Source organism: Cedecea sp. B1(4) (genome assembly GCF_059414925.1).
This window is the reverse complement of sequence record NZ_JCAHMZ010000008.1, coordinates 114815-169181: the sequence shown is the minus strand read 5'-3', so window position 1 is coordinate 169181 and position 54367 is coordinate 114815. Positions and strand designations below refer to the sequence as shown.

The window sequence follows — 54367 nt, the reverse complement described above, 5'->3', positions numbered from 1 at the left end:
TGGCTCGTCTGGCTGCATTTGATATGGACGGCACGCTGCTGCTGCCCGACCATCACCTAGGGGAAGCAACCCTGAATACGCTGAAGCGCCTGCGTGAAGAGCGCCAGATAACCCTGGCTTTTGCAACCGGTCGCCACGAGCTGGAGATGCGCCATATTCTCGGCAAGATCGATCTCGACGCTTTCCTGATCACCGGCAACGGCACGCGCATTCACAGCATGGAAGGTGAGCTAATGCACCGCAACGATCTCTCGCCGTGGGCGGTAGAGACGGTACTGCACGGCCATTGGGATACCGAAGCGAGCATGCATGCCTTTAACGATTCAGGTTGGCTAACCAGCCATGAAATCCCGGAAATGCTTCATGCACACGTATACAGCGGCTTCCGGCCACATATCGTCGATCTTCGAAGTTTACCTGCTCACGAGGTCACCAAAATCTGCTTCTGCGGCGATCATGACGATCTGTGCCGCCTGCGCATTCAGCTCAATGAAGCGCTGGGCGATCGCGCATTTCTTTGCTTCTCGGCAATGGACTGCCTGGAAGTGCTGCCGGTGGGCAGTAATAAGGGTGCAGCGCTTGGTGTACTGAGCGCCCACTTAGGTTTGACTCTGCAGGATTGCATGGCATTTGGCGACGCGATGAACGACCGCGAAATGCTCTCGGCGGTTGGGCACGGCCTGATTATGGGCAACGCCATGCCGCAGCTAAAAGCGGATTTACCTCATCTGCCGGTTATCGGCCACTGCCGTAACCAGGCGGTCTCGCACTATTTGACGCACTGGCTGGACACTCCACATCTCACCTATTCCCCCGAATATTGAGACCTTACAGCGCCGGGCATTTAGCCCGGTTTTTTTATACCCGTCATACTTCAAGCCACATGTGCGTTGACTGCACCCGTTCACCTCAGTCACAAAGTTAGCTATGCTCCTAAGGATTAATGAGAGACATCCTGCCCCTCACCACAGGCTCGCCTTTGGCGGTTCAAATTTGTTCCTGACGCATTTGTCACGGTCTTGCCGCGTTACTCGGCAAGCCTCGCGTAAACGCTGTTCAAAAAGACCTGAAAGTCTCTTTGTCCTGCAACTCGAATTATTTAGGATATTGATATGAGTCGAGCAATCTCAGCCTTAAACGGTGAGAGATCGCCGATATGATCGTTGACCCAGGCTGAATTGTAGTAGGACTCAAGGTAGCGTTCGCCGCTGTCGCAAAGCAGCGTCACGATAGAACCGCTCCGGCCCTCCTCACGCATTCTCGCGGCAAGCTGCAGCACGCCCCACATATTGGTGCCGGTTGAGGCCCCCACTTTGCGGCCAAGCTGGGATTCCAGCCATTGCATAGTGGCAACGCTGGCGGCGTCCGGCACGCGCATCATCTCGTCAATCACATCGGGAATAAACGAAGGCTCGCAGCGCGGGCGACCAATCCCTTCGATTTTGCTGCCCACTGCACTTTTCAGGCCACAGTCGCGCTGCTGCCAGTAATCAAGAAATACTGAGTTCTGCGGATCGACGACGACCAGCTTTGTGTCGTGGCCCTGGAAGCGAAGATAGCGACCAATGGTGGCTGAGGTGCCGCCGGTCCCCGCGCTCATCACGATGTAATCCGGCACCGGATGCGGCTCATGGGTCATCTGGCGGAAAATACTGTCGGCGATATTGTTGTTCCCTCGCCAGTCGGTTGCCCGCTCGGCGTAGGTGAACTGATCCATATAATGGCCGTTCAGCTCGCGGGCAAGCATTTCCGAAGCGGCGTAAATTTCACAGGCGCTGTCTACAAAGTGGCAGCGGCCACCGTAGAATTCGATCTGTTCAATTTTGCGTTTTGCTGTGCTGGCGGGCATTACGGCAATAAACGGCAGGCCAAGCAGACGAGCAAAATAGGCTTCTGACACCGCCGTTGAGCCAGAGGAGGCTTCGATAATCGTGGTGCCTTCTTTAATCCAGCCGTTACACAGCCCGTACAGGAACAGGGAGCGCGCGAGACGGTGCTTCAGGCTGCCGGTCGGGTGGGTGCTCTCATCCTTCAGATAAAGCTGAATACCCGGAAAAGCGGGCAAAGCCAGGCGGATCAGATGCGTATCCGCAGAGCGTTGATAGTCGGCGTTGATCTCGCTGATGGCGTTGGTCACCCAGGTACTGGTCATGGAAAATTCTCATTTATCAATTTGTGCTTAGCGTAATCCAAAGTCAGGATAAAAAAGTTGCCATTTTGCCTGTTTAGCGCTTCCATTAGAGAAAATATTTCTCTTTGGTGGTCTCATGATAGATAAAATTGACCAAAAGCTGCTTGCGATGCTGCAGCAGGACTGTACCCTGTCTTTGCAGGCGCTGGCGGATGCCGTTAATCTGACCACCACCCCGTGCTGGAAACGCTTAAAACGTCTGGAAGACGAAGGCTATATTCGCGGCAAAGTGGCGCTGCTGGACCCGGAAAAACTCGGCCTGGGCCTGACGGCGTTTGTGCTGATTAAAACCCAGCAGCACAGCAGCGAGTGGTACTGCAAATTTGTCTCGGTGGTGGAAGCCATGCCCGAAGTATTGGGCTTCTGGCGCATGGCCGGCGAATATGACTATCTGATTCGGGTTCAGGTCGCCGATATGAAGCGGTACGACGACTTTTATAAGCGGCTGGTGAACGGCATCCCGGGATTAAGCGATGTCACTTCGAGTTTTGCCATGGAACAGATAAAATACACCACAGCATTACCTCTAACTTCCTGATTCCGCAATGTGCGGAACAGTAGCCTCCACTCTTTTGCCCTGGCCGGCAGGCAGCATTTCAGGATCTAAACTTCGTGCGATTATTTGCTCAATTAAGCTGGTACTTCACCCGCGAGTGGCGACGCTACCTCGGCGCGGTGGCATTGCTTATTATCATCGCTATTTTGCAGCTCGTGCCGCCAAAAGTGGTGGGCGTGATTGTGGATGGCGTGGTGCAGCAGCGTCTCTCCTCTCAGCAGGTGCTGATATGGATTGGCCTGATGCTGCTTATTGCCGTGGTGGTTTATCTGGTGCGCTACGTCTGGCGCGTCCTGTTGTTCGGGGCGTCTTACCAGCTTGCGGTTGAGTTGCGGGAAAACTATTACCGCCAGCTAAGCCGCCACCACCCTGAATTTTATCTCCGTCACCGTACCGGCGACCTGATGGCGCGCGCGACTAACGATGTCGATCGCGTGGTATTCGCCGCGGGGGAAGGGGTGCTAACGCTGGTGGACTCGCTGGTCATGGGGTTAGCGGTGCTGATAGTCATGTCCACCCAAATCAGCTGGCAGCTCACATTGCTGGCGCTTCTGCCGATGCCGATTATGGCCGTGGTGATTAAACGTGACGGCGCGCGTTTGCACGATCGCTTCAAAGTGGCGCAGGCGGCATTCTCAGCCTTAAACGATCGTACTCAGGAAAGCATGACCAGCATCCGCATGATCAAGGCGTTCGGCCTTGAAGACAGGCAGTCGGCGCTGTTTGCCGCAGAAGCTCAGGATGCCGGGGCGAAAAACATGCGCGTTGCGCGCATTGATGCCCGCTTTGATCCCACTATTTATGTGGCTATTGGGGCCGCAAACCTTTTAGCCATCGGCGGCGGAAGCTGGATGGTTATCGAAGGCTCGCTTACCCTGGGGCAGCTCACCAGTTTTGTGATGTACCTCGGCCTGATGATCTGGCCGATGCTGGCGCTGGCCTGGATGTTCAATATTGTCGAACGAGGAAGTGCGGCCTACAGCCGTATCCGCGCGATGCTGGAAGAAGAGCCGGGCGTGGTCGACGGTGATAAAACGCTGCCGGAAGGGCGGGCTGAACTGGTGGCTTCGATTCGACAGTTCCACTACCCGCAGACAGCTCAGCCGACGCTGCAAAACGTCAACTTCACCCTTAAACCGGGTGAAATGCTTGGTCTGTGCGGGCCAACGGGGTCCGGTAAAAGCACGATTCTCGCGCTGATCCAGCGTCATTTCGACGTGGAAGAGGGTGATATTCGCTACCACGATATTCCGCTCACGGCGCTGAAAATTGACGGCTGGAGAAGCCGTCTGGCTATCGTGAACCAGACGCCGTTCCTGTTCTCTGACACCGTGGCCAGCAACATTGCGCTGGGTAAACCGGGTGCCACCCAGGAGGACATTGAGCGTGTCGCTCGCCTGGCCAGCGTTCATGAGGATATCCTGCGCTTGCCGCAAGGGTACGACACCGAAGTGGGTGAGCGTGGGGTCATGCTTTCCGGCGGGCAAAAACAGCGTATCTCTATTGCGAGGGCGCTGCTGCTTGATGCCGAAATCCTTATTCTGGATGATGCGCTTTCCGCAGTAGATGGCCGCACCGAGCACCAAATTTTGCACAACCTGCGCGAGTGGGGCGAACACCGCACGGTCATTATCAGCGCCCACCGCCTGTCTGCATTAACGGAAGCTAGCGAGATCCTGGTGATGCAGCACGGACATATCGCCCAGCGTGGCAGCCATGACGCGCTGGCGTCTCAGCCGGGCTGGTATCGGGATATGTACCGCTATCAACAGCTGGAGGCCGCGCTGGACGAAGCCCCGGGGCAGGAAGATGTCAGGGAGATCGCCAATGAGTCGTAAACAACAGTGGCCTACCATTAAACGCCTGCTAGCTTATGGATCGCCGTGGCGCAAACCGCTGGGTGGGGCGATGCTGATGCTCTGGGTTGCGGCTGCCGCTGAGGTTTGTGGCCCTGTGCTGGTGAGCTACTTTATTGATAACCTGGTGGCGAAAAACCAGATGCCGCTTGGCCTCGCGGCCGGGCTGGCGGTGGCTTATATCCTGTTGTCGATTAGCGCTGCCGGGCTGCACTACCTTCAGGCGCTGCTGTTTAACCGCGCGGCGGTAGGTGTGGTGCAAAAACTGCGTACCGATGTCATGGATGCAGCGCTGCGCCAGCCGCTGAGTGCGTTTGACACGCAGCCGGTAGGGCAATTGATCTCGCGCGTAACAAACGACACCGAAGTGATCCGTGACCTGTATGTCACCGTTGTGGCAACGGTGCTGCGCAGCGCGGCACTGATCGGCGCTATGCTGGTGGCGATGTTCACGCTCGACTGGCGCATGGCGCTGGTGGCGATCACCATCTTCCCAGCGGTTATCGCCGTGATGTTTATCTACCAGCGCTACAGCACGCCGATTGTGCGCCGGGTGCGGAGCTATCTGGCGGACATCAACGACGGCTTTAATGAAGTCATCAACGGCATGAGCGTGATTCAGCAGTTCCGCCAGCAAGCCCGCTTCGGCGAACGCATGGGGCAGGCAAGCCGCTCTCACTACCTGGCGCGGATGCAAACCCTGCGGCTTGATGGCTGGCTTCTGCGGCCGCTGCTTAGCCTGTTTTCGGCGATGATTCTGTGTGGCCTGCTGATGCTGTTCGGCTTCACCTCGCGCGGCACCATCGAAGTTGGCGTGCTATATGCCTTTATTAACTACCTTGGCCGCCTGAACGAACCGCTGATTGAGCTGACCACCCAGCAATCCATTCTGCAACAGGCGGTGGTGGCCGGGGAGCGTGTGTTTGAGCTGATGGACGGCAAACGCCAGGATTACGGCAATGACAACCGGCCCCTCGCCAGCGGCGCTATCAGCGTCGACAACGTCTCATTTGCCTACCGTGGCGATCGCCTGGTGCTACAGGACATTAATCTGGAAGTGCCTTCGCGTAGCTTTATTGCCCTGGTCGGGCATACCGGCAGCGGAAAAAGCACCCTGGCCAACCTGCTGATGGGCTATTACCCGTTAACGAGAGGCGAAATACGCCTCGATGGCCGGCCGCTGGACTCCCTCAGCCATGAAACGCTGCGCCGCGGCGTGGCGATGGTGCAGCAGGATCCGGTAGTGATGGCCGATTCGTTCTTTGCCAACGTAACCCTGGGGCGGGACATCAGCGAAGAGATGGTCTGGCAGGCGCTGGAGACGGTTCAGTTGGCCGAACTGGCGCGAGCGCTGCCGGAAGGTATCCATACCCGCCTGGGCGAGCAGGGGAACAATCTCTCCGTTGGCCAGAAGCAGCTGCTTGCTCTGGCGCGCGTGCTGGTTGAAGCCCCGCAGATCCTGATCCTCGATGAAGCCACGGCGAATATCGACTCTGGCACCGAGCAGGCTATTCAGCGGGCGCTGGCGGCAGTGCGTCAGCACACAACCCTGGTGGTGATTGCCCACCGTTTGTCTACCATCACTGATGCCGACACGATTCTGGTGCTGCATCGCGGCCAGGCCGTGGAGCGCGGTACGCACAGTGAACTTCTGGCGCAGCAGGGCCGCTACTGGCAGATGTATCAGCTTCAGTTAGCCGGTGAGGAACTGGCCGCCGCCGCACAGGAAGAATCGCTCACGGCCTGATGCACCATAACCATGCAACGGGTCGCATAAACACCTTCGCTTCTCCGCGTTGGTGCAAAATGAAAACGCATCCTGCACTGCAGTGGTGCGTTTTTTCTTTTCAGACTAATCCCGCCCGATCCGACGCCTTCATCTGGCTTTCCGGTAACCCGCCTGAAGCCTGAAAACGTGCTGAATAACCCTGGTTTTTTATTCCTGGCATGGGCTTTGCTTTGCTCTCTACGTGCAGGTAATGACCTAATTCTGAGTGGAGAGAATTTATGAAGCTGGTAACCGTGGTAATCAAACCGTTCAAGCTTGAAGACGTGCGTGAAGCGCTCTCTTCAATCGGTATTCAGGGGCTTACCGTGACCGAAGTTAAAGGTTTCGGCCGCCAGAAAGGCCATGCGGAGCTTTACCGTGGTGCCGAGTACAGCGTCAACTTTCTGCCGAAAGTAAAAATCGATGTTGCTATTGCTGACGACCAGCTCGATGAAGTTATCGACGTGATCAGCAAAGCCGCCTACACCGGCAAAATCGGTGATGGGAAAATCTTCGTTGCAGAACTGCAACGCGTTATTCGTATTCGTACCGGCGAAGCCGACGAAGCCGCTCTGTAACTGCTGGCAAGCCTTGATTGGGATGGGAAAAATGAAAAAATTAGCTGCACTCCTTGGTTTAGGCGCCCTGGCATTACTGCCGACGCTCGCCTTCGCTGCGGACGCGCCTGCGGTCGCGGACAAAGCCGACAACGCCTTTATGATGATATGCACCGCGCTGGTGCTGTTTATGACCATCCCAGGCCTTGCGCTGTTTTACGGCGGTCTGATTCGCTCTAAAAACGTGCTGTCGATGCTGACGCAAATCTCCGTCACCTTCGCCCTGGTTTGCGTGCTGTGGGTCGTGTATGGCTATAGTCTGGCGTTTGGCACCGGCAATAACTTCTTCGGTAGCTTTGACTGGGTGATGCTGAAAAATATCCAGCTGAAAGCGCTGATGGGCACTTTCTATCAGTATATTCATGTGGCGTTCCAGGGCTCTTTCGCCTGTATTACCGTTGGACTGGTGGTAGGGTCTCTCTCCGAACGCGTGCGCTTCTCTGCAGTGGTAATTTTTGCTGCCGTCTGGCTGACGCTCTCTTATGTGCCAATTGCGCACATGGTCTGGGGCGGCGGTATTCTGGCTACGCACGGCGCGCTGGACTTCGCGGGCGGTACCGTGGTGCACATTAACGCCGCTGTTGCTGGCTTAGTAGGTGCTTACCTTGTGGGTAAACGCGTTGGCTTCGGCAAAGAAGCGTTCAAGCCGCACAACCTGCCAATGGTGTTTATCGGCACCGCAATCCTCTACTTCGGCTGGTTCGGTTTCAACGCCGGTTCTGCAAGTGCGGCCAACGAAATCGCTGCACTGGCGTTCGTGAACACCGTTGTCGCCACTGCGGCGGCGATTCTCTCCTGGGTCTTTGGCGAGTGGGCGCTGCGCGGTAAACCTTCTCTGCTGGGTGCCTGTTCCGGTGCTATCGCGGGTCTGGTGGGTATTACCCCGGCGTGTGGATACGTTGGCGTGGGCGGTGCGCTGCTGATTGGTCTGGTTGTTGGTCTGGCTGGTCTGTGGGGCGTGACGACGCTGAAAAAATGGCTGAACGTGGATGACCCATGTGATGTGTTCGGCGTGCACGGCGTCTGCGGCATCATCGGCTGCATCATGACCGGTATCTTTGCGGCAACTTCTCTGGGCGGCGTGGGTTATGCAGAAGGCGTAACTATGGGGCATCAGCTTCTGGTTCAGCTTGAAAGCGTGGCAATTACCATTGTCTGGTCTGGCGTGGTGGCGTTCATCGCGTTCAAGATTGCTGACCTGACCGTAGGTCTGCGTGTTCCAGAAGAGCAGGAACGCGAAGGCCTGGATGTGAACAGCCACGGCGAAAACGCGTACAACAACTGATTCATTATCAAAACCTCGTCCGTTTGGACGAGGTTTTACTTCTCTCTGAATGCCACCTGTTATGCAGGTGGTTTTTTTATTTCTGCGTTAACTACCCGCGATGGCGCATGACGCCTTCCTGAACCGTCGACGCGACCAGCACGCCATCCTGCGTATAAAACTCTCCACGGACAAAACCGCGAGCGCTCGACGCGGAGGTGCTTTCCACGCTGTACAGCAGCCATTCGTTCATGTCGAACGGACGATGGAACCACATTGAGTGATCGATAGTCGCGACCTGCATCCCCGGTTCCAGGAAACCAACGCCATGCGGCTGTAGGGCGACCGGCAAGAAATTGAAGTCGGATGCATAGCCGAGCAGATACTGATGCACGCGCAGATCCTGCGGCATGTTGCCGTTCGCGCGGATCCAGACCTGGCGAGCCGGCTGATCGACGTGGCCTTTCAGCGGGTTGTGGAATACGGCCGGGCGAATTTCCAGCGGCTTTTCGCTAAGAAACTTCTCTTTCGCATGCGGTGGGAGGAATTTCTCCAGCGAGCGGGCGATGTCCGTTTCGGACGGCAGGCCATCCGGTTTTGGCGCTGGGGGCATCTCTTTCTGGTGCTCATAGCCAGATTCAGGGGCCTGGAATGACGCGGTCATATAGAAAATCGGCTTGCCGTTCTGCACAGCAGCAACGCGGCGGGCGCTAAAACTGTTGCCGTCGCGCAGGGTTTCTACGTCATAAATAATGGGCTTTTGGCTGTCGCCCGGGCGTAAAAAATAGCTGTGGAAAGAGTGAACAAGGCGCTCTTCCGGTACGGTTTCTTTAGCAGCGTAAAGCGCCTGGCCGACCACTTGCCCACCAAACACCTGACGCAGGCCTAAATCCTCGCTTTGGCCACGGAACAATCCCTCTTCAATTTTTTCCAGGTTAAGTAACGCCAATAAATTGCTGAGCGCCTGACTCATAAAATGTCCTCAATAAAAGGGAATGCTGCGAATTTTCTCGATTATAACATGCCCGTAAACAGCGTATTTGATGCACGGATGCTGGGAACATTCCTGGTTTTCAGCAGAATTCAGTGATCTGTGCCACACTTAAGCCGTTAAGCGCGTTTTTCAACGGGGTTAGTCCCCGGCGCGACATTGATAATAAGGAGAAAAAATCAATGAAACTTGTGCCTATGTTAAGTGCTTTGGCTATCGCGGTTGCTGTTGCAGGTTGTGCACACAAGAGTGCTGATGTGCCTACTCCTGCGCCGAGCGCATCCGCCGGAGCCGCATCTGCCCAGCAATCTAACATCGCAATGCCTAATGTCTCCGGTACGGCATGGATCCGTCAGCGGGTTGCTCTGCCGCCAGATGCCGTGCTGACGGTGACTGTCTCTGACGCTTCACTGGCCGATGCCCCTTCGAAAGTCATTGCCCAGAAAGTTACGCGTACCGAAGGTAAACAGGCGCCTTTCAGCTTCGTGATTCCGTTCAACCCGGCTGATATTCAGCCGAACGCGCGTATCCTGCTGAGTGCCGCCATCACCGTTGACGGTAAGCTGATGTTTATCACCGATACCTTCCAGCCGGTGATAAACCAGGGGGGGACGAAGGCCGACCTGACGCTGGTGCCGGTACAAAATACGGCGATTCCACTTCAGCAAGGCGGTGGGGCGGCAACAACAGTGCCATCCACCTCGCCGACTCAGGTCACGCCATCTTCAGCGGTGCCTGCGCCAACAACTTACTAAAGCGAAACGCCCCCAAATTGGGGGCGTTTTAATATTTCCAGCGGTAACGCAGCATATCAATATGGCCGTCACCTGACACCATCACTCCTTCAGAAAGCAGCGCCTGGCGCTGACGCTGGAGATCGGGTCCTGTCAGTGAAATCACACCTTGCCGGTTCACCACCCGATGCCACGGTAAACGGCTACCTTCGGGCAGACGCTTGAGCACGCCACCCACCTGGCGGGCAGCCCGGGGTGACCCGGCAAGCGCGGCAATTTCACCGTAGGTGGTAACGTAACCTTCAGGAATGGCGGCAACAATTTGGTAAACCCGCTGCGGAAAGGAATCGTGCTTATCCATAGAGAACTCCTGGCAAAATCGCTTCTAAGGATAATCGGCGACGGAGAAAGCACCAAGTTAAACCGTTGATGCGCAATAAACCAACACCTGACCGCCGCTGGCTTGCAATTCGCGGGAGGGATGTGGATAATGCGCCAGCGCGTTGGATAACAACGCTCTCAATGGGGGCCCTGTTGGTTCTCCCGCAACACTAACTTGTGAACTCGGTCAGGTCCGGAAGGAAGCAGCCGCAGCAGGCGACGTGTGTGCCGGGATGTAGCTGGCAGGGCCCCCACCCAATTCTGGCTACCCCTTAGCCAGCAATGTTTTAGTCCTGCGCTTTTCTCCCCATCCTAAGTTGATCCCAGCCGCTGCCAGCAAAATCATTGCGCCGCCGAAAAACTGAATCGGGCTCAGGCTGTGATGAAAGACAAAGCGATCCACGACCACCGCCACAATCGGGTAGATAAACGAGAGCGAGGCGGTAATCGACGTCGGCAACTTTTGAATCGCGCCGTACAGCAACTGGTACATCATGCCGGTATGGAGTATGCCCAGCGTGGCAACAATCCCCCAATGCGTGAACGTCATGCGCTGCTGGAAATCGACCAGCGGCAGCAGCATCAGCGTTCCGACGGCCACCTGAACAAGAGCAATTTGCTGCGCGGGCACGCCTTTTAGCTGGCGAATAATCAGCGCCGTCAGGGCATAAAAGAACGCGGCACCCAGCGCCATCGCAATCCCGGTAAGCCAGCCGTTGCTGCCGCCATGGTTAAACCCGCTAGAAAACACCAGCAGCATGCCGGCAAATGACGCGCCCAGCCAAAGCCATTTGCTGCGGCTGACTTTCTCTTTCAGGATAAAAACGCCCATCCCGACCAGCATCAGCGGCTGCGTATTGTAGAGCACTGTGGCAAGGCCAATGGACGTTCGTGAATAGGCGGCGAACAACAGCAGCCAGTTGATGACCAGCGCCACGCCGCTCAGGGCAGCAATCAAAACAACCCTGCGGTTCAAATGGCTGCGCCAGTTACCGCTCATCAGGCCCAGGATGAACAGCGTGATAGCGGCAAAGACGCAGCGCCAAAACACAACGTTGGTGACAGGTTGCTGAGAAAACACTACCAGTGCGCCGATAGTGCCGGAGATGAGCATCGCCGCAATCATTTGCAGGCTGCCGGTTCTTATCTCACGAGTCATTTTGTCTCTCCAGAATAAAGAGCTTTATTCTGGGCACTGTGGCCGGGGCGTTGAAGTGGTAAAATTAGCGCATTCCAATCTTTTGCCTTTATAAATGAGATAAAAATGAGTCATTCCCTTCTCGATGAAATAGACAGGCATATCCTGGCTGTTCTTACGGCAGATGCCCGCATTTCGTTGAAAGTGCTGAGCGGTAAAATCGGGCTTTCTTCACCGAGTACGGCAGAAAGAGTGAAACGCCTTGAGGAACGCGGCGTGATCAACGGCTACACCATGAATACAAACTTGCAGGCCCTGGGCTACACCATGCAGGCGCTGGTTCGCATGAAGCCTCTGCCGGGTATGCTACAGAAAGTAGAAAAGATGATTCATGCCATTCCAGAATGCATCGAATGTGACAACATTACCGGAGAAGACTGCTTTATTATTCGCCTGGCGCTTCGTTCGGTGGGGCAACTGGATGATATTCTTAATGGGCTGACTGAATTTGCCCAGTGCAATACGTCAATCGTCAAAAGCACGCCGGTAAAGCGAAGGCTACCGCCTTTGTAAAGAAATAAACCGGATATATTTTACGGGTATTTGAATTATGACAGAAATATTAAATTTATCGCACTGGCTGGATCTTATTTATTCTCTATAGTATTAAACACAAACCTCTGTTTAAGCACTAAGGATTTGCAATGACGACGGCTACGCTGAACGTAAAAATAAGCATCGAGTTAAAAGAGAAGATTCGTCACTATGCGGAAGAGAATAGTGAAACCCTGGCAAGCGTAACGGAGAGGCTTCTGTCCAAAGCCTTTGATAATCTCGACAGCGATGTGGGCGTCGATGAAGATGATGTGGACAGCCAGCATACTTCTGAGGCTCGCGTGTCGCCATTAAACGATCGTGAGATCAAGGCATTGCGTAAACTGCTGAAGAAGAAAAAATGAACGCCGGTACTGACAGTACCGCCTACAGCTATCAGCAAGCCTGTGAGTTATTGCGTTCGGGCTACCTGAAAAAAGTGAAACTGGGCTGGAATATTGGCAGTGATGAGTTTTTCCGCATCGCTTCAGACTGGTGTGATACCGGGGCCAGTATTAAAAAAGAGGGTGAACATTTCACCATCACCCTAAAAGGGTTCGCTATTCCAAGAATTTCACAAAACTAATTTATTGCATCGTCTTATTGCTATCCTTACAGAATAATATTTCCCTCTTTTATTTTAGAGGGAAATATTTCGCTTGTTAAAATACCATTCCCCGCAGACTTTCATTTCTTGTTGCCGCCAGGTGATGCCAGAGCGGCTGCAGCCGCTGCAGGGCAAGCTGCATCTCAGGGGGTTCAAGGCTGAACGGAAGGCGTAAAAAGCGCTCAAAAGCCCCTTCGACCCCAAACCTTGGCCCGGCACCGATCCGAATGCCCTGACTCTCGGCGGCGGCGGCAAAAATCGTGGCCAGCGGCTTCGGTAGTTCCACCCACCACGACAGCCCGCCTTCCGGGGGAGATGTTTGCCAGTCCGGGAACAGCGTTTGCATCGTGGCGAAGCTGGTTTCGCAGCGTTGGCGGAGCATCTCTCTGCGCTGAGGCAAGAACTGCGCCGCGTCGGTAAACAATTGTGTGGCGGCCAGCTGTTCCAGCAAAGGCGTCCCTAAATCAAAGGTATTGCGTATTTGTATCAGCGAACTGATGGTTTTGCCTGAAGCCCTTATCCAGCCGAGGCGTAGCCCGCCCCAGAAACTTTTCCCGGCGGAGCCGAGCGAGATGGTGTGTTCTTCCGGACCAAAAGCCGCCAGGGGAGGAGGGGGCGGTGCGTCAAACCAGAGATCGGCCATCGTTTCGTCCACCACCAGCGTGGTGTGGCTGCGGGCGGCTATCTCGTTCACCCTTTGGCGCGTGGCCGCGTCCATACAGCGGCCTGTTGGGTTATGGAAATCTGGAATCAAGTAAGCCAGCCGGGGAGAAGTCTGGGCGATAGTCGCCGCTAAACCGTCAACATCCCAGCCGCTGGCGGGCAGGCTGACCGGCACAGGGCGGCAGGAGGCTCCGCGAATCGCCGCCAACGCCATCGGATACGTAGGATGGTCAACGACCACGCGATCGCCCGGGCCGGTGAATAGGCGCAAGATCAACCCCAGGCCGCTGACGGCACCGTTGACCACCATGATTTGGTCAGGCGTGGTGGGTAACCCTCGGGACGCATAATGCCGCGCAATCGCTTCTCTCAGCTCCGGTAAGCCCTGGCTGTCATAGCCGGTTGAGGACAAATGTTCCGGCAGGAAAGTGAGCGCGGTGGAATAGGCCCGATGAATTTCCGGCCCGGCGCTGAGGGCGGCGGTGGAGAGATCCAACACCGGGGCATTGCCGGGTAAAGGGGAGATGGCCGGGCTGCTTTCGGGCAGCATGGTGACGGAGCCTGAACCCTGGCGGCTCAGCAGATACCCTTCCTCCCGGAGCTGCGCCAGCGCGGAGGCCACCGTGGTACGGCTCACGCCCAGCGCGCCAGAAAGCTCTCTTTCCCCCGGCAGCCTGCTGTCGAGCGGCAGGCGCCCATCGAGGATCAGCAGCCGCAGTCCGTCCGCCAGTTGGCGATAGACCGGCGACCGGGATGATGCCTGATGCCAGTGGCCCAGCAGGCGGGTTAAAGATGAAATTCCGATTCTGCGCAGCGTCATAGCAGTCCACTTTCTGATAACTGGACCTTAATACTAAGTCCATTTTGCGAGAGGGTATAGCCATAAAAACACACTGAGGATCTTTGTCATGATGGCTCGTCGCCTGCTGCAGCTTTATACCGGCCTGGTCTTTTACGGCATTTCAACCGCCATGTTCGTGCGTGCCGATCTGGGCGCGGACCCGTGGAACGTTTTCCACCTCGGCGTGGCGAGGTTATTCTCGCTCAACTTTGGCCTGGTGATGATTATTGTGGGGGCGCTGGTGTTGCTGCTGTGGATCCCGCTGCGCCAGCGTCCAGGCCTTGGCACCATCAGTAACGTGATTGTGTTGGGGCTGGCGGCGGATGCCACGCTGGCGCTAATGCCGCCGCTGGAATCGCTTGTTGCGCGTTCCGTTTTGCTGGTTGGTGCTTTGGTAGTGAATGCTCTTGCGACGGGCATGTATATCGGCGCAGGTTTTGGGGCCGGGCCACGTGATGGCCTGATGACCGGGATCCATGCCAGAACGGGCTGGTCGGTGCGCAGCGTGCGTACCGCCATCGAAGTGACCGTACTGATCTCCGGCTGGTTGATGGGCGGCAGTTTTGGCGTGGGCACCGTGCTTTATGCGTTAGCTATCGGGCCTCTCATTCAACTTTGCCTGCCGTGGTTTCGCATTAAGCCGTTGAATAACACAGCGACTCCTGCACAGGAAGCTACATTCTGATGCCGTAGCTGTGCTAAAAATTATCTTCCGGAGAATAATAATTGCTTAAAACGGGAGAGAGTATGCGGCACGAGATTGTGAGTAAACCCGCGCTGAACTGGAACAGCTTTCAGCTGGCAGAGATATTAACCCACTGTTTTGAACAGTACGTGGTGCCTTTTCGTCTGGAAGGGGAAACGTTCGGCTGGCGTTTTGCCTCAGAAGATCTTTTCCCTGGCGACAGCCCTGTCTGGCTTTACCGTGGAGAGCCCAAAGCGATGGCGCTGGTAACCCGACGCGGGCAAACCTGCCGCCTGGCCGCGTTTGCGATTCGCCCGGAGCTGCGTGGGCAGGGTTTAGGCAAGATCTTCATTCAGCAGCTTATTGATGCCGCGCGAGCACGCGGTGATAAGCAATTTTATCTGGAAGTGATTTTAGGCAACGAAGGCGGGCTGTCGCTCTATGAGCGAATGGGCTTTGTGCCTCAGCAAACGCTGGTGGGCTTCCAGTCCCCCGGCGTGCCTGAAGGTGAGGCTGACGGCGAACTGCTGGAAATCGATCCGCTGCAAATGACCCATAGAATGATGGCCGCTAACGATGCGCCGCTGCCGTGGCTCTGCGCGGCTGAAACGCTGTATAAGCTGCCCGGTAAGGCTTTTGTACTGGATGAAGTGGCTTATGCGATGGTCGTTCCCGGCGAAATACCGAAGCTCAGAGGGCTGTTTGTTGAGCCGCATGCGCGACGTTCGGGGAAGGCAAAAAAGCTGCTGGCTTTACTTCAGCGCCAGTTCCCTGGATTAGTGACTATTCCCAGCCTGCCCGAAACCGTTTCGCCGGTGTTTTTAGGCAGCGGCTTTACCCTGGATAAGGTTCGGCAATACGAGATGAAGCTTAGCTTGTAGTTAGAGAAGGTGAGGGCGAAGGCCCTCACCCTGCAAGTTACAGCACGCCCTGAGCCAGCATCGCGTCCGCGACTTTTACGAACCCGGCGATGTTCGCGCCTCGAACGTACTGGGTTTGTTTTCCTTCGCCACCGTAATCCACGCAGGCCTGATGAATATCAAGCATGATGTGGTGCAGGCGAATATCTACTTTTTCGGCCTTCCAGCTCAGACGGGCCGCATTCTGCGCCATTTCCAGCCCGGACGTCGCTACACCGCCTGCGTTTGCCGCTTTACCCGGCGCGAACAGCACGCCAGCTTCCACAAACAGATCCGTCGCAGCAATTGTGGTTGGCATATTTGCCCCTTCGGCTACCGCCTTCACGCCGTTGGCGATAAGCGTTTGGGCCGCCTCGACGTCCAGCTCGTTCTGTGTTGCACAAGGCAGAGCGATATCGACCGGCACGCTCCACGGCTGCTGGCCTTCCAGATAAGTCAGGCCAAACTCTCGGGCATAGTCGGCGACGCGGCCATCGCGGCTGGCTTTGATTTCGCACAGGCGGGCCAGTTTCTCTGCGTTAAAGCCTGCTTCATCTACCACGGTGCCGTTGGAGTCAGACGCCGTGACCACGCGAGCGCCGAGCGACATGGCTTTTTCAATCGCATACTGAGCGACGTTGCCGGAGCCGGAAACCGCCACGCGCAGGCCTTCAAAGCCCAGGCCGTGGCGCTGCAGCATGGCATCGGTGAAGTAGATCAGGCCGTAGCCGGTCGCTTCCGGGCGGATCAGACTGCCGCCGAACGACAGCCCTTTGCCGGTAAACACGCAGGCGGTGTTGTTGGAAAGCTTTTTCATCATTCCCGCCATGTAGCCGACTTCGCGACCACCAACGCCGATATCCCCCGCCGGGACGTCGGTGTCCGGACCAAGGTGGCGATAAAGTTCCAGCATCAGCGCCTGGCAAAAACGCATGATTTCGCCTTCGCTTTTGCCCTTCGGATTAAAGTCGCTGCCGCCTTTGCCGCCGCCCATCGGTAGCGTGGTGAGGGCGTTTTTAAAGATTTGTTCAAAGCCGAGGAATTTGAGGATCGACAGATTAACGGAAGGGTGGAAGCGCATTCCGCCTTTGAACGGGCCAATGGCCGAGTTGAACTGCACGCGCCAGGCCCGGTTCACCTGTACCTGATTGTTGTCGTCCACCCAGGCGACGCGGAACTGAATCACGCGCTCTGGCTCAACCAGACGTTCGAGCAGCGCCTGCTGGCGGTATTGCGGATTGTTTTCCAGAAACGGCCACAGCGTGCTCATCACTTCGCGAACCGCCTGAGCGAATTCTACCTGGTGCGGATCGCGGGACTGTACTGAGGTTAAAAAGCCTTCGAGGGATAATGCTTGAGCCATCAGAGGTAACTCCTTGTTGAAAATTATGTTGTCTGTCTTTTTTTGGGTGATTTTTCGACTATAACATTTTCTTATGAACGGGCATCAAGCGATTTTTTCACCGGAAAGGCAATAAAGAAGGGAAGCGTTTAGTCGGGCTATTAGCCCTAAAAAAATCTAAATTTCGGTCTAATAGCAGACAATAAATTGTCTTCTCTGTTTTTCGGCCGTTGGCGATCAATTTGGGAGGCTTATTAGCCTCCCGAACCGAGCTTAGAAGTGCGTATTGACGCTCATGTAGTACGTGCGGCCTGGCTCGTTGTAGGTCTCCGCGCCAGCGCCGTACATGTAGGACTTGGTCGTGTCATTTCCGGTGGTCTGGGCGTTACCCGCGCGCCAGTGGCGCTTATCCAGCAGGTTGTCGATCCCGGCGGTGAAGCTGACGTTTTTGGTCGCGTCCCAGGTCGCGCTCATGCCAAGGATGCTATAGGGGCTGACCTCGTTGGTGTCGCTGCCGGTGACAGGATCTCCCTTATAGTTGTACTTCTTCGGTGTCTGTTTGCCGTACCACGTCAGGGTGCTTTGCAGCGAAATGTCCGGGCGAACCTGCCAGCTTAGCGTGGAGTTAAGCGTGTATTCAGGGATGATCGACAGGCGATCGCCGGTTTCCTTATTTTTACTTTGCAGCATGTAAGTCAGGTTGTTATTCCAGCTTACGCTCTCCGTCAGCGGCAGATTAATCGTGCCTTCAAGACCTTCCACCACCGCTTTAGGCACGTTGCCCCACTGGTAGATGTCGGTTTTTTTGCTGTTAGAGGCAATAGGTGAATAGCCGGATTCAATTTTGTTGCGATAGTCGTTCCGGAACCAGGTGATCCCGGCCTGATAGCCGTCACGCTTGAACTCCAGGCCAATTTCTTTGTTGACGCTGGTTTCGGCTTTCAGATCCTCATTCCCCATCAGATAACACGCCCCGCCGCTGGCCGCACAGCCCTGACCGCGGCTGTAAAGAATGTAGTTCGGGTTGGTCTGATACAGACTTGGTGCTTTATAAGCCCGGGCAATACCGAGTTTCAGCGTCAAGTCTTCCACCAATTCCTGACTCAGATTCAGCGACGGGCTCCAGTTATCCCCCACGATGGAGTGATGATCGAACCGAAGACCCGGCGTCAGCATGGTGCTGCTGGTTAGCTCCATATTGTTTTCGGCAAACAGAGAGAAGATCTCAGCTTTGGAATAAGGGCTTCGGCCAGCGGATGAGAGCCCCGGAATCGGCCCGCCTTCGCTTAACGACTGGGTGTTGGAGGTGCCGTCTTTCATGCGCTGCTGATTCCATTCGCTACCGACGGTGAGGTTTTGATTCACCAGCAGGGTAAACGGAATGCTTGCTTCGCTGTGCAGCATGACATCGCTGAGATCGATATCTGAGAACTGGCTGTTGGAGAAAATCCCCTCCGTGCCGCCAGCCAGGCCCTCATTCATGCGCGAGTTACGGGTGTGTTCGTATTGCGCATAAGTGTTGGTGGTGACGCCGTTATCCCAGCCGCCGGTCCAGGTCACGGCATAGGTCTGGCGGTAGAGGCGATTGGTCTCTTTGCCGTAGTTGTCCTTCACCAACTGGCTGGTATTCGTATTTTGTGTATCACCTGAATAGAGATTCCCCTGGCGACTGTAGCCAGTTTCAAACTCCAGCGCCTGCATCGGGGCAAATTCCCAGCGGATCATTCCGTTCAGGTCTTTATGGATAACGCCTTCGCGGCCCGCTGGCAGCGTGTTGACGTAAGACCCGGTGCGCAGTGACTGGTGCCCCTGGTTGATGTCCCAGGCGTCCGCCTGCGTTTTATCGAGGTTGCCGTAGAGGCGGAAACTCACGTCGTCACCGAGCGGCCCGGTTAGGCTGAAGTTGGTGCGTTTCGTTGCGCCTTCATCTTTGTGCTCCGGGGCATTGAAATAGGTGTTCCAGCTGCCGTGGAACTCGTTGCTGCTGCGTTTGGTGATGATATTCACCACGCCTCCTGCCGCCCCATTGCCGTAGCGGGCTGCTGCCGGGCCGCGCAGGACCTCAATGCGTTCGATCATTTCCGGTGGAACCCAGGAGGCATCGCCGCGGGTATCACGCTCGCCGCGCCAGCCCAGGCGCACTGAATTGCGGCTGGTGACGGGTTTACCGTCAACCAGGATCAGCGTGTTTTCTGGCCCCATACCGCGAATGTCGATCTGGCGGCCATTGCCGCGCTGCCCGCTGGTGGAGTTGCCGGTCAGGTTAACTCCCGGCATGGTGCGAATGATTTCAGAGACATCGCGCGCGACCGGGTGCTTCTTTAATTCGTCGGAAGTAATCACCGACACGCCGGGTGCCTGCAGCGTTTGCTGGGCTGCGGTGACGACGAGCGTGTCTTCGTTTTCAGCGGGGGTTGCCTCTGCTGCTGCCGCTGAAAAAGCGGTGCCGTAGAGGCCCAGACTCACCAGTGTGGCGAGGGAGTACGATAATGTATTGTTCATTATTTATCCTGAGTGTCACCGCCTGCGTCCCTTAAGTTCCTTTCCCAAACGAGGAAGGACGCGGCAAAAGTGCCTGGAGTTGAAAGTGCGGAAACACGCTATTGCAAATGAAAACAATTATCAATGTCTTTATCAATTGCATTTTTGAACCTATTAAAGCCGCTAATTAATCAGCCCTGGTTATTACTCCCCGTATCAATCATTCATTAACCTGATGCTCCACAATTGACCTTCCACTGTTACGGTTCTGATACATATTTAGGTGATCTCATTAACAAACTGAGGTAAATGCCCCGTGTTTTGCCCTCTTCCGATTGTGAGAACCGCTATTCCAGGCTAGAAACAAAATGTAACAACTCTCGGTATCCACTTAGAAAACGGACAAAATTGATGGATAGATTTGGGAAACACCTCGTCTGGGTCGTGCTTGCTTTGATCGGCGCATTCGCCCTCGGCTACATCGCACTGAATCGCGGTGAACAGATAAATGCGCTGTGGATTGTTATTGCCTCAGTTTGTATCTACCTGATTGCCTATCGTTACTACGGTTTGTTTATCGCTAAACGCGTGCTAACGGTGGATGCCACTCGCATGACGCCGGCCGTGCGAAACAATGACGGCCTTGATTACGTCCCAACGGATAAAAAAGTGCTGTTTGGCCACCACTTTGCCGCCATCGCCGGGGCGGGGCCGCTGGTGGGACCGGTGCTGGCCGCGCAAATGGGTTACCTGCCGGGCATGCTTTGGCTGCTGGCAGGCGTGGTACTGGCGGGCGCCGTACAGGACTTTATGGTGTTGTTTGTCTCCACGCGTCGCAACGGGCGTTCGCTGGGGGAGTTAGTTAAAGAAGAAATGGGCAATACTGCGGGGGTTATCGCACTGGTCGCCTGCTTTATGATCATGGTGATTATCCTCGCCGTGCTGGCAATGATCGTGGTGAAGGCGTTAACCCACAGCCCGTGGGGGACTTACACCGTGGCCTTTACCATTCCGCTGGCGCTGTTTATGGGCGTCTACATTCGCTATTTGCGCCCGGGGCGTATCGGCGAAGTGTCGGTGATTGGCCTGGTGATGCTGGTGTTTGCCATTATTTCCGGCGGCTGGGTAGCGGAGAGCCCGACCTGGGCGCCGTACTTTGATTTTACGGGCGTGCAGCTCACCTGGATGCTGGTAGGGTACGGTTTTGTGGCCTCGGTGCTGCCGGTATGGCTGCTGCTGGCCCCGCGTGATTATCTCTCCACATTCCTGAAAATCGGCACCATCATCGGGCTGGCTATCGGCATTTTGATCATGCGTCCGACGCTGCAAATGCCATCATTAACAAAATTCATTGATGGCACGGGCCCGGTCTGGAGCGGGGATCTGTTCCCGTTCCTGTTTATCACCATCGCCTGTGGGGCCGTTTCCGGCTTCCACGCGCTGATTGCTTCCGGCACCACGCCAAAAATGCTGGCGAACGAAAATCAAGCCTGCTTCATTGGCTACGGCGGCATGCTGATGGAGTCCTTTGTGGCGATCATGGCGCTGGTGGCAGCCTGTATCATCGATCCGGGCGTGTACTTCGCGATGAACAGCCCGATGGCGGTATTGGCGCCAGCTGGCACGGCGGATGTCGTCGCTTCTGCCGCGCAGGTGGTGAGCGGGTGGGGCTTCCATATCACCCCGGAAACGCTGACCAACATCGCCAACGAAGTGGGCGAACAGAGCATCATTTCCCGCGCTGGTGGGGCACCAACGCTGGCCGTTGGCATGGCGTATATTCTGCACGGCGCGCTCGGCGGGCTGATGGACGTCTCGTTCTGGTACCACTTTGCCATCCTGTTTGAAGCGCTGTTTATCCTGACGGCGGTGGATGCCGGGACTCGTGCAGCACGTTTTATGCTGCAGGATCTGCTGGGCGTAATCTCTCCGGGACTGAAACGGACGGATTCGCTGCCGGCCAACCTGCTTGCCACCGGGCTTTGTGTGCTCGCCTGGGGTTACTTCCTGCATCAGGGCGTGGTTGATCCGCTGGGCGGCATTAACACGCTGTGGCCGCTGTTCGGTATCGCCAACCAGATGCTGGCGGGCATGGCGCTGATGCTGTGCGCTGTTGTACTGTTCAAAATGAAGAAGCAGCGCTATGCCTGGGTGGCGCTGATGCCGACCGCCTGGCTGCTGGTGTGCACGTTAACCGCAGGCTGGCAGAAAGCGTTCAGCTCGGATGCAAAAGTGGGCTTCCTCGCCATCGCCAATAAGTTCCAGGCGATGATCGACAGCGGTAATATTCCGGCGCAGTACACGCAGTCGCAGCTCAGCCAGTTGGTGTTTAACAACCGCCTGGATGCGGGGCTGACCATCTTCTTTATGGTGGTGGTTGTGGTGCTCGGCTGGTTCTCGCTGAAAACTGCGCTTAAGGCGCTGAAGTCTGAGCAACCGACGTCGAGCGAAACGCCGTATGAGCCGATGCCTGAGAATTACGAACAGATCGTGGCGCAGGCGAAGAGCGTACATTGATTTTTACCCTAACCCTCTCCCTGAAAGGGAGAGGGGATAAATTGGTTTTTACCTTAGCTCTGAGCGGAGAAGGGCGCGTTTTTTTATCTTTTCCCCCCCTCTCCCCTTTGGGGAGAGGGCCGGGGTGAGAGTCAACCCACTGGAGGTACCATGTTCGATAGTCTAGCCAAAGCCGGGAAATACCTCGGTCAGGCCGCGAAGCTGATGATTGGCGTACCCGACTACGACAACTACGTGCAGCACATGCGCCTGACGCACCCTGAGCAGACGCCAATGACCTATGAAGAATTTTTCCGCGAGCGTCAGGATGCCCGCTACAGCGGTAAAGGCGGCGGACGCTGCTGCTGAAACTTAGCATTTAACAAAAATGTGACATTTAGCTCGTTTTTTAGCTGACGGTAAAAATCCTGTTGTGCGAAACCAGCGAGTATGATTTTATCAATATCGACTTTTAACCTTGATTCAGGAAACCCATGACTCATTCCCTGCAGACTTCGACCCTACTAGTTACCGCGCTACCAGCCGCGGTGGTCGTCGTGCGTGTGGTGGTGGTCGTCGGCAATGCGCCGTAGGGACTGAATCAACGCATCGATTCCAAACCCCGCCGGCGCAAACCGGGCGGGGTTTCTTGTTTTAAGTGCCTGCCCAGAAGCGAACCGGCTAATTAGAAGGACTGGAGCATGGCAATTTCGGACACACCCGCACAACGCATCACCGGCGCCCAGCTGATTGTAAAAATGTTGGAGCATCATGGAATTACAACGGTTAGTGGCATTCCCGGTGGCACCGTACTGCCGCTCTACAATGCCTTGAGCCAAAGCCCCCGCATCCGCCACGTTCTGGCTCGCCACGAGCAGGGCGCGGGATTTATGGCGCAGGGCATGGCGCGAACCAGCGGCAAACCGGCGGTCTGCATCGCCTGCAGCGGGCCGGGGGCCACAAACCTTGTCACCGCCATTGCCGACGCGCGTCTCGACTCGATTCCGCTGGTTTGTATCACCGGCCAGGTACCCACTTCGATGATTGGCGCCGATGCTTTCCAGGAAGTGGACACCTACGGTATTTCGATTCCTATCACCAAGCATAACTACCTGGTGCGCAGCATTGACGAGCTGCCGCAGGTGATTACCGACGCTTTTCGTATCGCACAGTCCGGCCGCCCAGGGCCCGTCTGGATCGATATTCCTAAAGACATTCAGACCGCTGAAATCGACATCGCCGAACTGCCTGCGGTAGCCGCGCCTTCCGCTGCCCCGGCATTTGACCATCAGGATATCGCTCGTGCGGCCGCAATGATCAACGAAGCCAAACGCCCGGTGCTTTATCTGGGAGGAGGCATTATCAGCGCGGGTGCAGCGGAGCAGGCGCGAGAACTGGCGGAGCGTGCCGGGCTGCCGACAACCATGACGTTGATGGCACTGGGGACGATCCCCGCCCGGCATCCGCTCTCTCTGGGAATGCTGGGGATGCACGGCGCGCGGAGCACCAACTTTATCCTGCACGAAGCCGATCTGTTGATCGTGTTGGGCGCACGCTTTGACGATCGTGCCATTGGTAAAACGGAAGAGTTTTGCCCGAATGCCAAAATTATCCACGTTGATATCGATCGCGCCGAGCTGGGCAAAATTAAGCAGGCCAACGTGGCGATTCGCGGTGACGTACGTGAAGTGCTGAGTCAGCTTATTCCTCAGACCAAAAACGCCCAGCGCAGCGAGTGGCTGCAAACGGTGAGCGATTTGCAGCGTGAGTTCCCATTTGCCACGCCGGGGGCAGATAATCCGCTGATGCCTTATGGACTGATCAAAGCCGCAGCGGCCTGCGTAGACGATGAGGCTATTGTTACCACCGACGTAGGCCAGCACCAGATGTGGGTGGCTCAGGCTTATCCACTCAACCGTCCGCGCCAGTGGCTGACGTCCGGCGGCCTGGGCACCATGGGCTTTGGCTTACCGGCTGCGGTTGGCGCGGCGCTGGCCGAACCTGGCCGTAAAGTGCTGTGCTTCTCCGGCGACGGCAGCCTGATGATGAATATCCAGGAGATGGCGACGGCGGCGGAAAATAATCTGGATGTAAAAATCATCCTGATGAACAACCAGGCGCTGGGGCTGGTACACCAGCAGCAGACGCTTTTCTACCAGCAGAATATCTTCGCCGCGACTTACCCCGGCATGACGGATTTCCTGACCATCGCCCGCGGCTTTGGCCTGGCAACCTGCGACCTGAACCAGGCGGAAGATCCCCAGGCCGCGCTGCAGGAAGCGATTTCTCGCCCTGGGCCTTGCCTGATCCACGTGCGTATCGACGCCGATGAAAAAGTCTACCCAATGGTGCCACCGGGTGCCGCCAACACTCAGATGATTGGAGAGTAAGTCATGCAGCAATCTATCACTAAACAATCCACCGTCATTCTGGAACTCACGGTGCGCAACCACCCGGGCGTGATGTCACATATCTGCGGCCTGTTTGCCCGCCGCGCATTTAACGTGGAAGGCATTCTCTGTTTACCGCTGCCGGAAGGCGATCAGAGCCGCATCTGGCTGCAGGTAGCAGACGATCAGCGGCTGGAGCAGATGGTCAGTCAGGTCGATAAGCTGGAGGATGTGGTGCAGATCATTCGCCACGCCGATGACCCAGGCATCTTTAACCGCCTGACCGCATTTGTGCAGTAAATAAACCAGGGGCTTTCAGGCATATTTTTGAAAGCCCCGCGCCAGGATGAATAACTCCCCGGAAGCCGTGCCGCAAACCCCGCATACCAAAGAACGATTTCAACCAACCTCAAGCAAGAATTCGTTAGCCTGCCCTGAGAAAAATAAGCGCGATTAAATTTTGTTCGTGCTTACCCGTTGCTTTAAAGCTACACTCAGGGAGTCAAGGATGTACATGATTACGTTCTTCAAAACGACAGAAGGAAAAACGCCGTTCAAAGCATGGCTAAAGGCGTTAAAAGATGCGAGGGCAAAAACCAAAATAGTCATGAGGATCGACCGACTTTGCTTTGATAACCCTGGCGATCATAAACCCTGTGGACAGGGCGTATGGGAAATGCGCATCGATGAAGGGCCTGGCTATAGGGTGTACTACGCCCAGGACGGCAAAGCAGTCTGGCTGCTACTGGCGGAGGGAGATAAACGCAATCAACAGGCGGATATCGAACGTGCAAAAGAATGGTGGCTTGAACATCAAGGGAGAAAAAATGAAATTTAGCGAATTTGATCAAACGGTTATTGATATGCTCCGCGATGATCGTGCCTTCGCCGTGGAGTACCTGAAAGAAGCTTTTATTGGGCTGGACGGTGACGACGGCGAAGCGGTGTTTCTCATTGCCATGCGTCGGCTGGTAGAAGCCAGAGGTGGCTTTACGGAGATTGCCAGAGCGGCAAACCTAAACCGTGAAACGCTGTACCGCACGCTGTCGGAGCGTGGAAACCCCACCATCAAAACCACCAAAAAGGTTCTGCACGCGGTGGGGATTCATTTTTCAGAGATTGCGGGCTGACCGTACGCTATAAACCCTGGCGAACCAGCAGGTCAGGGGTAATTTCGGCAATGGACTTCGCGCCGGTGAGCGTCATCGCCACGCGCATCTCTTTCTCCATTAAGTTCAGCAGATTGCTAACGCCAGCCTCACCATGAGTGGCGAGTGCATACAGGAAAGCGCGCCCCAGCAGCACAGTATCAGCGCCAAGCGCAATCATACGTACCACGTCCAGACCATTGCGGATGCCGCTGTCCGCCAGAATGGTAAGATCGCCTTTTACCGCGTCGGCAATGGCGGGCAGGGCGCGGGCGGAAGAGAGCACGCCGTCCAACTGGCGGCCACCGTGGTTAGACACCACGATCCCGTCGGCGCCGAAGCGCACCGCATCGCGAGCATCTTCCGGGTCGAGGATCCCTTTAATCACCATTGGGCCGTCCCAGAATTCGCGGATCCACTCCAGATCTTTCCATGAAATGGACGGATCGAAGTTATTGGCCAGCCAGCCAATATAATCCTCCAGCCCGGTTGGTTTCCCGAGATAGGTGGAAATATTGCCCAAATCGTGAGGGCGGCCATTTAGGCCAACGTCCCATGCCCACTGCGGGTGCGTCATCGCCTGGAAATAGCGGCGCATCGCGGCATTAGGGCCGCTCATGCCTGAGTGAGCATCACGATAGCGCGCCCCTGGCGTCGGCATATCGACGGTAAATACCAGCGTGGAGCACCCGGCGGCTTTCGCTCTCTCCAGCGCGTTGCGCATAAAACCGCGATCTTTCAAAACATACAGCTGGAACCACATCGGGCGGTTAATCGCCGGTGCGACTTCTTCAATCGGGCAAACGGACACTGTCGACAGGGTAAAAGGAATGCCTTTTGCTGCGGCAGCTTTTGCAGCCTGAACTTCTCCCCGGCGGGCGTACATCCCGCAAAGCCCCACAGGGCCGAGGGCGACGGGCATAGAGAGCGTTTCGTTAAACAACCGGGTTTCCAGGCTCAGCGCCGACATGTTTTTCAGCACGCGCTGCTTCAGCGCAACCTGCGCCAGATCTTCCACGTTGCGCTTCAGCGTATGCTCGGCATAGGCCCCGCCGTCAATGTAGTGGAATAAAAAAGGCGGCAGAATGCGCTCGGCGGCGGCACGGTAGTCGGTTGCTGCGGAAATAATCATCGTTTCTTTTCCCTTATTTCATCACTTGCTTCATCCGGGAGGCGGGTAATGCGTGCCTGACGGGCTTCGTCTTCCTGCAGAGTTTTGATGGTGGTGTGGACGTAGCCGAGGTGCGACTGGGCGGCTCGCCTTGCGCGCTCGGCGTCTCCGGCCAGAATCGCCTGCAATAATTCGTCGTGCTGCTCGGTTAGCCCGGCAAAAATGGCCGGGACGGTGTACATGCGCTGTCGGCTATGCAGCACCGAAGATTGCAGCAGGTCGAAGAACCCGCGCATGGTTTGCAGCAGCACGATATTGTGGGAGGCTTCGGCAATCGCCAGGTGAAACCTGACGTCGGCCTGGGCGGCTAAATCCGGGTCATCGCTCTCTTTAAATTTGAGCGTGGCATCGAAGCAGGCGATCAGCTTTTCTTTGTCGGCCTGCGTCGCCCGCATGGCGGCGTACCAGGCCGTACTGCCTTCAATGGAGTGCCTCGCTTCGAGGATATCCAACTGGTAATTAGGATCGCCCTCAACCAGCGTTTTCAGCGGCTGTACGATGCGCTGTTCCGACCATTGTTCGGTCTGGTAGCGCAGATAAGTACCGCCGCCGCGCCGGCTGGCCAGCACGCCTTCGCCAATCAGCTTTTGAATCGCCTCGCGTAAAATCGAGCGCGAACAGCCCAGTTCGGCAGCCAGCTGGCGTTCGGCGGGCAACCGCATGCCCGCCTCCAGGTTACATTCTTCAATCAGCGCCTTAACACGCTCAACCATCTGGTCGGCAAGGCGTGGCACAGCTTGGGTCATGGGATCATCCAGGTTAAAACATAGGCCTGCAGCGTGGTAATTACCCCCACCATGCAGGTGAAAATCAGGCTGTGCTTCACGGTGAAGCGGAACAGGTCTGACTCTTTCCCGACCAGCCCCACCGCCGCACAGGCAATGGCTATCGACTGCGGCGAAATCATCTTCCCGGTCACGCCGCCGGTAGTATTGGCCGCCACCAGCAGAAGGTCCGACACGCCAATCTGCTGCGCGGTCGTGGCCTGCAGCGCGGCAAACAGTGCGTTAGACGAGGTATCCGACCCGGTAAGGAACACGCCCAGCCAGCCAAGGAACGGCGAGAAGAAAGTAAAGGCGTGGCCGGTATGCGCCAGCGCCAGGGCCAACGTCGCCGACAGCCCGGAATAGTTGGAGATAAAAGCAAACGCCAGCACCATGCCAATGGAGTAAATCGGCAGCGCCAGCTCCTTGAGCGTTTCACCAAAAGTGACCAGCGCCGCTTTCGGCTTCATGCGCAGGTAAACAATTGAGATCAGCGCCGCGACCAGGATTGCCGTGCCGGTGGCTGACAGCCAGTCGAACTTAAACACCGCGGCGTAAGGCGCACTGGCGGTAACGACCGGCGGCATTTTGGCGACCAGGTTATCCAGGAACGGCACGGAGAAATTATAGACCCAGTCCGCCATCGCGCCGCCTTTGGCGAACAGCGCTTTAAACGGCGGAATGCTCCACAGCGTGACCGTGGCCGTTAAAAACAGGAACGGCATCCAGGCTTTGACAATCTGCCCGGTCGTGTATTTCTGCGCAGACTGCGCCTGCACGGTTGCAGCCGCGTTCTCGCTATCAAAGCGGAAAATACGCACCGGCTTCCAGACCCGCAGGAACGCCGTCAGGCACACCAGCGACACCAGCGAAGAGATGATGTCCGGCAGCTCGGGGCCGATAAAGTTAGAGCTGAGATACTGGGCGATAGCAAACGAGCCGCCTGCTACGATTACCGCCGGCCAGGTCTCTTTGATTCCGCGCCAGCCGTCCATAATCGCCATGATCCAGAACAGCACAATGATCGTCAGGAACGGTAACTGGCGACCCACCATCTGGCCGATTTCGAAACTGTCCAGGCCGGTAACCTGACCGGCAACGATAATGGGGATCCCCATCGCGCCGAAGGCCACCGGCGCGGTGTTCACTATCAGGCACAAACCTGCGGCGTACAGCGGCTTAAACCCGAGACCGACCAGCAAGGCTGCGGTAATGGCAACCGGCGCCCCAAACCCGGCAGCCCCTTCCAGAAATGCGCCGAAAGAGAAACCGACGATCAGCATTTGCAGGCGCTGGTCCGGCGTGATCGACAGGATAGAGGAGCGAATAATGTCGAACTGCCCGGTTTTGACCGAAATTTTGTAGACAAACACCGCGGCCACAATAATCCAGGCGATGGGCCACAGGCCGTAGAAGAACCCGTACACCACCGAGGCAAGCGCTCGCTCCACCGGCATGCGGTATAAAAACAGGGCAACCAGCAGGGCGATAAATACCGTGATCGTTGCTGCTTTGTAGCCCTTCATCCGCAGCTTAATCAGCGCGAAGAAGAAAAACAGAATAGGGAGCGCGGCAATCAGGCTCGACAGCCAGATATTCCCGAGCGGGTCGTAGAGTTGGGGCCAGACTTGCATGCAGGTGTTCTCCAGGGTGAGGCGTTTATCGTTTTTTATTAGATTGGTAGGACCAATTTTGCTTTGTAGAGCAAATGATGGCTAATGGTTAACCTTGTGTTAACTAATGGCAACGGTATGGTGAGTGTTTATCAGAGTTTTGTAGAAAAGGGCACGTTTTTAGTCAGATTGGTAGGACCAAAAAACTGCTCTTCCTGGCGGGAGAGCAGTGAAGGGAGAAAGCGATTGCCGGGGGGATGACAACGCAGGGTTTGCGGCTTATTTTTTGTATTGCTCGTCACTGACTTTTTCCAGCCACTCAACGGGGCTGCCGTTTAAGGACTCCGCTATGGCGATATGCGTCATTGCCGTCTCCGGCGATGCGCCATGCCAGTGTTTAACGCCCTCAGGTATCCATGCGATATCGCCCTGATTCAGCTCCTGAATTTCTTCGCCCCATGCCTGAAGCCAGCCTCGCCCCTGGGTGACTATCAGCGTCTGGCCGAGAGGATGAGTATGCCAGGCCGTGCGAGCCCTCGGCTCAAAGGTGACAATTGCTCCGCCAACGCGGGCGTTTTCAGTGCCGCTAAAAGGCGAATCAATGCGTACTGTGCCAGTGAAATAATTCTCTGGGCCCTGCTGTGAAGGTTGTGAACCGCTGCGGATAATTTTCATCAAATGCTCCAGTCGATAAAGTCATCATTCGTTGTCATACGGTAGTCCCGAACGCTGGAGAGAACTAGCCAGGGAAAAGTACAAGAGCTTATGAATCCAGTTCATTAATCTCGCTATACTGGGGATATTCTGTTCCTTAGTGAGGCTTGTTTCGGCCATGCTGAAAGAAAATTTCAACGATCTAATGTCATTTATTGAAGTGGCACGCGAGCGCAGTTTTACCCGAGCGGCGGCAAAGCTTGGCGTGTCCCAGTCCGCGCTCAGCCACGCGATTCGTGGTCTTGAGGAGCGTCTTCAACTGCGTTTACTGACCCGCACCACGCGCAGCGTCGCGCCCACTGAAGCCGGTGAAAAGCTGCTTGCCAGCCTGTCGCCTCGCTTTGCCGATCTTGAAAACGAGCTGGTTGCGTTGAGTGAAATGCGCGCGCTGCCGGCGGGCAACATTCGGCTCAATGCAGCCGAACACAGCATGCAATCGGTTTTATGGCCGGTGTTGAAAACTTTCCTGGTCGACTACCCGGACATCAATGTAGAAATCAGCGTGGATAACGCCCTGACCGATATTGTCAGCGGGCAGTTCGACGCCGGGATTCGTCTCGGCGAGCAGGTGGCAAAAGATATGGTGGCCGTGCGCGTTGGCCCGGAGCTTACTATGTCGGTCATTGGTTCTCCGGCCTATTTTGCGAAACATGGCTACCCGGCGATGCCGCAGGATCTCCAGCAGCATAATTGCATCAATATGCGGCTGCCTACCCTGGGAGGACTGTATGCGTGGGAATTCGAAAAGGACGGGCGCGAGCTGAAAATTCGCGTGGATGGGCAACTAACGTTCAACAGCCTGCGCCAGCGCATTGATGCGGCGATGCAAGGTCTCGGCCTGGCATTTGTGCCGAGCGACACGGTTTCCGATGAGCTTGCCGAAGGGCGGCTGGTCCGGGTTCTGGAGTCCTGGTGCAAACCTTTCCCCGGTTATTACCTTTACTACCCCAGCCGTAAGCAGCACACGACCGCGTTCTCCCTGCTGGTGGAGGCGCTGAGATACTCTTCCTGAGCCGTTGGTGATAAGCGGATTTTATTCTGGTTCAGCGACATCAAAGCCCGAAGACGCGCAGACCCTTTTCCTGGCCCACTTCGTAACTCATTGATTTATCCATTCAGCAGAGTCGTGTCCCAAAAAGGACAGGAAGGAGAAAAGAGACAGCTTTATCAGTTTCAACAAGGCGTTAGCTGTGAAAAGCTCTTGCTCACTGCCGTACAGGCAGCAGGCGAGGCGCGATAGATGAAGTGCCTCGCCTGTTTTTCTCATACCAGCCTCAGAACCCTGTCCAGCGACCAGCGGCCAGCGCCACGGGCGATAACCAGCAGCAGTAATCCGCCCCAGATCAGGTGCGTGGGCCATGCGTCCGGGTAGACAAAAATTTCAATCACCAGGGTCATAAACAGCAATCCCGTTGCAGCGAAGCGTGAAAACAAACCAAGCACCAGCAGAACAGGGAAAGTATGTTCGGCCAGCGTGGCCAGGTGCGCGGCGATATCATAGGGGATAAGCGGCAGCGCATATTCGGTACGGAACAGCTCGTAGGTGGACGGTTTTAGCGTCATAAACCCCGTTACTTTTGTGCGGCCAGAAAGGAAGAACACGGCGGCAACGCCCACGCGGGCTACCAGCAACAGCAAGTTGTCGCCAACGCCTCCCTCGATGCGATCCCAGAATCTATTCCATAGCGCTCTCACGCCTTGTTCTGTCATTTGTTGTTCAGATACTTTCATTATTTAGCCTCAAAAGGTGTGATTAAAATGCGGCGAACACGCCGCTACTAAGCAGGTTGCTGAAAAAAGGGCCGAGGGCGAGGGCTGGCTCGGCAGCCAGGGCCTGTTCGCTAGCCTGATCGAGGGTCGTCCCCAAGCGGCAGGCAGTCAGGAAGACCGCTCCGCCCTGGCTTAAGGGTTCGGCAAAAATGCGCTGTTGGCGGCGAACCAACAGAGCGCCTTCGCCCTGCCAGTGAATCGTCTCCGGCGCGGCGGTTTGTTCGCGGTTGAATGCCCAGAGCGTGAACACCGGCAGCGTGGGATGCCAGTACCAGCGAACGCTGTCCCGCAGCCGTAATGATGTGGTGCCCAAGGTATCCTCCGTGGTGTTTGCCAGTGCATGCACGTCCAGCGGGGCCGAGGCCGGGGCACAAAACACCTCCAGCCACAGCTTGTCCAGCTCGGCCACGGCGCTTAAATAAGTCAGTTCTCTGGCCGGAGGATAAGCGCTAATAAAGGCGGGGAAGGCGTCGCCATAGCGAACCAGTTCACCTTCGTATGGGGGGCGTTCAAGCGCATAGCCGCGCGCCATTTCACGGAAAAAGTCGGTGCCGGTAAGCCTGGATACGCTGGGGAAGTTAGCTTTCAGGGCGTCAACGCAGGCTTTGATCACGCTGTTGCGATAAACGTCAAGGCCGGGCTGAGTCTGGAAATGGCTAAGTTCGGGGCGGGCTTCGCCATATAACAGGCCAATAAATGCCTCGTGGTAGCGGCTTAACTGAGTGCTCATACGGCGGCTCCCATTGTGTCGAGGATACGCTGGGCACGCTGCTGTTCGGCCAGCAACATGTTAAACGCAGGCAGATTGTCATCCCGTTCAATAAGCGTGGGTTTTGCTCCCGCCCGCTGAATCAGTTGCGTATACAGCCGCCAGACCTCCTCGGATATCGACTGGTCGTGGCTGTCGATCAGTAAATCGCTGCCCCCTTCGTCGGAGCTAAAGCCCGCCAGGTGGATCTCAGTCACACGTTCGACCGGGAAACAGCTCAGCCAGGCTGCGGCCTCAAAGCCGAGGTTGTGGGCGCTGAGCCAGACGTTGTTCAGATCCAGCAGTAGGCCACACCCACTCCGGCGGCTGACTTCGTCGAGAAATTCGATTTCATCCCATTCGTGTTCCGGCATCTGCAAATAGTGCGTAGGATTTTCCAGTGAAATCTGGCAGCCCAGCGTGTCCTGCGTGCGGTTAATGTTGTCGATAACGCGGTGCATCACCCGTGTTGTCCTCGGCACCGGCAGCAGGTCAGGATAATAAATCCCGTTCCAGCGCGACCAGGCGAGGTGCTCGGAAACAAGCGCTGGTTTGATGTCAGTCACTAGCGCTTTTAGCTGTGCGAGCAGTTGGGCGTCCGGTGGTTCGTCACCGGCCAGTGAAAGCGAAACGCCGTGCAGCGAGATCGGGTGTTGCTGGCGGATGGCCGCCAGCCACTCTCTGCGCGGGCCACCCGCCATGAGATAATTTTCACTGTGAACCTCGAACCAGAGAGAGGATGGACTGGCCCAGGCGTCGGCGTAATGCTCGGGCTTAAGGCTTAATCCGGCGCCTAAAGAGTGTGTCATCGTCATGGGAGTGGCCCTTTGATTAGCCTTCGGTCAGCGAGCCGTGGCCATTCGGCGTCTGGATCGCGGTGCAGGTCCCCGCTGGCACCATTTTGTAGGCATTTTTCTGGTAATCGACTTTGGAGGTTCCCGCGCAGGTGGTACCGGCGCCGGCCTTGCAGTCGTTGTCTGCGGCTTTGGCAATGCCAAAACAGCGCTCAAGGTTTGGCCCGGTTAATTCAGCGGCAAAGGATGCCGCACTGAAAGAAACCAAAGACAGGGCAATCGCGGACATAGCAATACGGTTCATCGTGTTCTCCAGATAATTAAAATGAATTTAGGGACGGCAATAATCGGCTATTTATTGAGAGCGTTATTTCCTCCTCATTGAATAAGACGCATTAATTTCCCGACGTAATGTTCACGGCTTTAAATATCGTGCGGGCGACATTTTTCGGGTCGTACAGCATCGGCACATGGCTGACCGGTAACTCGATGACGTGGGCGTGAATTTTCTTCGCCATTGCTCGCTCCAGTTCCGGGTTGATCATCCGGTCATTGCTGCCGACCAGGAACCAGCTCGGTTTCTGCTGCCAGGCAGCGGTAGTCACTTTTTCGGTAAAGCTTGCGGCGGCGATTGGCATCTGGGTGATGCCAATAATGTTCTGTGCTTCAGGCGTCGCATCCTGGGCAAAATCGGTGGCGACGGCCTTCGGATCGAGGCTCAGGAAGCCGTCCGCGCCCTTGATGATTTTTGCGCTGCCGGGCGGGGCAGGGAAGCTGTTCACCAGGTCAGCTGTGGACTGGCCGGGCGACGGCGCAAAGGCGTTGATGTACACGAGGCCTTTCACTTTCGGATCGTTACCCGCCTCGGTAATCACCGTCCCGCCCCAGGAATGGCCAACCAGAATAACGTCGCCTTTGGCTCGGGCGATGGCGCGTTTGGTCGCCGCCACGTCATCTGCCAGTGAAGTTAACGGGATCTGCGCAGTGATAATTTCGTAGTGCCGCGTTTGCAGAGGCGGAATCACCTGCTCCCAACTGCCGGTCGCGTCGGCGAAGGCACCGTGCACTAACACGATGGTGTGCTGAGTTTCCGCCTGGGCGGCAAATCCGGTCATCAGGCCAGCCGCAGCCAGTGCCAGCAGCGTTTTACGCGTGGGTTTCATCTTCTTTTCCTGTTTTAGGGGGAGGGAGTCAATCAGCGGTAAATATCGGCACTGCCGAAGTAGCTGTTGTTGCCGCCGGCGGAGACTACTCGCCAGGCACTGGCCCCGGCTTTTTCAGCTTTTGCCGCCAGTTTTTCATTGAGCTGGTCGAGAGACAGCGTGGTGCTATCGCTTTCTGTGACGGTGCCAATTTTGACCAGGCCCTGAGCGCTGTGGACTTCTTTGGCAGCTAAGGCAGGCGCTACAGCAGCGGCCAGGACGAGCGGGAGAATAACGTTGCGGAACAGTTTCATCATAAGCCTCACATATCGGGTCGTTGAATACGTTGCCGCCTGAAGGTGGCGGATGCGCTTATTTAACGCCTGGTTTGTATGTGGGCTGTGTCAGAGGGAAGGGGATTTGTTTTGTTGTTTAGCCGTGGGCGGTGTGGATACAAAACAACACAATTCTATTGTGCTGAGCCGGGATAACCCCTCTCCCCGAGCGGGAAGAGGGGAAGCGAGCGGTTATTTTATGCCTTCCCGGCTCTCTTTTTTGGCTTCTTCGGCCTCGATGGCGCGATACCAGCGAGGGTGGTGCTTCTTCGCCCAGCGGCGGCTGACTTTGCCGACGATCATGCCCTTAATCGATCCTTTCACCCAAAACGCCATGTACATATGGATCAGGATGGCGTGGATCAAAATAATGGCTGAAGCGGCGTGGATAAGCAGGCTGTAGCGAATCATCCACATTGGGAAGTAGTGCGCAAACCAGGGCCGCCAGATAATAATCCCGGTCACCAGCAGCACGAAGATCATGCTCATGATGCTCCAGAACATCATTTTCTGCCCGGCGTTGTATTTGCCCACGTCCGCCACTTTATGCTCGTTGCCTTTCAGCACCTCAACAATGCCCTTCAGCCAGGGAAGATCCTGCTTGTCGGGAATGTTGTGATGCACGAAGCGCACGAACATAAACATCAGCGCCACAAAGATAGCCACGCCGAAGAACGGATGCAGAATGCGCCCCATCTGCGGCGTGCCGAAGGTTTCCGTCAGCCATTGCAGCGTCGGGAAGAACAGGGCAATGCCGGACAGCGACACGAGGAAGAAGCAAATCACTACCGTCCAGTGGCAGGCACGGTCGATGAATTTGGTTCTGACGATCATCTTACTCATGCTTGTCCTCCTCATCTTCGTCCACCTCTTCGTTCGGCCCGATCCCGACATAGTGGAAAATCAGGGCCGCGAAGGTAGCAACAAACCCGGCAGCCGAGAGCGGCTTCAGAATGCCTTTCCACAGGTTGATTGGGGTATCAATCTTCGGCTCTTTCGGCAGGTTGTGGTACAGCTCCGGCTGGTCCGCGTGGTGCAGCACGTAAACGACGTGCGTGCCGCCCACGCCCTGCGGGTTGTAAACGCCCGCATGTTCAAAGCCGCGTTTTTTCAGCTTCTCAACGCGCTGCTCTGCCATGTCCAGCATCTCTTTGCGAATACCAAAGCGAATCGCACCTGTCGGGCAGGTTTTCACGCAGGCAGGTTCTTGGCCTACGCTAACGCGGTCAACGCACAGGGTGCATTTATACACGCGGTTATCGTCCTTGTTCAGGCGAGGGATGTTGAACGGGCAGCCCGCGATGCAGTAGCCGCAGCCGATGCAGTGCTCGGACTGGAAGTCCACGATGCCGTTGGCGTACTGAATAATTGCCCCAGCGGACGGGCAGGCCTTGAGGCAGCCCGGATCTTCGCAGTGCATACAGCCGTCTTTGCGGATCAGCCATTCCAGCTTGCCGTTTTCACGAGTTTCTGAAAAACGCATCAGCGTCCAGGACTTGGCGCTCAGGTCGGCGGGGTTGTCGTATATCCCCACACAGTGGCCGACTTCGTCGCGGATATCGTTCCACTCCGAGCAGGCCACCTGGCAGGCCTTGCAGCCGATACAGCTTGTGACATCGATGAGCTTGGTGACTTCTTCCTTGAAGTCACGTGCTTGCGGCGGCGGGGTGAAGCTGTTGGTCGCCGAGCGTTTGATAATATCCTGAGATTGCATGGACATTGTTTCCTCCCTTACGCCTTCTCAATGTTGACCAGAAACGCCTTGTACTCCGGCGTTTGCGAGTTGGCGTCACCTACCGACGGCGTCAGGGTGTTGGCGAGATAGCCCTTGCGGGCCACGCCTTCAAAGCCCCAGTGCAGCGGGATCCCGATGGTTTCGATTTCCTGGCCGCCCGCCTGCAGGGTTTGCAGGCGTGGCGTCACCACGGCCACGGCTTTAATAAAGCCGCGTTTGCTGCTGACTTTCACCCGATCGCCGTGCGCAATGCCTTTCGCTTTCGCCAGCCCTTCGCTTATTTCTACGAACTGTTCCGGCTGCACGATGGCGTTCAACCGCGCGTGCTTGGTCCAGGTGTGGAAGTGCTCAGTCAGGCGATAAGTGGTGCCGACATACGGGAACTGCTGCCTGTTACCCATGCGTTTAGCGTCCGCTTCGTACAGGCGCGCCGCCGGGTTGGAAACCACTTTCGGGTGCAGCGGGTTGGTGCCCAGCGGCGTTTCAAACGGTTCGTAGTGCTCCGGGAACGGCCCTTCGGCAAGTTTGTCGAGGGCAAACAGACGGCCCAAACCTTCCTGCTGCATGATGAACGGCCCGACGCCGCTGTCCGGGGCGGCGGTGCTGAAGTCCGGGATATCGTTCCCGACCCATTTCGTACCGTTCCACTCAATCAGCATACGTTTGGCGTCCCACGGCTTGCCCTGCAGATCTGCCGAGGCGCGGTTGTATAACACGCGGCGGTTCATCGGCCACGCCCATGCCCAGCCCAGCGTATTACCCAGCCCGGACGGATCCGCGTTGTCGCGGTTTGCCATCTGGTTGCCTTTACTGGTCCAGCTTCCGGCGTAAATCCAGCAGCCGGAAGCCGTGGAGCCGTCATCACGCAGCAGCGCGAAGGAATCAAGCAGTTGGCCTTTTTTCGCCAGCAGGTTGCCGTTGGCGTCAAACAGATCTTCCAGCGCGTAGCCGTTGCTCTCCTGAGCGACTTCTTCGGACTCGGGATGATCGGGCTGCTCGTAGTGCCAGCGCATTTTCATCAGCGGCTCAATACCTTTGCCGCCTTCGGCCTGGTACATCTGGCGCAGCCGGTGGTAAAGTCCGGCAAGGATCTCCCCGTCATTCAGCGCTTCACCCGGCGCATCCGCGCCTTTCCAGTGCCACTGCAGCCAGCGGCCCGAGTTGGCGATGGAGCCATCCTCTTCCGCAAAGCAGGTGGACGGCAGGCGGAACACTTCGGTCTGGATTTTCGCCGGGTCAACGTCGTTCATCTCGCCGTGGTTTTGCCAGAAGTTGGAGGTTTCCGTCACCAGCGGGTCGATAACCACCATGTACTTCAGCTTGCTCAGGCTGGCGACAACCTTGTTTTTATCCGGGAATGAGGCGACAGGGTTAAAGCCCTGGCACAGGTAGCCGGTGACGAGGTTGCGATCCATCATGTCGAAGTACTTCAGCACGTCGTACGCCTGATCCCACTTCGGCAGCCAGTCAAAGCCCCAACCGTTCTCTTTGTGCGCGTTGTCGCCGTAGAAGGTTTTCATCAGGCTGACGAAGAACTTCGGATAATTCCCCCAGTAGTTCACCTGGCCCGGCAGCGTCGCTTTTGGCGTGTTGGCGGCCAGGTAACCGTCGAGCGTGGTTTGCTTGTCGGACGGTAAAGAGAGGTAGCCCGGCAGGCTGGTGGACAGCAGGCCGAGGTCGGTCAGGCCCTGAATGTTGGAGTGGCCACGCAGCGCGTTGACGCCGCCGCCCGCCATTCCCATATTGCCGAGCAGCAGCTGGATCATCGCCATGGTGCGGATGTTTTGCGCGCCCACGGTGTGCTGAGTCCAGCCCAGCGCGTACAGGAACGTAGTTGTGCGATCGACTGCGCTGGTGGAGGCCAGCACTTCACAGACTTTGAGGAAATCTGCCTGCGGCGTGCCGCAGATATGCTCGACGACGTCCGGCGTGTAGCGGGAAACGTGCTCTTTGAGCAGGTTCCAGACGCAGCGCGGGTCGGTTAGCGTGTCATCTCGCTTCGCAAAGCCGTTTTCGTCGAACTGATAATTCCAGGTGGTTTTATCGTACTGGCGCTTTTCTTCGTCGTAGCCGCTGAACAGGCCATCTTCGAAGCTAAAGTCCTCACGCACCAGCAGGGCCGCGTTGGTGTAGTGTTTGACGTATTCGGCGTTGATTTTGTTATTGGAGATCAGGTACAGAATCACGCCCGACAGGAAGGTAATGTCGGTGCCGGAGCGGATCGGCGCGTAAATGTCCGCCACCGATGCCGTGCGGGTGAAGCGCGGATCGACCACGATCAGCGTGGCGTCGTTGTTGTTTTTGGCTTCCATCGCCCAGCGGAAACCGACCGGGTGGGCTTCAGCGGCGTTACCGCCCATCACCATCACCACGTTGGCGTTTTTGATATCAACCCAGTGGTTGGTCATCGCACCGCGACCAAATGTTGGAGCAAGACTTGCTACCGTTGGTCCGTGTCAGACGCGCGCCTGGTTATCTACCGCCAGCATGCCCAGCGAGCGGGCAAACTTCTGGGTTAACATGCCGGTTTCGTTGCTGGCCGCCGAGGCGCACAGCATCCCGGTAGAAAGCCAGCGATTAACCGTCACGTTCTGTTCATTTTTCTCGATGAAGTTGGCATCGCGGTCGTCTTTCATCAGGCGGGCAATACGGGAGAACGCCTCGTCCCAGCTGATGCGCTGCCATTTGTCTGACCCAGGCGCACGGTATTCTGGGTAACGCAGACGATTATCGCTGTGAATGTAGTCCAGCAGCCCCGCGCCTTTCGGGCACAGCGCGCCGCGGTTGACCGGATGATCCGGGTCCCCTTCGATATGGAAAATGCTGGATTTGGCATTTTTCGAGCCATCCCCGAGGCTATACATCAATAAACCACAGCCAACAGAACAGTAAGTACAGCTATTGCGAGTCTCTTTTGCACGCAGCAGCTTGTAGTTGCGCGTTTCCGCCAGAGCGGCTTTTGGGGCAAAGCCCAGCACCGCCGCTGTTGTACCTGCCATTCCGCCGGCGCAGATTTTGAAAAACTTCCTGCGACTGACGTTCATCGTCACCTCATTGTTACGACGTTTTTAGTGCGGGCGAAAATAGCAGCTATAGCCATTCAGATATTGCGTGAAATCAATTCGATAAACATTGGGTAGGTGATTACCCCTTTAGTATTAGTGGTTATTTGACGGAGATAACACTGGCGTGTGCCTGGGACAGAGAAAAGGGGAGTAAAGCGGCGTGGTTAGAGGCGGTGCCGTTTATCAGGGAAACGGCACGCGGCAGGCGTTGAGTCAGATGCGGGTGATTGTGAACCAACGGCGCCAGATAAAGCGCAGCAGATAATATTCAATGGTGCCCAAAGCGAGGAACCAGATGCAGAACAGGATCACGTAAAGCTGGCTAAGGTCGACCAGGTGGAAAGTGTCGATCAGTTTTTGTGCCAGCGTCAGCGTTAACGCCGGGGCCGGGAGCAGCAGGCATGACAGAAAGGCCAGCAGCAAAATGCCGCCCGCGCTCAACAGCGCTTGATGTGGATGGTTCATGACGTTGTTAGCCTGAAGTTAAAAGGCTATTGTCCGGGAAAGTGTACCCGGGTGTAAACCATTTGAGAAAGGGTAAAAAAGCGGCCCCTGCGAACAGAGGCCATCATCATCAGTTAAAAACGTTTTGCAGCAGCGTGTACATCTGGGTGAAAGCGCGTTTTGCCACTTCCGGGTGGTATTTCGCGACGCCTTCAACGTTCGCGCCCGGGTCCGTAAACGAGTGCACGGCACCGGCGTAGCTTACCAGCTGCCAGTCTACCGATGCGGCGTTCATTTCGCTGACAAACTCGCTCAGCTGCTCGCGCGGCACCAGCGGATCTTCCGCACCGTCCAGCACCAGAATAGAGGCTTTGATCTCTCCGGCGGCGTGGGTTTTTAGGGTATTCAGCGTGCCGTGGAAGGAAACAGCCGCTTTGATATCCGCGCCGCTTCTTGCGAGCTCCAGCGCGCAGTGCCCGCCGAAGCAAAAGCCCGCTACCGCCAGTTTGCTGCCGTCGACGGCGGCAATTTTCTGCGTGGCAAGCGTGTCTAACGCGGCCTGCATACGGCCTACTTCCGCCGGGGTGTCCTTCACGCCCATCATCAGGGCACCGGCTTCATCGGCGTTGGTAGGGCGCTTGCCCTGGCCGTAGAGATCGGCGACTAGCACGACATAGCCCTGGGCGGCGATCCCTTTGGCCTGTTCAACCGCTCCAGCGCTCACGCCCATCCAGTTGGGAGCGATCAGGATGCCGGGCCGCGCAGCGCTTTGGTTTTCCTGGTAGACCAGTACGCTTTCAAAGGTTTGATTCTCGACTTGATAAGTAATGGTTGTTGAAATAATTTCTGACATCAGAATTAACCCCTAAATAAAATTTATTGGTCGGCAGGTGAAGTTTAATTAATTTCATATTGCTAACAAATTAGCAATTTATTAAATTTACAAGCGCATGAAATGCTATTTAATTTAATTTAAAAAACGTTTATTTGTTAGCGATAAATAATTTATGTGAATAATTGTAATTAACGATGTTCGGGTAGGGAATATCCATTCTATCTCCAGGCCTTATTCACATTAGGGCATCACGCTGCGTCATCGGTAACAGGCGAGAGTCTTCCAGCGCCGCCGTGCGATGGCCAATTCCCTGCATACAAGCTTCATTATTCGCGAAGGCCAGAAAAGCTTCGGCACTGCTCTGCCGCACGAGCATGGTGCAGTCCCAGCGTTCATCCTGCGGGCCAATCAGCCAGCTGTCTGCGGCGCCAAAGAAAATAATGTCCCCGCCGCTTTGGCGTAAAAACGGCAGCGTGTGCTGTATATAGCGCTGAAAAGCTTCCGCGCCGCTAATCGGGCTAAGCGGCATTAATTCCGGGGTGGCCGAGTAATCCGCCATTGCCCTAAAACGCAGGAGGTTGAGCATATAAACCTCCCCGGAAATTTGTTTCATCACAAAATGTCGCGCGGCCTGCGGGGTGGGCTGCAGGTAAGGCGTCGTGTTTGAGGACGTGACCATAATTTTTCCTGTTATTTTCCAGCGGCAAAATGAGCGAGAAGCAGAGAGGCCACGTCTTCTTCCAGCGCAGGAGGAATTTCATGCCCCATGCCTGCAATGAGCTGCAATTTTGCGGCGGGGATCGTCACGGCAATGTCCTGCCCGGCTTCTACGGGGAAGAGGGGATCGTGAGTGCCGTGAAGCACCAGCGTGGGGGCTACGATCTGTTTTATCTCCTGACGAAGATCGCCTGTGGCCGCCATCGCTGCAATCTGACGCAGCATGCCTGGCATAGAACTGGCGCGCGCCAGCGAGGTTTGTAGCAGCGCCGTGTAGTACTCCTCGTCAAACGGGAGGTACGTTGAGGCAATGCGCCTGAAGAACGCGAGCTGCTGCTCAAGCCAGGCGCTTTGGTGCGAATGCGGATCGGGCTTCGGCCCCATTAGCATTGCCATCACATCCGGGGCCGGAGGCGGGAGCTGAGGATTGCCCGTGCTGGACATGATAGCGCACAGAGACAGCGTTTTTTGCGGAAATTGCGCGGCAAACAGCTGGGCAATCATGCCGCCCATAGAGCGCCCAACAATGTGCGCCGCCGGAATACCGGCGTTGTCTAGCGTGAGGACAACGTCCGCCGCCATGTCCCGGAGCGTATAGGCGATGGGGATCCTTTGGCCCAGGGAGAGCGCCTGTAGGTCGGGCACGCCCGCGTGGTTCAAGGAGGGGGACAGTCCGCAGTCGCGATTATCGGCCCGTAAAACATAGAAACCTGCGTCGGCCAGCCGCTGGCAAAAGCGCTGCGACCAGCTGATGCACTGGCTTCCCAGCCCCGGCAGCAGGACTATTGCCGGGTGCTTTTTTTCACCGAAGCCGTCGAAGTAGAGGGAGACCGGCAGGTTAGTAGCTGTGTTCATGGGCGATCCTCAGTTTTTGCTGCCAGGCTTCCAGCAGATTTTCCAGCGCGGCTTTAGCGTTTTGCTCATCCGGCTTGACCTTTTCAAGCACGGTGAACTCGAAAGCGGACTCGCCATACTGGTTCCAGGCCAGCTGCAGCGCCTTATTGCGGTGCTGCCCGAACTTCAGTTCAAACTGATGGCGGTTTAACACACCCTGAGCGTTTGCGGCGCTGGCGAGCAGCTTATGTCCGGTTTGCGTATTGGCTATCAAATAGATGCCCGCCGTGGTTGGGCTGTCTTTATAGCTCTGCTTCAGATCTTTTTTGTTTATTGTCTCAGTCATTTTTTGGACTCCTGCTTCCAAAAGCTAACGTTGCCGCATAGCGGCGAATATCCTGCGGCCAGCCTGCCATCGCGGCGTTGAAGGCCGTTTCGTCATCGGCAAACAGCGCGCGCAGGCAAGTTTCATACTCCGGCAGATCGCCCGCTACCTCGTGCATAAACTGGTAGGCGCTTTCGTGCCTGCGGCGCTTGTTGTCCGCCGGCTCGCTGGCTTTTCTGGCCTGTTCGATCAGTCGACGTAAGGTTGCAGAAGCGCCGCCCGGCTGCGTGGCTAGCCACTCCCAGTGGCGGGGCAGCAGGGTGACCTCCTTCGCCGATACGCCAAGCTTAGGCCTGCCGCGAGTTTTAACCGCAGCGGTCTCTTCGGTTAGCTGTTCGGCCAACTCCGGGTAAGCTGCGATGGCGCTGGCTTCATCCCCGTGGGCGTGGATATCCAGCCGTTTGCCGGTCTGGTCATTGAAGATAAACACCGACTCGTTACCGATTGGCGTGGCCTTTAGCTGCCGCAACAGTTCGTTCAGGTTGCCGTGGGCAATCAACTGCCGCTGCATAAAGGCGGTAAGGGTGACAGAAGACATGGGGGATCTATTTTATCCGGGTAAAAATAGTAGCCTATCGGGGTAGCCCGATCTTGTCAATTATACCCGGGTAAAATAGGTGGGAGAGGTCAGGCCTGGTGCATCAAGTCCTGATACAGCTCTGCGAGCACGCCGCCGGGGCGAAATTGCTGTTTGATCCATCGAGTAACCTGGCCTGTCGCCGCGTGCTGAGTGGCAAGCAACATGCGGGAATGCTGGCGTGGGTTATGGACCTGGCGGGTCACCAGCAGGCCGTTTTCTACCTCGCGACGCGCCATGTAATCCGGCAAAAAACCGATGCCGTCACCTAAAATCTGGCACTGACATTTAGTCGGGAAGTCCGGTACCACCACGGATTCCTGACCGTGCAGCAGCCAGCCCACTTTTTTATTAATGGTGGAGGCGGTGTCTTCCACCATGATATTCGGGTACAGCCTGAGTTGGCTTTCCGGGATGGGTTCCTGTGCCGTGGCGAGGGGGTGATTTGGCGCGATGGCGAATGCCCAGTGGATGACGCCAATTTCCGTGTAGTCAATGCCGCCCCCGCCCAGCAGCGCATCCGGCGCGCCGATAGCAATATTTACCTGATTGTTGAGCATCGCGTCCCAGACGCCGTTGTACACCTCGGTGGTGACGGCAATCTGGCAGCCTGGGAACTGCTTTTTCAAAATATTCAGCAGCCTGGCCGTGTGGTGAGGCGTGTACAGCAGATGGTTAATGCAGATCCTGACTTTCGCTTCAATGCCCTGCGAAATAGTCTCAATGCCCCGCCGGATCCCTTGAAAATCATTCAACAAGTCGCTGGCCTTGCGGTAGAGATAGATCCCGGATTCGGTCAGCTCAATGCTGCGGGTGTTGCGGATAAACAGCGGCGCATCGAGCCACGTTTCCATGCGTTTTATGGTGTAGCTGATGGCGGAGGTGGTCACGCCCAGCTCTTCGGCAGCCCGGCTGAAGCTGCCGTAGCGGGCGGCGCAGGTGAAGGCCTGCAGGTTCTCTTCGGTAAAGATGGAGTGCATTCCGGGCTCCCTTCAATGACGCGTGGTGCGGGGAGTTTGACACATTCTGACAAAGATTATTAAAACACATTCAACAATAGCGGCATCAGCGATGAATCTTTTTTAAGCGGATGTTTTTCCCGCCAGGGCGTTGTTATTCTCGAATTTCGGCCATAACCGCGAACGACAGGAGAACATGATGTCTGACAACGAGCTGATAACCGGGTTTTTGACGGCGGCTTTGAAAGGAGATGCGTCAACGCTGAAAGCATGCCTGGCGCAGGGCGTGGATATTAACGTCACCAACCGGCAGGGCAGAACGGCCATCACCATCGCCAGCCTGAACCAAAAATATGACTGCGTGGCGCTGCTTATTGAGGCGGGTGTGGACATTAACCAGCAGGATGAAACCTGTTTTAATCCCTTCCTGATTAGCTGCCTGAATAACGATCTCAAGCTGTTGCGCCTGTTGCTACCCGCGAAGCCTGACCTGACTCGCTTAACGCGTTTTGGCGGGGTGGGCATTACGCCTGCCAGCGAGAAAGGCCACGTCGAGATTGTGCGCGAGCTGCTGGTGCATACCGAGATTAACGTCAACCACACCAACTTCCTCGGCTGGACGCCGCTGCTTGAGGCCATCGTGCTGAACGACGGCGGCAAAAAGCAGCAGGAGATTATCTCGCTGCTGTTGGAACACGGCGCCAACCCGCATATGACGGATAAGTACGGTAAAACTCCGCTGGAGCTGGCCGAAGAAAAAGGCTACCGAGAAATCGCTCAGTTGCTGAGAGACGCGAGCGCATAGCCGCTATATTCCTGACAACCACCATCACACTCTGGGTAGAAAAATAATAATGACTGAGATTGAGAAAAGCCGTCGCGATTTTATCAGCGGAGGCGGCAAAGTCGCCGCCGCCTGTGCGCTGTTTGGGGCTAGCGGCACCGCAGCCTGGGCCGCAAAAACACCCGCAACCGCCTGTGAGAGCAGCCGCCAAATGCATGCTATCAGCGAAAAACACTATTACCTCGACAATGTGCTGCTGGAAACCGGGTTTAATTATGAAGGCGAAACCGCCGTCAGTACCCGCACCGAACTGCACACGTTAGAAATCAAAGACGGCAAAATTGCGGCAGTTCGCGCCAATAAATCGCACCCTGACGGCACGCTGCACAGCTATGATGCCGGGAGTAAGCTGTTGCTGCCGGCGATGCGCGATATGCACATCCATCTGGACAAGACGTTCTATGGCGGCCCGTGGCAGGTACATAACCGCCCGGAAGGCACCACCATCATGGATATGATTGCCTACGAGCGTAAAATTCTGCCGGAGCTGCAGCCCTACACCCGCGAGCGCGCCGGAAAGCTTATCGATCTTATCCAGTCCAAAGGGTCGACGATTGCCCGCAGCCACTGCAACATTGAGCCGGTTTCCGGGCTGAAAAACCTTGAAAACCTGCAGGCGGTGCTGGCGGAAAGAAAGTCAGGCCTGAACTGTGAAATTGTGGCGTTTCCGCAGCATGGCTTGCTGCTTTCAAAATCTGAACCGCTGATGCGTGAAGCGATGCAGGCCGGGGCCCACTACGTAGGTGGTCTGGATCCAACCAACGTGGATGGCGCGATGGAGAAATCCCTCGATACCATGTTCCAGATAGCGCTTGATTACGACAAAGGCGTGGACATTCACCTGCATGAAACCAGCCCGGCGGGTGTGGCGGCGGTGAATTACATGGTGGAAACGGTTGAGAAAACCCCGCAGCTTAAGGGAAAACTGACCATCAGCCACGGTTTTGCGCTGGCGACCCTTACGCCGCAGCAGGTGGATGATATTGCCACGCGCATGGCAGCCCAGCAGATCAGTCTCGCTTCTACCGTGCCCATCGGGACTTTGCATATGCCGCTGAAGCAGCTCCAGCAAAAAGGCGTGCTGGTGATGACCGGCACCGACAGCGTGATCGATCACTGGTCGCCGTACGGGCTGGGCGACATGCTGGAAAAAGCCAACCTGTATGCGCAGCTCTACGTTCGCCCGAGCGAGTTTAGCCTGTCGCGTTCGCTGGCCATTGCCACCGGCAATGTTTTGCCGCTGGATGATAAAGGTAAACAGGTGTGGCCGAAGGCGCAGGATGAGGCGAGTTTTGTGCTGGTGGATGCATCATGCTCAGCGGAAGCGGTGGCGCGTATTTCGCCGCGTACCGCGACCTTCCATCAGGGCAATTTAGTCTGGGGAAGCGTGATTTAATGCGAGGTAGAATAGCCTGCAAAAGCAGGCTATTTATTGACACCTTACCGAACCACAAAGACCGGGAAGCGGGCATGGCGAATAATGCTGGAAGCGTTGGAGCCGAGCAGGTGAGTGGAAATAGACGGGTTCTTCGAACCGACAATGATCACATTCGCATGAATGTCCTGTGCGACTTCGTTCACTTCGTCCCTCACCGAGCCGTAGCGAATCTCCAGCACGACGCGTTCTTTCGGCAGTGAGAAGTGCCCGCGCAATTCTTCCATCTTTTCTTCGGCGTTTTTCTTCAGGTATTCGTCGAATTTACGGATGTCAGAGGAAAAACCGTGGGTATTAAACAGCGGAGATTTAGGCAGGACGTACAGAAGGTGGATTGTGCCCTCAGACTCTTTCGCCAGATATTCGGCATGGCGAATAGCTTTATCCGTGAGCTCCATTTCAAAAACATCCACCGGCATTAAGATGGTTTTATACATCGTTCAGCTCCTTTTGGTAACGTTTCAACCATTCTGGCACTAACGATGCGGTTTCGCCGTGATCTGGCGGGGAAATAAGGCATTTATCCCCTCGCCCTGGAAGAGAGAGGGGATAACCAATGTTTCCCAGGCTTTTATTTTCTCCCTCATCCCTTTGGAGAGAGGGCTGAGGTGAGGGGCGATCGCGCCTAGTTACGACCCGCCATCACGCCGCCGTCAACGTCCCACAGGGCGCCTGTCACCCAGGTGGTATTGTCGGACAGCAGGAAGCTCACTACTTCGGCAACGTCGCGTGGCGTACCTACGCGGCCAATCGGGTGGAAGCTATCAAAGCTGCCCATCACGCCCGCCACATCCTCTTTAGGAATGAAGCCTTCATAAATTGGGGTATGCACCACGGCCGGAGAAACCGCGTTGACGCGAATACCGTGCGAACCCAGCTCAATGGCAAGATTCTTCGTCAGCGCATGCAGACCGGCTTTCGCCATGGAGTAGGCGGAAGAAGGCGTGGCACCGATGGCCTGTTGCGCCCACATGGAACCGATGTTGACGATTGAGCCTTTGATGCCGGCGGCAACCATGTTTTTCACCACTTCGCGGGTAATGAAGAAGGTCGCGCGGTTGATGTTCATGTACATGTCGTAATCCGCCTCTTCGTGTTCGGTAAAGGCTTTCGGGAAGAAGACCCCGGCGGCGTTCACCAGCAGGCTGATGTCGCGGTGCTCGGCGTTAATCACGTCCATCACTTTATGCATCCCTTCGCTGCTCATTAGGTCTGCGACGATGACGGACACTTCCCCGAGGGCAGACAGCGCCTGGCGTGCCTGTTCGGCTTTCTCCGCGCGATTCCCGACCAGCACGACTTTCCCGCCGTTTTCCAGCACCTGACGGGCGCTTTCCAGACCCATACCGCTGGTGCCGCCAACAACTAAAAGTTTCTTACCTGCGAATGATGTAGACATGATGACCTCGTTTATCTTTGCTTAATAAGGTGAAGCTGCCTGCGTGGCGCTTCGGAATGGCGACAGAATGCCAAACCTATTTCGGCCTGACGAAGCATAAGAACTTGCATATCGAGAAAGAAAAACTATCTTGTCGGTGTGTCGTCCTTTGTCGAAGAGAAAATATGAGATCGCTGAATCGCCTGAAATGGCTGCACGCCTTTGAAGCCACGGCACGCCACGGCAGTTTTACCGGCGCGGCGGAAGAGCTGGGCGTAACGCCCGCCGCTGTGGGGCAGCTTGTTCGTTCTCTGGAAGAGTGGGTCGGCCATCCGTTGCTGCACCGCACGCGCAGCGGAAAAGAAAGACTTACGCTGGTGGAGGAAGCGAGGGAGGCGCTGCAGGACATTACCGTTGGGCTGGACAGCCTGGAACAGGGATTGAACAAGCTGCGAGGTGCCAGAGCCCGCGCGGTGGTGGTGATTACCGCTTCTCAGGTACTGATGATGAACTGGCTGATGGAGCGCCTCAACCGCTTTTCCGAGCAGCATGACAGCATCGACCTGCGCCTTAACGTCACGGAAAAACTGACCGATGTGCTGCACGGCGAGGCCGATGTCGGCATACGCTGCGGCCCCGGCAACTGGCCCGGGTTGAAGTCAACGTGGTTAATGGATGAAGAGGCGGTGATTGTCTGCAGCCCGCATTTGCTGACCGGCGTCACCGAAGCTGACTGGCTGTCGAAACAGAAGCTTATCTATGATGATACACCGCATCCCGGGGCGAATTTCCCGGAGTGGGAAACGATTTCTCAGGACATTGGCGTGGCGTTGTGTGAGCAAAACGGCCTGCACATTAACTCTACGTCGGCCGTTATTCTGGCTGCCCTAAGCGGGCGTGGTGTGGCGGTTGTGCGCAAAGCGCTGGTCCAGCAACTGATCGATCTTGGGCAGCTGCGCCAGCTTTTCCCGCAGCACAAATGGCCGCTGACCTGGTCCTATTTTATCGTGCGTTCAGAACGCTCCAGTCGACGCCCGGAGGTGACGCTGTTCCATGACTGGCTGGTGGCAGAGACGGGCGCTACGCTTAGGTAATGGAAAAACTCACCGAATTAAAGCGCGCCAAACGGCTGGCGCTCTCGCTTTTGCTGATTGCCGCCGCAGCGTTTGTCGCGACCTTATTTTTGCCGCCCAGTTTCTGGGTCAGCGGCCTGAAAGCTATTTCTGAAGCGGCGATGGTCGGCGCCCTGGCGGACTGGTTTGCTGTGGTGGCGCTGTTTCGTCGCGTACCGATCCCGTTTATCGCCCGTCATACCGCCATTATTCCTCGTAATAAAGACCGTATCGGCGAGAATCTCGGCAAGTTCGTGCAGGAAAAGTTTCTGGATACTCAGTCGCTGATTGACCTGATTCGTCGCCATGAACCGGCGCAGATGATGGGGAGCTGGTTCCGGCAGCCCGAAAATGCTCAGCAGGTAGGGCGGCATATGCTCAAGGTGATGGAGGCTTGGCTGTCTTTGACCGATGACACGCGGATTCAGGGGCTGATTCGCCGGGCGGTGCACAAAGCTATTGATAAAGTCGATCTCAGTTATTCCAGCGCGCTGTTGCTGGAAAGCCTGACGAAAAATAATCGCCATCAGGGCTTGCTCGACTCGGTCATAGCTCAACTGCTGGCGCTGCTCGAGAAACCTTCCAGCCGGGAATTTATTGCCCGCCAGATCGTCCACTGGCTGGAAACTGAGCACCCGGTTAAGGCCAGAGTGCTGCCCACCGAATGGCTGGGCGAGCAAAGCGCAGAGCTGGTGTCAGACGCCGTTAACTCTCTGCTGGATGACGTGAGCCAGGACAAAACGCACCAGCTTCGCCGGGCATTCGATCGCGCCGTGCAGCGGCTTATCGACAGCCTGAAAAATGACCCGGAAATGGCGGCTAAAGCGGAAACGATCAAAAGTTACCTGAAGGAGGATGAGAAGTTTAATCTCTACCTCGGCGAGCTTTGGAATGACCTGCGGGACTGGCTGAAAACAGATATCGCCCGCGATGATTCGCGGGTGCAAAAGCGCATTGCCGAAGCGGGGCAATGGCTCGGGGAAACGCTAACGGCCGATGCTTCGCTGCGGGCCTCGCTGAATGAGCACCTTGAGCAGGCTGCCCGGCATATCGCGCCGGACTTCTCAGCTTTTCTCACCCGGCACATTGCCGACACGGTGAAAAGCTGGGACGCAAAAGACATGTCGCGGCAGATTGAACTCAACATTGGCAAAGATCTGCAGTTCATTCGCATTAATGGCACGCTGGTGGGGGGCTCGGTCGGACTGGTGCTCTATTTACTTTCACAATTGCCGGGCGTGATTGAGGGCTGGGGGCTGCGGTTTTAAGGCACAGGGCGCGAGGCCCTGTGCAGCGTGGTTAGCCCTGATGAGGCATCAGTTTTGGGTCACCGGCAAAAGCGGGTTTACCGCTGTTTAGAGCCTGTTCGTCAGCGCCTATCGAACCGCTGTTATCCGCCCAGACACCTTCCTGTGTTTTGCTGATGGCCTGATGCTGGCCGTTAAGGTTTTGCCCCATGGCGGCAATGTGCTGGCTTTCGGTTCCACCGCTGTTGTCGGCCCAGGGAATGACGGGGTCGGCCGCTGCGGCGAATAAAGGCAAGCAAATCGTGCTGGCAAGCAGCATTTTGATGGCTTTATGCATGTTATTCACCTGCTGACATTAGCGTTTTGGGTACCAGCTCCGGGAGGAGATGGCGGTACCGATAAGTCTACTGCGGCTAGAAATATGCGCTGGCGAGGAAAAGTAAAAGAGCGTGTCATTTGCCACAATTGCTTACCGACGATCTCAAACTATTCAATAAGATAGATAGCGAATATGTTTCTTTTGAAATAATTCATTGGCTAATGATAATGGCCGTTATTTATTAAGTGACTGAACCGCCCAACAACCCGGCAGGACCCATAAACAATTTTTAGGTATCATTTCGTCTTATTTTCAATGGCATATTACTGCGGTAACTGATGACTCTTAATCATTTCTGCTATTTTCTTCTGATGCTCGCCGCGCTGGGCAGCGCTTTTGTGCCTCACTCTTTGGGCATGTGGTTTGTACTGGTGAATGTGCTTACGCTGCTGGTTTACGGCGGGGACAAACTGGCTGCGGTAAAAGGCTGGCGGCGCGTGCCGGAGGCAACATTGCTTCTCTTTGGGCTGACGGGTGGTTGGCCCGGGGCGATTTTGGCTCAGCAAAGTTTTCGCCATAAAACTCAGAAACAGCCGTTCAGACGCTGGTTTATTATTACTGTGATAATAAATTTAATTGCCGTTATTGTCGTGGTATATGAGTTTTATTTACCCAGGTAATATTAATTTTGTTTGTGGAAACCATGCATTGAGTTTTTCTATGTGTTTGTATCTTTTCAGGTGGCTTTGTTGAATTGTTGATGTTTTTAGTGAATTAATAAATTCTTGCTAGAAATTAAATTAATTTTAAGCAGAGGGGTTTAGTTAGATGATTAAAGATAAATAACGTCCTGCAAAGCGTATCATACGATCTTAATGGTTTTTAATTAAGCTTCTTTCAGGTGTGTTATGTTGTGTATTGCTCATGCGCTTATCCATCAAATAAAAGATTGAGTGTTAAAAAATTATTTGGAAAAAAAAGTCATGCAGTTAGCGTAACGGCCGTTGGAAGCCATTTCTTAAATGTGGTGTTATGAAAGAAAACACCGGAGATAAACAAATATTTAACAAGTTTGATGAGGTTTTTATAGCTAAATTCTCATAATCAGAATCATGAAATGATATTGCTATGATCCTTATTTATCATGTCTGTGACCGGCAAGTGTAATCGTCATCATCCGCTAGTTGGGAAATTAGACAGGAAGGTGTATTTCTTCGCAATGAAAATGTTATTAATTAACCATTATTAATCAAAGCAGTAAAAGCTAATGGATGGGAAATTAAATTTCCGCTCTTAATTAAGATGAGTCTTAACTTGTTTAGCTTTTTGCCTTTGTGTTAAGATCGTTATTTGGGTAAGGTCCTTTCTCCGGTGCTGTTGCCTACTGCGGTTTCCCCATAACTGAATAGTACACGGAGTTGAATACATGCCTATTGGAGACTAAGGATAAGTGGAAATGGAGCAGTGTAGCTCAAGTGGTTCATATAACTATGTGATTAATGATGAGATAATCTTCAATCCTGATAAGCGGGTTTTGTATCGTGTGAATGACGAGGCCAATGTTGAAACTCTTAATACCCCCACAACAAAATGCTTTCTTTTACTAATATCACGCAACGGAATTGTTGATCAGGCAACTATATACTCATATGTCTGGGGTGAGAATGAGAGCATGATCACACCCAACAACCTATATCAAAATATTTCGCTCATTCGCCGCGCGCTGTCAAAGTTAAGTCCTGGTCTCAATTTAATAAAAACAATCCCCAGAATAGGTTTTTCGATTAATACCGAGATAAAAGTTGAAAAAATTTCTTCGGAGAAAGTTGAGTATGATGAGAGCCATGAGAGCCATGAAAATCCGATAGAGGTAAAAAAAGAGCCAGCTCCTTGTGTTAATGTTGCTCCAAACTACGCTGTAAAAAATAAAATGCTCCATCCTATGGTCATCATTTCATTGGCTGTCTTGACGACCATTGCCTCGGCGTTATTTGTTGCCGGTACATCACGTCAGTCTTCGTACTTTCTTAGCTATCATGCGTACATTAATAATGATGGTTGCAATATATATACCTCAGTAACGACACAAAGAGATATCAAGTTTGTTACCGATAAGTTAATCAGTAAATGTGAAAAAACGCCATGGCATTATGTTTCCTACAGCAATCTATTTTCTGACATTTCTGTTATTTCATGTACGCAGCCGCTGGGAAGGAATAAAAAAAATAATTGCAAGTCAGCTTATTTTTTCGTGGGGAGTTGATGAGTGAATAATAGACGATATTTAATGATGATATCATTTTTTGTTTTTTTACTTATGGTTGTCATCTCGGTGGGCGGGCTAAAGCGTTATCATGCCAATCACTTTAGCTGTAATGGGGTATATTCTGCATCCTACAATGACGTTGTGCTTCATGCTAATGCGCGAATGACATTTTCCGGCAGTGAGGGAACGGTTGTTCTAAGTGGAGTACTTGAAAGTGATTCAATTAAAGTCAGTAATATTGTTATTTCTGCAATGTTTGATATTAAGAAGGTTAAAGAGTCATTTGTACTGACTGCAACAAAAAATACAGTTGAACTAAGTGATGAAAAAGAAAAGATTAAAAGGATTCTGCCTGAGTTTTATTATAATAAAGGGTCGAGTGTGATTTATGATATTCTTCCTCAGGGAGATGATTACCTTTTTTTAAGAGGTGGGGTTCCGGTATTTTTCTGTAAGCGATAATATAGCCTCATTCATTTGGAATTCAGACCCTTTAAAAAATAATACGTTATGCCACCTTAAGCGTGGGTGGTCTTTTTCTGTATATGTCATTTTTTATTTAATAGTGGTGAAATGGTGTTGCTTAATGTCAAATTAGAATGTCATTGTTATTCAGTGAATGTAATTTCTATTGCATTGATCTATTTATTTAGTTGGCCAGGATGGTAGTATCTTCTAAATTGATACCGGCGCACCAAAATAGTATCCTTGCATATAATTTACCCCGCACTTATAAAGTAAATCTCTTTGGGTTTTGGTTTCAACACCCTCAGCAACGAGTATGGTATTGACCAGAGAGGATAAATAAACTAACGATTTTATCGTACTTTCATAAATCAGACTGTTACCATGAGTTAGAGACAATTCCCTGTCGAGTTTGAGCATGTAAAAACCCATTGCTTCAATGTACTTTATGGATATGGAGTTGTTGCAAAAATCATCAATTGCAATATCTATATTGTTTTCTGACAGTGATTTTATTGCATCAATCATGCTATCCGTCAGTATTGCTCCATTGCCTTCCACCAACTCCAGAACGAGTTTTATGTCTTCTCTTATCTTTTTCCTGAACGAGAGCAAATACTTCATGAAAGAGGCGGTGAATAGCCACAGGTTTAACAGACACCTCAGAGTCATTTAAAATGACTTAAAGAGAGGTGCCCATGAGCGGTAAGCGTTATCCTGAAGAGTTTAAAATTGAAGCAGTCAAACAGGTTGTTGATCGTGGTCATTCTGTTTCCAGTGTTGCAACACGTCTCGATATCACCACTCACAGTCTTTACGCCTGGATAAAGAAGTACGGTCCGGATTCTTCCACTAATAATGAACAGTTAGATGCTCAGGCCGAGATCCGCCGTCTTCAGAATGAGTTGAAGCGGGTTACTGACGAACGGGACATATTAAAAAAAGCCGCGGCGTACTTCGCAAAGCTGTCCGACTGAGGTACGCCTTTATCCGTGACAACTCCTGTTGTTGGCCAGTTCGTCTGCTCTGTCGGGTTCTGGATGTCCATCCGAGTGGA

General features: G+C 55.0%; 59 protein-coding genes and 1 other RNA gene (2 of these 60 cut by a window edge). 29 read left to right on the top strand and 31 right to left on the bottom strand.

Features of this window, described 5'->3' with window-relative positions; genetic code table 11:
- On the top strand, positions 1–824 hold the 3' portion of the coding sequence (cof, locus tag ACR6JA_RS17940) for an HMP-PP phosphatase (RefSeq protein ID WP_213713214.1). It extends 1 nt beyond the left edge of the window; the window shows 824 of its 825 coding nt (coding positions 2–825); only part of the start codon is in view: it crosses the left edge, with 2 bases visible at positions 1–2; it ends in the stop codon at positions 822–824.
- Positions 825–1099: 275 nt separating this feature from the next.
- Here the strand turns inward: cof and ACR6JA_RS17935 are convergent, their stop codons facing one another.
- A complete protein-coding gene (locus ACR6JA_RS17935) occupies positions 1100–2152 on the bottom strand; it encodes a PLP-dependent cysteine synthase family protein (protein ID WP_213713216.1) in 1053 nt (350 codons plus the stop codon).
- Positions 2153–2267: 115 nt separating this feature from the next.
- On the opposite strand from ACR6JA_RS17935, the gene ACR6JA_RS17930 reads away from it, so the two are divergent.
- The 5 genes from ACR6JA_RS17930 to amtB all read left to right on the top strand — a co-directional run bounded on the left by ACR6JA_RS17930 (position 2268) and on the right by amtB (position 8273).
- Positions 2268–2729 carry an Lrp/AsnC family transcriptional regulator gene (locus ACR6JA_RS17930; protein ID WP_039290800.1) on the top strand — a complete coding sequence of 154 codons (462 nt, stop codon included), beginning with the start codon at positions 2268–2270 and terminating at the stop codon, positions 2727–2729.
- A gap of 74 nt (positions 2730–2803) precedes the next feature.
- Entirely contained in the window at positions 2804–4585 is a 1782-nt protein-coding gene (locus ACR6JA_RS17925) for a SmdA family multidrug ABC transporter permease/ATP-binding protein (RefSeq protein ID WP_213713220.1), read from the top strand.
- The gene (locus tag ACR6JA_RS17920; RefSeq protein ID WP_213713222.1) at positions 4575–6350 is read left to right on the top strand and encodes a SmdB family multidrug efflux ABC transporter permease/ATP-binding protein; all 1776 of its coding nucleotides are present in this window, start codon (positions 4575–4577) and stop codon (positions 6348–6350) included. Before ACR6JA_RS17925 ends, ACR6JA_RS17920 begins: the two co-directional genes overlap by 11 nt.
- Positions 6351–6610: 260 nt before the next feature.
- Positions 6611–6949 carry a P-II family nitrogen regulator gene (glnK, locus tag ACR6JA_RS17915; RefSeq protein ID WP_002891893.1) on the top strand — a complete coding sequence of 113 codons (339 nt, stop codon included), beginning with the start codon at positions 6611–6613 and terminating at the stop codon, positions 6947–6949.
- 31 nt (positions 6950–6980) lie between these two features.
- A complete protein-coding gene (gene amtB / locus ACR6JA_RS17910) occupies positions 6981–8273 on the top strand; it encodes an ammonium transporter AmtB (protein WP_008454653.1) in 1293 nt (430 codons plus the stop codon).
- A gap of 91 nt (positions 8274–8364) precedes the next feature.
- On the opposite strand, the gene tesB is transcribed toward amtB, so the two are convergent.
- Positions 8365–9225, bottom strand: coding sequence for an acyl-CoA thioesterase II (gene tesB, locus ACR6JA_RS17905; protein WP_213713224.1), 861 nt, complete (start codon positions 9223–9225; stop codon positions 8365–8367).
- A 200-nt stretch (positions 9226–9425) separates the two neighbouring features.
- On the opposite strand from tesB, the gene ACR6JA_RS17900 reads away from it, so the two are divergent.
- Complete coding sequence (locus ACR6JA_RS17900; RefSeq protein ID WP_039300922.1) at positions 9426–9998, top strand: YbaY family lipoprotein; 573 nt, start codon at positions 9426–9428, stop codon at positions 9996–9998.
- 28 nt (positions 9999–10026) lie between these two features.
- Here ACR6JA_RS17900 and ACR6JA_RS17895 read toward each other — a convergent pair whose 3' ends face one another.
- The gene (locus ACR6JA_RS17895; protein WP_039290812.1) at positions 10027–10338 is read right to left on the bottom strand and encodes an MGMT family protein; all 312 of its coding nucleotides are present in this window, start codon (positions 10336–10338) and stop codon (positions 10027–10029) included.
- 171 nt (positions 10339–10509) lie between these two features.
- On the opposite strand from ACR6JA_RS17895, the gene ffs reads away from it, so the two are divergent.
- An RNA gene (ffs, locus tag ACR6JA_RS17890) (signal recognition particle sRNA small type) lies at positions 10510–10606 on the top strand.
- Positions 10607–10623: 17 nt separating this feature from the next.
- On the opposite strand, the gene ACR6JA_RS17885 is transcribed toward ffs, so the two are convergent.
- A complete protein-coding gene (locus tag ACR6JA_RS17885; RefSeq protein ID WP_213713226.1) occupies positions 10624–11517 on the bottom strand; it encodes a DMT family transporter in 894 nt (297 codons plus the stop codon).
- Between the two features lie 105 nt (positions 11518–11622).
- Between ACR6JA_RS17885 and ACR6JA_RS17880 the strand changes: the two genes are divergently transcribed.
- The 3 genes from ACR6JA_RS17880 to ACR6JA_RS17870 all read left to right on the top strand — a co-directional run bounded on the left by ACR6JA_RS17880 (position 11623) and on the right by ACR6JA_RS17870 (position 12676).
- Positions 11623–12069 carry an Lrp/AsnC family transcriptional regulator gene (locus tag ACR6JA_RS17880; RefSeq protein ID WP_213713228.1) on the top strand — a complete coding sequence of 149 codons (447 nt, stop codon included), beginning with the start codon at positions 11623–11625 and terminating at the stop codon, positions 12067–12069.
- Between the two features lie 131 nt (positions 12070–12200).
- On the top strand, positions 12201–12455 hold the full coding sequence (locus ACR6JA_RS17875) for a hypothetical protein (protein ID WP_213713230.1): 255 nt from the start codon (positions 12201–12203) through the stop codon (positions 12453–12455).
- Positions 12452–12676, top strand: a complete 225-nt coding sequence (locus tag ACR6JA_RS17870; RefSeq protein ID WP_008454666.1) for a hypothetical protein — start codon at positions 12452–12454, stop codon at positions 12674–12676. Before ACR6JA_RS17875 ends, ACR6JA_RS17870 begins: the two co-directional genes overlap by 4 nt.
- A gap of 76 nt (positions 12677–12752) precedes the next feature.
- Here ACR6JA_RS17870 and yczR read toward each other — a convergent pair whose 3' ends face one another.
- Positions 12753–14180: a MocR-like transcription factor YczR gene (yczR, locus tag ACR6JA_RS17865; RefSeq protein ID WP_213713232.1), complete on the bottom strand. Its 1428-nt coding sequence runs from the start codon at positions 14178–14180 to the stop codon at positions 12753–12755.
- 91 nt (positions 14181–14271) lie between these two features.
- On the opposite strand from yczR, the gene yczE reads away from it, so the two are divergent.
- A complete protein-coding gene (gene yczE / locus ACR6JA_RS17860) occupies positions 14272–14886 on the top strand; it encodes a membrane protein YczE (protein WP_494494101.1) in 615 nt (204 codons plus the stop codon).
- 62 nt (positions 14887–14948) lie between these two features.
- Entirely contained in the window at positions 14949–15767 is an 819-nt protein-coding gene (locus ACR6JA_RS17855) for a GNAT family N-acetyltransferase (RefSeq protein WP_494494046.1), read from the top strand.
- 37 nt (positions 15768–15804) lie between these two features.
- Here ACR6JA_RS17855 and gdhA read toward each other — a convergent pair whose 3' ends face one another.
- Together gdhA and ACR6JA_RS17845 are read right to left on the bottom strand one after the other, a co-directional pair.
- Complete coding sequence (gene gdhA / locus ACR6JA_RS17850) at positions 15805–17148, bottom strand: NADP-specific glutamate dehydrogenase (protein ID WP_213713236.1); 1344 nt, start codon at positions 17146–17148, stop codon at positions 15805–15807.
- 252 nt (positions 17149–17400) lie between these two features.
- Positions 17401–19629 carry a TonB-dependent siderophore receptor gene (locus ACR6JA_RS17845; RefSeq protein ID WP_213713238.1) on the bottom strand — a complete coding sequence of 743 codons (2229 nt, stop codon included), beginning with the start codon at positions 19627–19629 and terminating at the stop codon, positions 17401–17403.
- A gap of 390 nt (positions 19630–20019) precedes the next feature.
- On the opposite strand from ACR6JA_RS17845, the gene cstA reads away from it, so the two are divergent.
- From cstA to ACR6JA_RS17810, 7 genes are all read left to right on the top strand, one after another.
- On the top strand, positions 20020–22125 hold the full coding sequence (cstA, locus tag ACR6JA_RS17840; RefSeq protein WP_008454692.1) for a pyruvate/proton symporter CstA: 2106 nt from the start codon (positions 20020–20022) through the stop codon (positions 22123–22125).
- 150 nt (positions 22126–22275) lie between these two features.
- Positions 22276–22473, top strand: coding sequence for a YbdD/YjiX family protein (locus ACR6JA_RS17835; protein ID WP_166866308.1), 198 nt, complete (start codon positions 22276–22278; stop codon positions 22471–22473).
- Between the two features lie 125 nt (positions 22474–22598).
- Positions 22599–22697 (top strand): ilvB operon leader peptide IvbL, encoded by a 99-nt coding sequence (gene ivbL / locus ACR6JA_RS17830; protein ID WP_071842708.1) that lies wholly within the window; start codon positions 22599–22601, stop codon positions 22695–22697.
- Positions 22698–22805: 108 nt separating this feature from the next.
- Positions 22806–24494: an acetolactate synthase large subunit gene (gene ilvB / locus ACR6JA_RS17825; protein ID WP_494494047.1), complete on the top strand. Its 1689-nt coding sequence runs from the start codon at positions 22806–22808 to the stop codon at positions 24492–24494.
- A gap of 3 nt (positions 24495–24497) precedes the next feature.
- The gene (gene ilvN / locus ACR6JA_RS17820) at positions 24498–24794 is read left to right on the top strand and encodes an acetolactate synthase small subunit (RefSeq protein WP_008454697.1); all 297 of its coding nucleotides are present in this window, start codon (positions 24498–24500) and stop codon (positions 24792–24794) included.
- A 208-nt stretch (positions 24795–25002) separates the two neighbouring features.
- Complete coding sequence (locus ACR6JA_RS17815) at positions 25003–25332, top strand: type II toxin-antitoxin system RelE/ParE family toxin (protein ID WP_213713241.1); 330 nt, start codon at positions 25003–25005, stop codon at positions 25330–25332.
- Positions 25322–25624 carry an addiction module antidote protein gene (locus ACR6JA_RS17810; RefSeq protein WP_008454699.1) on the top strand — a complete coding sequence of 101 codons (303 nt, stop codon included), beginning with the start codon at positions 25322–25324 and terminating at the stop codon, positions 25622–25624. Before ACR6JA_RS17815 ends, ACR6JA_RS17810 begins: the two co-directional genes overlap by 11 nt.
- A gap of 7 nt (positions 25625–25631) precedes the next feature.
- Here ACR6JA_RS17810 and lldD read toward each other — a convergent pair whose 3' ends face one another.
- From lldD to ACR6JA_RS17790, 4 genes are all read right to left on the bottom strand, one after another.
- Positions 25632–26774, bottom strand: a complete 1143-nt coding sequence (gene lldD, locus ACR6JA_RS17805; protein ID WP_008454700.1) for an FMN-dependent L-lactate dehydrogenase LldD — start codon at positions 26772–26774, stop codon at positions 25632–25634.
- A complete protein-coding gene (lldR, locus tag ACR6JA_RS17800; RefSeq protein WP_494494048.1) occupies positions 26771–27559 on the bottom strand; it encodes a transcriptional regulator LldR in 789 nt (262 codons plus the stop codon). Before lldR ends, lldD begins: the two co-directional genes overlap by 4 nt.
- On the bottom strand, positions 27556–29211 hold the full coding sequence (lldP, locus tag ACR6JA_RS17795) for an L-lactate permease (protein WP_494494049.1): 1656 nt from the start codon (positions 29209–29211) through the stop codon (positions 27556–27558). The genes lldR and lldP overlap by 4 nt, the downstream gene beginning before the upstream one ends.
- Positions 29212–29469: 258 nt before the next feature.
- Positions 29470–29865, bottom strand: a complete 396-nt coding sequence (locus tag ACR6JA_RS17790) for a (R)-mandelonitrile lyase (protein ID WP_311887712.1) — start codon at positions 29863–29865, stop codon at positions 29470–29472.
- Positions 29866–30022: 157 nt separating this feature from the next.
- Here ACR6JA_RS17790 and ACR6JA_RS17785 point away from each other — a divergent pair, with 157 nt between their 5' ends.
- On the top strand, positions 30023–30916 hold the full coding sequence (locus tag ACR6JA_RS17785; RefSeq protein WP_494494050.1) for a LysR family transcriptional regulator: 894 nt from the start codon (positions 30023–30025) through the stop codon (positions 30914–30916).
- 251 nt (positions 30917–31167) lie between these two features.
- Here ACR6JA_RS17785 and ACR6JA_RS17780 read toward each other — a convergent pair whose 3' ends face one another.
- The 16 genes from ACR6JA_RS17780 to ACR6JA_RS17705 form a co-directional block, all read right to left on the bottom strand.
- On the bottom strand, positions 31168–31635 hold the full coding sequence (locus tag ACR6JA_RS17780; protein WP_250153500.1) for a DoxX family protein: 468 nt from the start codon (positions 31633–31635) through the stop codon (positions 31168–31170).
- A gap of 22 nt (positions 31636–31657) precedes the next feature.
- Entirely contained in the window at positions 31658–32404 is a 747-nt protein-coding gene (locus ACR6JA_RS17775) for an HvfC/BufC family peptide modification chaperone (protein WP_494494051.1), read from the bottom strand.
- On the bottom strand, positions 32401–33237 hold the full coding sequence (gene bufB, locus ACR6JA_RS17770; protein ID WP_494494052.1) for an MNIO family bufferin maturase: 837 nt from the start codon (positions 33235–33237) through the stop codon (positions 32401–32403). Before bufB ends, ACR6JA_RS17775 begins: the two co-directional genes overlap by 4 nt.
- Before the next feature lie 16 nt (positions 33238–33253).
- Entirely contained in the window at positions 33254–33520 is a 267-nt protein-coding gene (locus ACR6JA_RS17765; RefSeq protein ID WP_008460533.1) for a BufA1 family periplasmic bufferin-type metallophore, read from the bottom strand.
- Between the two features lie 91 nt (positions 33521–33611).
- Positions 33612–34379 (bottom strand): alpha/beta fold hydrolase, encoded by a 768-nt coding sequence (locus ACR6JA_RS17760; protein WP_494494053.1) that lies wholly within the window; start codon positions 34377–34379, stop codon positions 33612–33614.
- 32 nt (positions 34380–34411) lie between these two features.
- Complete coding sequence (locus tag ACR6JA_RS17755; protein WP_494494054.1) at positions 34412–34675, bottom strand: YdgH/BhsA/McbA family protein; 264 nt, start codon at positions 34673–34675, stop codon at positions 34412–34414.
- A gap of 210 nt (positions 34676–34885) precedes the next feature.
- Positions 34886–35551: a formate dehydrogenase-N subunit gamma gene (gene fdnI, locus ACR6JA_RS17750; protein WP_494494055.1), complete on the bottom strand. Its 666-nt coding sequence runs from the start codon at positions 35549–35551 to the stop codon at positions 34886–34888.
- Positions 35529–36413, bottom strand: coding sequence for a formate dehydrogenase subunit beta (fdxH, locus tag ACR6JA_RS17745; protein ID WP_494494056.1), 885 nt, complete (start codon positions 36411–36413; stop codon positions 35529–35531). Before fdxH ends, fdnI begins: the two co-directional genes overlap by 23 nt.
- A gap of 11 nt (positions 36414–36424) precedes the next feature.
- A complete protein-coding gene (gene fdnG / locus ACR6JA_RS17740; RefSeq protein ID WP_494494057.1) occupies positions 36425–39472 on the bottom strand; it encodes a formate dehydrogenase-N subunit alpha in 3048 nt (1015 codons plus the stop codon).
- Between the two features lie 234 nt (positions 39473–39706).
- Positions 39707–39958 (bottom strand): DUF1158 family protein, encoded by a 252-nt coding sequence (locus ACR6JA_RS17735; RefSeq protein WP_008460543.1) that lies wholly within the window; start codon positions 39956–39958, stop codon positions 39707–39709.
- Positions 39959–40067: 109 nt separating this feature from the next.
- Positions 40068–40790: a dienelactone hydrolase family protein gene (locus ACR6JA_RS17730; RefSeq protein ID WP_213713266.1), complete on the bottom strand. Its 723-nt coding sequence runs from the start codon at positions 40788–40790 to the stop codon at positions 40068–40070.
- A 217-nt stretch (positions 40791–41007) separates the two neighbouring features.
- A complete protein-coding gene (locus ACR6JA_RS17725) occupies positions 41008–41451 on the bottom strand; it encodes a DUF1330 domain-containing protein (protein WP_494494058.1) in 444 nt (147 codons plus the stop codon).
- Between the two features lie 11 nt (positions 41452–41462).
- Positions 41463–42344 (bottom strand): alpha/beta fold hydrolase, encoded by an 882-nt coding sequence (locus ACR6JA_RS17720; RefSeq protein WP_494494059.1) that lies wholly within the window; start codon positions 42342–42344, stop codon positions 41463–41465.
- The gene (locus ACR6JA_RS17715; protein ID WP_213713272.1) at positions 42328–42669 is read right to left on the bottom strand and encodes a GIY-YIG nuclease family protein; all 342 of its coding nucleotides are present in this window, start codon (positions 42667–42669) and stop codon (positions 42328–42330) included. Before ACR6JA_RS17715 ends, ACR6JA_RS17720 begins: the two co-directional genes overlap by 17 nt.
- Positions 42662–43246, bottom strand: coding sequence for a DUF2239 family protein (locus ACR6JA_RS17710; RefSeq protein WP_494494060.1), 585 nt, complete (start codon positions 43244–43246; stop codon positions 42662–42664). Before ACR6JA_RS17710 ends, ACR6JA_RS17715 begins: the two co-directional genes overlap by 8 nt.
- A gap of 89 nt (positions 43247–43335) precedes the next feature.
- Entirely contained in the window at positions 43336–44265 is a 930-nt protein-coding gene (locus tag ACR6JA_RS17705; protein WP_213713277.1) for a LysR substrate-binding domain-containing protein, read from the bottom strand.
- Between the two features lie 178 nt (positions 44266–44443).
- On the opposite strand from ACR6JA_RS17705, the gene ACR6JA_RS17700 reads away from it, so the two are divergent.
- Together ACR6JA_RS17700 and ACR6JA_RS17695 are read left to right on the top strand one after the other, a co-directional pair.
- A complete protein-coding gene (locus ACR6JA_RS17700; RefSeq protein WP_213713278.1) occupies positions 44444–45049 on the top strand; it encodes an ankyrin repeat domain-containing protein in 606 nt (201 codons plus the stop codon).
- A 49-nt stretch (positions 45050–45098) separates the two neighbouring features.
- Positions 45099–46484, top strand: coding sequence for an amidohydrolase family protein (locus tag ACR6JA_RS17695; RefSeq protein ID WP_213713280.1), 1386 nt, complete (start codon positions 45099–45101; stop codon positions 46482–46484).
- A gap of 44 nt (positions 46485–46528) precedes the next feature.
- Here the strand turns inward: ACR6JA_RS17695 and uspG are convergent, their stop codons facing one another.
- Positions 46529–46960 (bottom strand): universal stress protein UspG, encoded by a 432-nt coding sequence (gene uspG, locus ACR6JA_RS17690; protein ID WP_494494061.1) that lies wholly within the window; start codon positions 46958–46960, stop codon positions 46529–46531.
- Positions 46961–47148: 188 nt separating this feature from the next.
- Positions 47149–47922, bottom strand: a complete 774-nt coding sequence (locus ACR6JA_RS17685; protein ID WP_166875989.1) for an SDR family NAD(P)-dependent oxidoreductase — start codon at positions 47920–47922, stop codon at positions 47149–47151.
- A 164-nt stretch (positions 47923–48086) separates the two neighbouring features.
- On the opposite strand from ACR6JA_RS17685, the gene ACR6JA_RS17680 reads away from it, so the two are divergent.
- Positions 48087–48995 (top strand): LysR substrate-binding domain-containing protein, encoded by a 909-nt coding sequence (locus tag ACR6JA_RS17680; protein WP_213713284.1) that lies wholly within the window; start codon positions 48087–48089, stop codon positions 48993–48995.
- On the top strand, positions 48995–50281 hold the full coding sequence (locus ACR6JA_RS17675; RefSeq protein WP_494494062.1) for a DUF445 domain-containing protein: 1287 nt from the start codon (positions 48995–48997) through the stop codon (positions 50279–50281). The genes ACR6JA_RS17680 and ACR6JA_RS17675 overlap by 1 nt, the downstream gene beginning before the upstream one ends.
- 31 nt (positions 50282–50312) lie before the next feature.
- Here the strand turns inward: ACR6JA_RS17675 and ACR6JA_RS17670 are convergent, their stop codons facing one another.
- Positions 50313–50597, bottom strand: coding sequence for a hypothetical protein (locus ACR6JA_RS17670; protein ID WP_494494063.1), 285 nt, complete (start codon positions 50595–50597; stop codon positions 50313–50315).
- Positions 50598–50917: 320 nt separating this feature from the next.
- On the opposite strand from ACR6JA_RS17670, the gene ACR6JA_RS17665 reads away from it, so the two are divergent.
- The 3 genes from ACR6JA_RS17665 to ACR6JA_RS17655 all read left to right on the top strand — a co-directional run bounded on the left by ACR6JA_RS17665 (position 50918) and on the right by ACR6JA_RS17655 (position 53307).
- Positions 50918–51259, top strand: a complete 342-nt coding sequence (locus ACR6JA_RS17665; protein ID WP_494494064.1) for a DUF1294 domain-containing protein — start codon at positions 50918–50920, stop codon at positions 51257–51259.
- A 776-nt stretch (positions 51260–52035) separates the two neighbouring features.
- A complete protein-coding gene (locus tag ACR6JA_RS17660; RefSeq protein ID WP_494494065.1) occupies positions 52036–52842 on the top strand; it encodes a winged helix-turn-helix domain-containing protein in 807 nt (268 codons plus the stop codon).
- Between the two features lie 24 nt (positions 52843–52866).
- Positions 52867–53307, top strand: coding sequence for a YqeJ family protein (locus ACR6JA_RS17655; protein WP_494599143.1), 441 nt, complete (start codon positions 52867–52869; stop codon positions 53305–53307).
- A 213-nt stretch (positions 53308–53520) separates the two neighbouring features.
- Here ACR6JA_RS17655 and ACR6JA_RS17650 read toward each other — a convergent pair whose 3' ends face one another.
- Positions 53521–53934 carry an EAL domain-containing protein gene (locus ACR6JA_RS17650; RefSeq protein WP_494494067.1) on the bottom strand — a complete coding sequence of 138 codons (414 nt, stop codon included), beginning with the start codon at positions 53932–53934 and terminating at the stop codon, positions 53521–53523.
- A gap of 74 nt (positions 53935–54008) precedes the next feature.
- Between ACR6JA_RS17650 and ACR6JA_RS17645 the strand changes: the two genes are divergently transcribed.
- A protein-coding gene (locus tag ACR6JA_RS17645; RefSeq protein WP_494494068.1) for an IS3 family transposase occupies positions 54009–54367 on the top strand; the annotation gives its coding sequence in 2 pieces (ribosomal slippage) (positions 54009–54246 and positions 54246–54367; 1149 coding nt in all); it runs 789 nt beyond the window's last position.

What these genes read in the sequence shown, in the direction of transcription:
- ACR6JA_RS17935 (WP_213713216.1), bottom strand. Translation starts at nt 2,152, where the DNA reads ATGACCAGTACCTGGGTGACCAACGCCATCAGCGAGATCAACGCCGAC.
- ACR6JA_RS17930 (WP_039290800.1), top strand. Translation starts at nt 2,268, where the DNA reads ATGATAGATAAAATTGACCAAAAGCTGCTTGCGATGCTGCAGCAGGAC.
- ACR6JA_RS17920 (WP_213713222.1), top strand. Translation starts at nt 4,575, where the DNA reads ATGAGTCGTAAACAACAGTGGCCTACCATTAAACGCCTGCTAGCTTAT.
- glnK (WP_002891893.1), top strand. Translation starts at nt 6,611, where the DNA reads ATGAAGCTGGTAACCGTGGTAATCAAACCGTTCAAGCTTGAAGACGTG.
- amtB (WP_008454653.1), top strand. Translation starts at nt 6,981, where the DNA reads ATGAAAAAATTAGCTGCACTCCTTGGTTTAGGCGCCCTGGCATTACTG.
- tesB (WP_213713224.1), bottom strand. Translation starts at nt 9,225, where the DNA reads ATGAGTCAGGCGCTCAGCAATTTATTGGCGTTACTTAACCTGGAAAAA.
- ACR6JA_RS17900 (WP_039300922.1), top strand. Translation starts at nt 9,426, where the DNA reads ATGAAACTTGTGCCTATGTTAAGTGCTTTGGCTATCGCGGTTGCTGTT.
- ACR6JA_RS17895 (WP_039290812.1), bottom strand. Translation starts at nt 10,338, where the DNA reads ATGGATAAGCACGATTCCTTTCCGCAGCGGGTTTACCAAATTGTTGCC.
- ACR6JA_RS17885 (WP_213713226.1), bottom strand. Translation starts at nt 11,517, where the DNA reads ATGACTCGTGAGATAAGAACCGGCAGCCTGCAAATGATTGCGGCGATG.
- ACR6JA_RS17880 (WP_213713228.1), top strand. Translation starts at nt 11,623, where the DNA reads ATGAGTCATTCCCTTCTCGATGAAATAGACAGGCATATCCTGGCTGTT.
- ACR6JA_RS17875 (WP_213713230.1), top strand. Translation starts at nt 12,201, where the DNA reads ATGACGACGGCTACGCTGAACGTAAAAATAAGCATCGAGTTAAAAGAG.
- ACR6JA_RS17870 (WP_008454666.1), top strand. Translation starts at nt 12,452, where the DNA reads ATGAACGCCGGTACTGACAGTACCGCCTACAGCTATCAGCAAGCCTGT.
- yczR (WP_213713232.1), bottom strand. Translation starts at nt 14,180, where the DNA reads ATGACGCTGCGCAGAATCGGAATTTCATCTTTAACCCGCCTGCTGGGC.
- yczE (WP_494494101.1), top strand. Translation starts at nt 14,272, where the DNA reads ATGGCTCGTCGCCTGCTGCAGCTTTATACCGGCCTGGTCTTTTACGGC.
- ACR6JA_RS17855 (WP_494494046.1), top strand. Translation starts at nt 14,949, where the DNA reads ATGCGGCACGAGATTGTGAGTAAACCCGCGCTGAACTGGAACAGCTTT.
- gdhA (WP_213713236.1), bottom strand. Translation starts at nt 17,148, where the DNA reads ATGGCTCAAGCATTATCCCTCGAAGGCTTTTTAACCTCAGTACAGTCC.
- ACR6JA_RS17845 (WP_213713238.1), bottom strand. Translation starts at nt 19,629, where the DNA reads ATGAACAATACATTATCGTACTCCCTCGCCACACTGGTGAGTCTGGGC.
- cstA (WP_008454692.1), top strand. Translation starts at nt 20,020, where the DNA reads ATGGATAGATTTGGGAAACACCTCGTCTGGGTCGTGCTTGCTTTGATC.
- ACR6JA_RS17835 (WP_166866308.1), top strand. Translation starts at nt 22,276, where the DNA reads ATGTTCGATAGTCTAGCCAAAGCCGGGAAATACCTCGGTCAGGCCGCG.
- ivbL (WP_071842708.1), top strand. Translation starts at nt 22,599, where the DNA reads ATGACTCATTCCCTGCAGACTTCGACCCTACTAGTTACCGCGCTACCA.
- ilvB (WP_494494047.1), top strand. Translation starts at nt 22,806, where the DNA reads ATGGCAATTTCGGACACACCCGCACAACGCATCACCGGCGCCCAGCTG.
- ilvN (WP_008454697.1), top strand. Translation starts at nt 24,498, where the DNA reads ATGCAGCAATCTATCACTAAACAATCCACCGTCATTCTGGAACTCACG.
- ACR6JA_RS17815 (WP_213713241.1), top strand. Translation starts at nt 25,003, where the DNA reads ATGTACATGATTACGTTCTTCAAAACGACAGAAGGAAAAACGCCGTTC.
- ACR6JA_RS17810 (WP_008454699.1), top strand. Translation starts at nt 25,322, where the DNA reads ATGAAATTTAGCGAATTTGATCAAACGGTTATTGATATGCTCCGCGAT.
- lldD (WP_008454700.1), bottom strand. Translation starts at nt 26,774, where the DNA reads ATGATTATTTCCGCAGCAACCGACTACCGTGCCGCCGCCGAGCGCATT.
- lldR (WP_494494048.1), bottom strand. Translation starts at nt 27,559, where the DNA reads ATGACCCAAGCTGTGCCACGCCTTGCCGACCAGATGGTTGAGCGTGTT.
- lldP (WP_494494049.1), bottom strand. Translation starts at nt 29,211, where the DNA reads ATGCAAGTCTGGCCCCAACTCTACGACCCGCTCGGGAATATCTGGCTG.
- ACR6JA_RS17790 (WP_311887712.1), bottom strand. Translation starts at nt 29,865, where the DNA reads ATGAAAATTATCCGCAGCGGTTCACAACCTTCACAGCAGGGCCCAGAG.
- ACR6JA_RS17785 (WP_494494050.1), top strand. Translation starts at nt 30,023, where the DNA reads ATGCTGAAAGAAAATTTCAACGATCTAATGTCATTTATTGAAGTGGCA.
- ACR6JA_RS17780 (WP_250153500.1), bottom strand. Translation starts at nt 31,635, where the DNA reads ATGAAAGTATCTGAACAACAAATGACAGAACAAGGCGTGAGAGCGCTA.
- ACR6JA_RS17775 (WP_494494051.1), bottom strand. Translation starts at nt 32,404, where the DNA reads ATGAGCACTCAGTTAAGCCGCTACCACGAGGCATTTATTGGCCTGTTA.
- bufB (WP_494494052.1), bottom strand. Translation starts at nt 33,237, where the DNA reads ATGACGATGACACACTCTTTAGGCGCCGGATTAAGCCTTAAGCCCGAG.
- ACR6JA_RS17765 (WP_008460533.1), bottom strand. Translation starts at nt 33,520, where the DNA reads ATGAACCGTATTGCTATGTCCGCGATTGCCCTGTCTTTGGTTTCTTTC.
- ACR6JA_RS17760 (WP_494494053.1), bottom strand. Translation starts at nt 34,379, where the DNA reads ATGAAACCCACGCGTAAAACGCTGCTGGCACTGGCTGCGGCTGGCCTG.
- ACR6JA_RS17755 (WP_494494054.1), bottom strand. Translation starts at nt 34,675, where the DNA reads ATGATGAAACTGTTCCGCAACGTTATTCTCCCGCTCGTCCTGGCCGCT.
- fdnI (WP_494494055.1), bottom strand. Translation starts at nt 35,551, where the DNA reads ATGAGGAGGACAAGCATGAGTAAGATGATCGTCAGAACCAAATTCATC.
- fdxH (WP_494494056.1), bottom strand. Translation starts at nt 36,413, where the DNA reads ATGTCCATGCAATCTCAGGATATTATCAAACGCTCGGCGACCAACAGC.
- ACR6JA_RS17735 (WP_008460543.1), bottom strand. Translation starts at nt 39,958, where the DNA reads ATGAACCATCCACATCAAGCGCTGTTGAGCGCGGGCGGCATTTTGCTG.
- ACR6JA_RS17730 (WP_213713266.1), bottom strand. Translation starts at nt 40,790, where the DNA reads ATGTCAGAAATTATTTCAACAACCATTACTTATCAAGTCGAGAATCAA.
- ACR6JA_RS17725 (WP_494494058.1), bottom strand. Translation starts at nt 41,451, where the DNA reads ATGGTCACGTCCTCAAACACGACGCCTTACCTGCAGCCCACCCCGCAG.
- ACR6JA_RS17720 (WP_494494059.1), bottom strand. Translation starts at nt 42,344, where the DNA reads ATGAACACAGCTACTAACCTGCCGGTCTCCCTCTACTTCGACGGCTTC.
- ACR6JA_RS17715 (WP_213713272.1), bottom strand. Translation starts at nt 42,669, where the DNA reads ATGACTGAGACAATAAACAAAAAAGATCTGAAGCAGAGCTATAAAGAC.
- ACR6JA_RS17710 (WP_494494060.1), bottom strand. Translation starts at nt 43,246, where the DNA reads ATGTCTTCTGTCACCCTTACCGCCTTTATGCAGCGGCAGTTGATTGCC.
- ACR6JA_RS17705 (WP_213713277.1), bottom strand. Translation starts at nt 44,265, where the DNA reads ATGCACTCCATCTTTACCGAAGAGAACCTGCAGGCCTTCACCTGCGCC.
- ACR6JA_RS17700 (WP_213713278.1), top strand. Translation starts at nt 44,444, where the DNA reads ATGTCTGACAACGAGCTGATAACCGGGTTTTTGACGGCGGCTTTGAAA.
- ACR6JA_RS17695 (WP_213713280.1), top strand. Translation starts at nt 45,099, where the DNA reads ATGACTGAGATTGAGAAAAGCCGTCGCGATTTTATCAGCGGAGGCGGC.
- uspG (WP_494494061.1), bottom strand. Translation starts at nt 46,960, where the DNA reads ATGTATAAAACCATCTTAATGCCGGTGGATGTTTTTGAAATGGAGCTC.
- ACR6JA_RS17685 (WP_166875989.1), bottom strand. Translation starts at nt 47,922, where the DNA reads ATGTCTACATCATTCGCAGGTAAGAAACTTTTAGTTGTTGGCGGCACC.
- ACR6JA_RS17680 (WP_213713284.1), top strand. Translation starts at nt 48,087, where the DNA reads ATGAGATCGCTGAATCGCCTGAAATGGCTGCACGCCTTTGAAGCCACG.
- ACR6JA_RS17675 (WP_494494062.1), top strand. Translation starts at nt 48,995, where the DNA reads ATGGAAAAACTCACCGAATTAAAGCGCGCCAAACGGCTGGCGCTCTCG.
- ACR6JA_RS17670 (WP_494494063.1), bottom strand. Translation starts at nt 50,597, where the DNA reads ATGCATAAAGCCATCAAAATGCTGCTTGCCAGCACGATTTGCTTGCCT.
- ACR6JA_RS17665 (WP_494494064.1), top strand. Translation starts at nt 50,918, where the DNA reads ATGACTCTTAATCATTTCTGCTATTTTCTTCTGATGCTCGCCGCGCTG.
- ACR6JA_RS17660 (WP_494494065.1), top strand. Translation starts at nt 52,036, where the DNA reads ATGGAGCAGTGTAGCTCAAGTGGTTCATATAACTATGTGATTAATGAT.
- ACR6JA_RS17655 (WP_494599143.1), top strand. Translation starts at nt 52,867, where the DNA reads ATGATGATATCATTTTTTGTTTTTTTACTTATGGTTGTCATCTCGGTG.
- ACR6JA_RS17650 (WP_494494067.1), bottom strand. Translation starts at nt 53,934, where the DNA reads ATGAAGTATTTGCTCTCGTTCAGGAAAAAGATAAGAGAAGACATAAAA.